Raw genomic sequence first — 57,671 nt, 5'->3', positions numbered from 1 at the left:
CCGCCATGTTCGAGCCACCGATCGTGGTGATGCTCGGCGTGTTCGCGTCGATGCCCGGGTAACGGGCCCAGCCGACGTTCTTCAGCAGGTCCGGCGCGTCGCCCTGCATGGACGCGTAGACGTACGGCCAGTTCACCTGGAACGCGCCGCCGCCGTTCTGGAAGGCCAGCCGGACGTCGTCCTCGATCGCGTTGCTGAACGACGGGCTGACCACGCCCGAGGTGGCCAGCTTCTTCATGACCTCCAGCGCCTTGACCGTGCCCGCGTCCATCACCGCGGTCTTGCCGTCGTCGCTGACCACGTGCCCGCCGGCGCTGGCGACCAGGCTGTTGAAGAGCACGACCAGGCCCTCGTACTGGGCGCCCATGGTCAGGATCTGGTAGGGGTTCTTGCCCTCCTGCTTGAGCTGCTGGGCCTGCTGGATCATCTCGTCCCAGGTCTTCGGGGGCGTCGGGACGAGATCCTTGCGGTACCAGAGGAGCTGGACGTTGGTGTTGTTCGGCGCGGCGTACAGCTTGCCGTCGTACTCGGCGGACGCGAGCGGGCCCGGCAGCGTGCCGTTCTCCACCTCGGTCTTGTCCTGGCCGGTGAACTCCTTGATCCAGTTCGCGCTGGCGAACTCCTGGGTCCAGGTGACGTCCATGCCGAGGATGTCCATGCTGTCGTCGTTCGCGGCCAGCCGGCGCACCATCTGCACCCGCTGGTCGTCCGCCTGCCTCGGCAGCACCTGGTAGACGATGCGGTACTTGCCGCCCGCCTCCTGGTTGCACCGATCGACGACGGTTTGGAAGTTCTCGACGGGGAATTGATAGAGGTTGAGGACGGGAGTTCCGCTCTCGTTGTCGGATCCGCACGCGGCGAGTGGAGCCACCAGGGCGATCGCGGCCCCCGCCGCAATGGTCCGGGCGCGTATCGATCGCCGTCGCGGATGTAGATGTTGGTCAGCCATTGACCCTCCATCCAGCCTGTGGGGCGTGTCGTAGCTGTCCCGTGCCCCTCCGTCACCGTTGACAAACGCGAATGCATCGTTGACCTTGACCGTGCCTAGGATGAGTTCATGCAGGTGACTTACTACTTCGATCCGCTCTGTCCCTTCACGTGGCGCACCTCGCGGTGGCTGGTGAAGGTGGCGCCCGAGCGTGACCTCGACATCCACTGGCGACCGTTCAGCCTGGCCATCCTCAACGGCGGCCTGGCCAACGCGCCCGAGCAGTGGCGGGCGCCGGCCGAGGCGTCGTTCTCGGCGCTGCGGCTGATCGCTTCGCTTTCGGGTTCGCCTGAAGGCGACGCGGCCATCGGCCGGTTCTACACCGAGATCGGCAACCGTACGCACGGCGCCGACGCGCCCATCTCGGCGGAGATCGTCCTGGCCGCGGCCGAGGCGGCGGGCATCGAGGACACCAAGGCGCTGCACGACGAGTCGCTCGACGCGGCCGTGCGGGAGTCGCACGACGAGGCGTTCCAGTCGGCCGGGCCGGACATCGGCTCGCCGGTGCTGTGGCCCGAGGGCGCGCCGCGCGGTGTGCACGGCCCGATCATCGGCCCGGTACCCGACGTCGACGAGGCCGTGAAGATCTGGGACGCGGTCGCGGTACTGGCCGCCGGCGACACCGTTTTCGAGGTCAAGCGCGGCCGACCCTGACGGTTTGGCGACGCGGGGCGGATGGGTATCCGCCCCGGATGGTCGAACCCCAGGTCAACCTGGATCCTCAGTCCCTCAGCCCGGTCGAACGCAAGCTCCAGGGCCCGCTGGAGGATCAGCTCTCCTCCGCGCTGGCCGCCGCGACCGACAAGATTTCGGAAAGGTACGCCGGTGAGAATGTCGACCAGCTGACCGAGCAGTTGCTGATCGAGACGCGGACCCACCTGCACCCGGACATCGCCGCGGGCTTCCAACCGGACCAGGCCGAGCTACGCCGGGTGGCCGAAGCGATCATCACCCGGGCCGGGGTGATCATCGAGGCATAGCCCAGAGAGGTCGGGGGAGACCCACATGGATCATGACTCGACCTGTCGCTACGCCGAACGCACCCTGCACGCGATCGCCGTGCAACGCATGAGCCCGGCCGGCTGGCGCCGCTACGAGGCCGCCGTGCTGGGCATGCAACTGGCCGTCGACACCGCCTCGTGGGAGGAACTCCGCGCGACCGCCGACGCCCTGGCCACGCTGCGCGTCCCCCACCACAAGGCACACGCCGACCCGGGCCGCACCGAGCAGCCGCCCCGCCTGCACGCCGCGACGATGCGCCTGGCCCAGGCCCTGGCCCAGTTGGTCTCCGGCTAGATCCCCGTCGCGTCCGGCGCCAGCGACTCACTCGAATTCGCCACCTGGTTGTGCGTAACGGGTGGACGTGAAACGGTCTTGTCGTGCCGGATCGTGAGTTCATGGTGGTCGAACTGCCGAATACCGGCGACACCCGAGGCAGCAGTTTCAGCGTGCCGGTCGAGCTTGTCGGCAGCTCGTTTCCGGTGGCCGACATCCACCTGGCCACCATCGCTCCAGGTGCCGTGCGAGGCAACCACTATCACGTCCTCCGGCATGAGATCTTGCTCGTCCTGGCCTCGGACCGCTGGTCGCTGCACTGGGATGAGGGGCCGGGAGAAACTCCACAGAGCCGTCGCTTCGAAGGGTCCGGTGCGGTTCTCGTGTACGTGCCGACGGGAATGTCACATGCGATCCGTAACGACGGATCAGCCGCACTGACCATGGTCGGGCTGACTGATGGACCCTACGACCCGGACCAGCCGGACGTTTATCCCCGGGCAGTCGTGTCACTGGTTCCCTGATCGAATCCGTACGCCGCGGCCCGCTCCGTCAACTCGCGCAGCATGCCGCGCCGACGCCCGTACCGCAGCACCTCGATCTGCTCACCAGCCCTGCGCAACCGGTCGCGGACCGTGGACCCTACGGCTACACGTTCACGGCTGGTCATGACGGGCCAGTAGGCAAGGTCCAGTGCGGCCCACTGGAGATCTGTGTCGGCCATGAGCAACCGCATGCCGGCTCCGGCGGCAGCACCTGCCGCCTTGGTCAGATCTCGGACCGCCGTGGCGTAGTCCTCGGTCCGCCGGCCGATTCGAAGGAGATGAGATCGTTCGAGCAGACCACGGACCACGTAGTCGGCATAGCCGACGCTGCGCAGACGCACGATCGCATCATCGACAATCGGCCTGGCCGCCACCAGGCGGTCGGGATCCCACTCGCCCTGCTCGACCATGGACCTGGCCGCGGCACCGACGACCAACGGGCGGAGGGCACGGGAGAGCTGCGACGAGTTCTTGCCGTTCAGTGCCCAACCCGGGTCCTCCGCCTGCTCGACGATCTCTCGTGCTCGGCCGGTGTCGATCAGGTAGTAGCCGTACCGATAGGTGTTCTGTGAGTAGACGAATGGGTAGTCCGAGCCGTCGACGGCCTTCGCCTCGGCGAACCGATCGTCCGCCTCGTCGAGCTTTCCGAGCATGAATGCGACCTCGGCGTGGCAGGACCGCGCGTACATCTGGAAGTACGGCACCGACGCTCGGTCGGCGAAGGTCATTGCGCGCCTGCTCATCAGCTCGGCCGTCACTCCGCCCTCGGGCTTCGGACTCTCCAGCGCTCCGGCGATCACCAGCAACTCGGTGTACAGCGATGCCGCGAATGCTGCCTCGGCGAGGTGGCGCCCGTCGATCTGGGCTCCCGGCCGATCCCTCTTCTCCGCATCGTCGATCACGTCCAGCAGCGCGCCGCAGCTGGCCCGGGCGTCTCCTAACCGGCCGAGCTGACGAAGCCTGAGGCTCGCGTTGGACATCACGGTCACCTCAGCCTCGAGCGTGAGGGACAGGTCGCGGAGCTCGTTCCATCTCGGGAGGCGGACGTAGTGCGACAGAGCGACCACCTCAGAACCGACCATTCCGAGGCGGCGGGTGGAGAAGCTCTCGCGAGTGCCCCGCCAGACCCGAGGAACCAAGATGTTGTCGAACACCTCCTGATGGCGCTCGATCGCGCAACCGTGGTGCACGGCTGTGTAGAGCAGATTCATCTTCGCGGCGTCCTCAGGCTGCGCCGGCGCCTTGCGTTGGTAGTAGTCGAAGAGCGCCGCATGCCCCAGCCGCCAGAGATCCCCGGAATGTTGACGCATCCGGTCGCGGAAGTGTTCCCGGACGAGAGGGTGGGCATCGAGGGTTCCGCGCAGTTCCGGTAACTCGTCACTGACCAGCCCCATCTCACGCAACTTGTCGACGGCATCGTTCCACTCGGGGTCGCCCACTCGTCCATTGCCACCGTGGGAACCACGCCGGATGGCACTCAGCACGACCGACATCTCTTCCGGTGGAGCTGGGCGATCGAACAGGCCGATGATGCTCAGGATCTCGAGCTCGCGCGTACACCGGTGCTCCGTGAGCCAGCCCGCGTACTTCTCCATGATCCGACGCGCGTGGCCACGCCCGTCGGTGGCCGCCAGCCCCCGCAGCTCCAGCCGCCCGGACAGACGGCCCGCGTGCACGTCGCGCACGTACCGGCCGAGGAGATTCACAGCGAGAGCATGTCCGTCGACGTCGCGCACCGCCTCCAGCAGCTCGCTCTCCACCAACGGACCAGGTCCGCCGATGATGTGGCGGAGCAGGTCGGCTCCGGCCGCGGGATCGAGGTTGCCGAGTTCGAGAAGCCTGACCGTCCCGCGGCCACTCTCCGCCGCATCAGCCTCGAGCGCTGTCGGTCTGACCCGGGTGGTCATGAGGCAGAGCCCGCCCCAGCCAGGCTCGGCGAGTTCGTCGATGAGCATCGTCATCGCCGAATCGGTGAACTGGCCCCCGACGTCCGGCGCACTCAGCGGGTACTGGAGCGGCTCCACACCGTCGAGGATGACCAACGTGGGCCGGGATCGAATGTGCTCGGCCAGGCGGCGGGCTCGATCCGGCGCGCTGAGCAGATCGGCCTCGCGCACACCGTACCAATGGAGCGTGTCGATCATGAACGGCTCCGCGGACACCATCCCGTCCTTGGTGCCCTGGCTGTAGAAGGACCAGGCGAGCAACTTCCGGACTCCCGGATAGTTCTTGCCCCGCATCTCCCGGAGCCAGTAGTTCACCAAGGACGATTTACCCACTCCGCCCAGTGCGGCGATGCAAAGAATGCTTGTGCCTCGATCGTTCCAGGCGGCACGCAAGAAGTTCAGATCAGCCTCTCGGCCGTACAGATCACGAGTGGTGCTCGGTAGCCCGCGGTAGTAGATGTCGTCGTCAGGCAGCGAATCACTCGCCATGCCGAACGCCCCGGCATCGCTGGCGGGCGACGGCGCCGAGTTGCCCGCGACGTCATGAGGGCTCAGCTCGACGGCTTGCCCCAGTGCTCTGTAAACCTGTTGTTCCTGCGCTGAGGTACCGCCGATGACCATCAGAGGGAGTGATCCGCTCCCGGTCGGTGACATGGGGTCGTACGCCATTCGGCGCAGCACCGTGCGTACATCGCCCCAGCCGGCATCGCCGGTGTCGACGAGATCCAGTCCCACGATGCCGGTGACCATCGCGCGGGCGCTCGCCAGACGTTTGATGGACGCCGCGGCACGGCCGATGTCGCGGTCAGCGTCGCAGACGATGTCCACCATTCCCCCGGCCCGGGAAAGCAGCGCCAGAAGGGCCCTGCTGCGGTGCGAGCTCCCGGGACCGACGACCCAGAAGACTCGGAGGCCGTTACCCTTCCGCTTGCGATGTCCGGCCTTGAGCCAGACATCGAAGACTTCGCCGAGCCGATCGAAGTGACGTTGCAGGTTGTGCAGACCGCCACTCCGGAGCAGGAAGACGTCGACGGTCTCACCCTCGTCCAAGGGCGGGTCGTCATCGTCCGACTCGGCCCGACCCGCGGCGAAGTCGGCATCCGTCCACACAATTGATCCACACTCGGCGAGGTCGGCACGGATCTGGACGGCCCCGCCGGACATCCCGCGGTTGAGCTTCGGTGCGATCTCGTGCGCCAATCGGCCGAGCAGGTCGAACAGAACCTCGGCGGAGGCCGTTGCGGCGAACTGCTTGTATCTGTCGTCGCGATCCGGGCCGGCATGGTCCATGACACCCTTGACGACCATCCAGTACGGAACACCAGCAGTGCGGGCGGCCTGTGCCACGGTCACTGCTTCCATGTCCAGCGCGACGACGGACCTCTTCTGCCCGGTCAACGTCGTCCAGATATCAGGGTCCTCCCGTACCGCACTCAGTGTCGCGACCTGCCCCTTGAGCACGTTGAACGGAAGCCGGGCCGGTCCCCCACCGGCATCCTGGATCCTCCGCGCCAGAAGCTCTCGTCCCTTGCCGGTCAGCCGCCATCGGCCGGCCGTGAAGCTGATCAGGCCGTCGGCCTCCATCCGGTACGGCATGGCCGGCCAGGTCTCGTCCGAGAAATACCGCGTATACGCGATGTGCTCCAACGGCTGCTCACCGGCATGAAGTCGGTCAAGTATCCAGAGCTCTCGGTCCGCACTTGTCGGGGCGCCGAAGCTCGGCAGGTGTCCGGCATCTTCCGACAGCAGCTCAGCGGCTTTCAGGATCCGCGCGGCGGCCTGGTAATGGCGGAAGTCCGGTGACAGACCCTCGGTCCTCCGCTTGCCCTCCTCCGCCGAGAACACATAATCGGCGACCACGACATCTCCGACCGTCGTGTACTTCGGGTTGCCGGCGCACACCCCACACATCGCGATGCAGCGTGGCTCGAGCTGTCCGGCGAGCATGGAGAGCACGGCCGAGGTCGTGACTACGCCCATTCGTTCCGGCCGGGCAAGCGCGAGCGAGAAACGCGCGCCGTCACGATCCAGGTAGTCCGCGGTGCCATACCGAATGGCGTCGTCGTCCCGATCCACCCAGTTGGCGATTCCCGGCTCGCCGTCGGAGGTAGCCGGGCCGATGCGCCGGACGGCATCGAACTCTTCCCGCAGGGCGGTCACGATCAGGACGTCGACACCGCTCATGATTGGCTCTCAAGCGTCTCGGGTGTCTTATCGGCGACGGGTGCGGCCGGCTCCACACCAAGATCCGCGTACCTGATCATCTGGACGGCGAGGAGCGCCACCACGAGGAGCTCGAGGACCGAGACCGATAAGAATATCCAGCTCCATGGCCCGTTCACCCAGTACACGATCAGGGCGGCCAAGGCGGAGACGCAGAAGGTTCCCAGGTCGACGACCAGTTGAAGAACCTTCCGGGAGCGACGGAAGCGATCACCCCGATGTGCTTTCTCCCAACCGAATACACCGTCGTGGTGTGCGGCGAATCGCGGACGAAGGGTCTCTCGGATGTAGGTCCCGATCGCTGACACCTTCTCGTCATTGACCAGGTAGGTCCAGCCCAGCACGGTGCTGACCGCCGGCAGCAGGAGGAGGAGATTGGCATGGCCCTTCGAGGAAAGCGTTGCCGCGATCACGGCGGCCATCGACCCCAGAGTGGCGTAGATCAGATTGTCCCGGAACCCGATGCGGCTCTTCTGCTCCTCCTTGAGCCGTTCGTATTCGACGATGAGCAGCCGCTCGATGGAGATCTCCGAGTCCGTCATGTTGACCTTCTCTCGTGACCGGGAGCAGACGGCTGATTCGCACGAGCCGACTCGGTGGCCAGGTGCAGCGACGCCGCGGCCGCCGGGAGCAGGTCGCTCAGGTCCACCGATGAGGGACGCGTCGCCGGCCGGAACTCGTCGTCGAGAGCGAGCTCGACGACGTTGCCCACCTCCCAGTTGTGACCGTCGACCAGCCACTGACAGCGGTCGGGCTCGTGCACGAGGAGCAGAACGCAGATCTCTGGCCGAAGGGTGAGCAACGGGACCGACACACCGGTCAGACGTAGTTCGGCCTCGCCCGCTTCGATCGCCTTGACCAGATCGCGCACGGGCACGGTCGCGTTCACCTCGGCGGCGCCGGAGGTCTCCAGGCGATATCCGAACATCTCCTCGGCGTACTCCCGGAGAACCGTTTGCCGAACAGAGAAGCCCTCGCGCCAGTCTGTCCTGGTCGCCCCGGACGGAGCCAGGATCCCGGCCGGGGCGACGTGCAAGAACCCAGGATGCGTACGAACGTGTGCCGAGCGACGCACCAGCAATGCGTTGTGACCTGTCGGAGCCGGATGAAGGATGGTGACGGCAACCGACATGGCGCCCGCGCGGAACCTGCCGTCCAGAACTGGATCGGCCCCGTCGAGGCGGCGGTGCAACCAGGCTCGCCGAGGTAGCGCGTCCATCCGCGCCGGATGGTCCGGATCGGCGACGAGAGTCTGGACGAACTCCTGCTCCAATATCTCCGCGGTGGCCAGCGAGGCGAAATAGGATCCCGGCTTCGCGTCGATGCGGGGACCGTTCGACGTGTTCCGGATCCGGACCGCTGCGTAGGTCGGCCCATCGTGCAGGCCGGGATGTGCGAGGCTGCCGGCGTACTCCCGGTAGTCGGCCTCACCGCGAGGGTCGAAGCCGAGAGACCGGAAGGCTCGGCCCGGGTCGGCGTCATGCTCCGCCGGGATCAGACCCAGATCGAGGTCGCCGAGGGCGCTGTCCGGGTCCTCCCCACCGGGAGCGGGAAAGACGGTGGCAGGAAACATCGTGTTCCCGAACCGGACCAGCTGATGGCCGGGGTAGAGAGCGGAGATCGTCGGGGCCCAGCCCCGGCCGGCCAGTACGCGTCCGGTCGTTGTCATCCTCATGCCGGATCCTCCGCCAGCCGTCGGTCCAGATCAGCGGCCTGCGGCATCTGAATCCGGTGATACAGGTCGCGGGCGGCCGTCAGGTGGCGCCTTCTCGCGGCGGGATCGCCGGCCCTCTCAGCGGCATCACCGAGAGCAACGAGCGCGGCCGCCTCCCACCGCGGAGCGATCGAGTTCCGTGCCGCGGTCAGGCAGGTGTCGGCCAGGGCACGCGCGTCATCCGGCCGTCCCGCACGGACCAGGAGGGCCGACCTGTTGAGGTCGCACATCACCGTGACCAAGTCATGTTCTCCCTTGACGGACAGCTCGTGGCTGATCCTGACCCACTTGTTGGCGTCGTCCAGGGATCCCAGGCGTGTCTGCGCGTCCGCAGCCGCCTGAACCGTCAAGGCCTCACAGAGCCTGTCCTCGATCGTGGCGAAGATCTGCCGGGCGGTGCGGAGGCTCTCCATAGCTCCGCTCAGATCGCCTCGATCAGCGCGGAGCTCCCCGATGTTCCACCGCGCAAGCCCTTCGCGGCGCTTGTCCTTCAGCAGCAGGAACACGGCGAGTGCGTCGTCGAACAGCTTCTCGGCATCGTCAAGTCGCCCGCACAGCAGGCATATCTGGCCGATGTGGCGGTCGGTGTTCGCGACCCAACGAGCATCACCCAGCTCGTCGAACAGGACGCGGCATCGCGCGAACCAATCCATCGCCTCGTCCCACTCGGCACGCAGATGCAGGGTGTCTCCCAGGCTGATCATGGCGATGGCCGCCGACCGCCGATCCCCGGATCGCTCCAAGATCGGCAAGGCTTCGCGGAAGGCATCGACGGCGAGCTGGGTCTGGCCCTGCGCCCGATACACGCCGCCGATGCTGGAAAGTGCCGTGGCGGCTCCGGCCTTGTCGTTGATGCTCACGAAGGCCGCCAGCGCCGCTTGCATCGCGATCAATGCCTTCCCGCGATGGCCCGCGAACCGGTATGCCTCGCCGAGTCGGACACGCGCACCGGCCGCGCCGCCGACGTCGTCGAGTTCCGTCAGAATGTCCATGCTCTTCGCCAGGTCGATCACCGCATCGTCGCCGCTGTGCAGGTACCAGGCGCGGAGGTCGCCCCTCAACCGGAGCAGCTCGGCGTAGGCGTGCGTGGCGCCGTCTGCCTTCGCGGCGCGCAACCCGACGTCGTTGACCTGTTTCCACTCGGTCCACAGGCTCGGAACCTCGAGCGCCGGGATCAGCTTGCACGCGATCCGCCAGACCACGGCATGCAGGTCGAAACGATCAGCGAGCTCCACCACCTCGACGAGGCAGCTCGCCTCCTCGGCGACCCAAGCCGCCCAATCCCTTCCCGACTCGGGTACCTCGAGCGCGAGATGGGCTTGATCGGCCGGCCGCAACTCGTCGTATGCCATGGTCACTCGCCGTAGGACAGTATCCGCGAGACGGGAGACGGCCATGTGCTGTTCGGCCGCCGGCTCCTCGGTCCGGAGGAGGTCTCGGGCGAGTTCGCGTACGAGGTCATGAAACCGGCCGCGCACGAACTTCCCGTCGTGTTCGACTTCGATGACGAGCCCGGCCCCGATGAGTTCGTCCAGCAGAGTGTCGGCTTCGGTCGTGCCGACGTCCAGCAGCGCGGCGAGGGCCCAGACGGGCAGATCACCCTGCCCCAACAGGGAAAGCAGACGGAACGCTCGCTGTTCGTTCCGGCCGATGAGGTGGAGGTAACTCAACTCGATCACGGCGCGGACACTTCGTTCGCCGGCGGTCAGGTGCGGCAGCCGCCGCACCTGGAGCTTCGTCTCCAGCCAGCGGAAGCGACGGCCCGGCCTGCTGTCGAGCTGGTTCGCGCAGATCCGGACGGCGAGGGGAAGTCCGCCACACATGTCCACCACCGCGGTGGCCGCCTCCAGCTCGGCGTCGACTCGGCTTCGACCCACCACACTCCGGAGCAGTTCGAGGCCCTGGTCCCGCTCCAGCAGGGTGACCTGTTCGCGGCTCACCCCATCGAGTTCCATCAACGACCGTCGGCTGGTCAAAATGACTACGCACCGTCCAGCCGTGGGCAGAAGGTCACGTACATGGGCGGCATCCGAGGCGTTGTCCAGCAGCAGAACCGTGGTGCGTTCGGCGAGGTGCCGCCGATACCGTGCCAGACGGTGTTCCGGCTTGATCCGGGACACGTCATCGCCGAGTTCACCGAGAAAGCTCATCACCACGTCATCGGAGCGTTTCCGGCGCTCCGGCGCTCCGGCTCCGTTGAGGTTGACGGAAAGGAGGTAGGCGCCCCCTTCGCGCAGGTGACCAGCGATGCGTGTGGCCACCGTGGTCTTGCCGACTCCGCCGGGTCCCCACAGGACGACGATCGCCGGCTGTGCCTCGATGCCCTTGATCACCGGGGCCAGCCGGCCGACCAGATCGTTGACGAACTGGTCCCGGCCGACCAGATCGGGAAGGTCGCGTTCAAGCTGCGCGGTGGCGGACGGGTTGGTCGAGACAGGCACCGACGAGCCCATCAGTTCGGGAAGCAGCGCGTACAGAACCTCGGCTGCCGCCCGGGAGGCGAAAGGCTGGTGCTGGTCGTCCTTGTGGGCGTCGCCATGATCCGCGACGCCTTTGATCACCAGCCAGTGGGGAACGTCGCGCTCGCGGGCCACCGTGGCGATCGTCGCGCACTCCATGTCCAGCCCGGCCGTACGTCGCATTCCCATGTTGGCCAGGCGTTTCCAATGCACCTGGTTCCTGACCACCGAGTTGCCGGACGCCATCGGCGCGACCACAACCCGGAACGGAAGCGCCAGTGGACCGTCCACGGTGTCGTACCAGCGCTGAAGCGCCTGCTGCCTGCCCTCCTCCGCGAGGAGGAAGGAACCGTCCTGCGACCGAGCGATCAGCCCTTCTTTCTCCCAAACCGCAAGCCGCGGCCCCCAGGTTTCCGCTGCGAAGTACCGCTCACGACCCGGGTGTCCGCGTGGATCCTGGTTTCGCCGCAGACGCTCGAGCAGCCACCACTTCGAGTCATCAGGCGAAACGGTTCCCTGGCTCGGCAGATCGGCCGGATCGAACTCCTGGGTGACACTCAGCCAAGCTCTGTTCATGGGAAGGGGGTCGAGGTCAGGCTCAAAGCCCGTCTCAGTTTCTCTTCCCTCGTCCCAGACGTAGGCGTGCGACGCGACGACCACATCGCCGATGTCGGTGTACTCGGGGCTTCCCGCGCACATACCGCACATCGCCAGACAGCGTGGATTCATCTGTTCGACCAACGCCGTGGCGATCGGGGCCAGATGACGGCCGCCCATCGCCGGTTGGCGGACGAGCGCGACCGACAACTCGCGGTGATCGCCATAGCGATAGGTCCCTCGCCAGTACGGCGAAGAGGCACCGGGCCAGGCCGACTCCACCCAGCCCGCCACCCCCGGCCCGCCATCCGGCTTGGCCAACGCGGCGGACTTCGCCGCGTCCAACTCGACCTTCTTCGCCACGACGATCAACACATCGACCCGGTCTGCCGCCACGGTCCGCCGCCTTCTTCGTCCGACGGGCCACCAGAGCGGCCCGTCGATGAGGTGGACGGACAGTATCGAAGCACGCGGAGATCAACTGAACACTCGTGAAGCAAGTCCACCGCAAAGTGCGACCGTCACCGGACCCCGGAGCCGATCCCTCCCGCAAGCGGCCAGTCGAATCCGCCATGAGGAGGGACGGCACTGCCCGGGAAGCCATGATGGACGGTGTGGTGTTCGGTGAGCTGGTCAGACCAGTTCCGGGACCGGCTGCGGGGTCACGCTGACTCCAGGGCAACAGACCGCCGCTGATCAGGCCGACCACGCGGTCCAGCGACGCACGACGATCTCGATGAACGGGCCGGGCGGCGGCGTCACCCGATATTGCTCATACTTCCCGGCCAGCGCCGCCAGCCCGGCCGCCGAGGTCTCCCGGACCACCGCGAGGCCGTCGGCGCGCACCCACCACAGCGTCGTCCAGTCGTCGGCGTAGTGGTCGACCAGCAGGCTCACCCGCGGCTCGGCCGCGATGTTCGCGAGCCGCTTCAGGCCGCGGTGCCGCTTGGGCTTGGCGTCCACCGCGCTGTGGATCGTCTCCCCGGCCACGGCGAAGACGAGGGGTACGAGGTGAGGGGCCCCGTCCGCGCCGACGGTGGCGAGCCGCGCGACCGGCGCGGCCGCGAACCGTTCGGCCGGGGTCACGACCCGGTCAGCTCGCCGATCGCCCGCTCCCACCTCTCCAGGGCGGGCTCCACCACGCTCCACGGCCCGGACGGCAGCCAGGTCAGCGCCCGGCGCACACCCAGCGCCTCCAGCCGCTCGAGCACCTTGGGGTCGGGCGGCGCCGAGATCACCTGCACCTGCATCGGCCGGTCGGCCCGGGCCCGCAGCTCGTCGATCCGGTCGAACAGGTTCTCCTCGTTCCACCTCGGGAACCAGCCGTCGGCGTACTCGAGCACCCGGTCGAGGACCGTCTTCCCGCCCCCGCCGATCAGCACCGGCGGCCCCGGGTGTTGCGCCGGCTTGGGCCACGACCAGATCCGGTCGAAGTTCACGTGGTCGCCGTGGAAGGTGGCCTCGTCCTCGGTCCAGATCGCCCGCATCGCCATGACCCGCTCGGAGAACAGCGCCACCCGGGTTCGCGGGTCGGTGCCGTGGTTGCGCATCTCCTCGCGGTTCCAGCCGATGCCGACGCCGAACTCGAGCCGGCCGCCGCTGAGGTGGTCGACGCTGGCCACCTCCTTGGCCGTGGTGATCGGGTCACGCTGGATGACCAGGCACACCCCGCTGCCGACGCGCAGCCGGGAGGTGGCCACCGCGGCCGCGGTCAGGGCGACGAAGAGGTCGTAGGTGTGCCAGTACTTGCGGGGCAGTTCGCCACCGGCGCTGTAGGGCGTCTCGCGGGACGCCGGGATGTGCGTGTGTTCGGCGAAGAACAGCGCGTCCTGCCCGCGTTCCTCGACGAGCCGCGCGAGCTGACCCGGACCGACACCGTCATGCGTGGGAAAGTATCCGACCCCGAATTCCATGACTCGAAATTAGTACGGCCCGAGCTCGCGGACGAGGATGTCGTAAGGACCGTCACTCCCGGCCAGCCCGACCAGCATGTTGCGGTAGCCGAGCGCGCGGTAGAGCCGGCCGGCCCGGGTGTTGGCCTGGTCGACCCCGATCAGCACCCGGTCGTGGCCGCGTCCTCGCAGGTAGGCCTCGCCCCGCCGGATCAGCCCGGTGCCGATCCCCTGACACCGGTAGGGCTGGTCGACGCGCAGCAGATACATCAGCGGTACGCCGGGAAGCGCCGCGCGCACCTCGCGCTCGTCGGCCGGCGCCCAGGAGACGATCACCGAGCCGACCGTGTCGAGACCGCGGACCGCGCGGAGCAGCCGCCCGCGGTCGTCATTCATCAGGCGGTGCCGGAGAATGACGAGATCATCACCGGTCAGCCGGTCCTGAAGTGGCCGGAGGTCACGTTCCTCGGCCATCCGAACGTCATAACGCACGGCGGAAGACATTATCAGCCGTGAAAACGCAAGATCACCGAGCCCGCGAGAACAATCAGCGCGGTGAATCCGAGCGCGACCACCCCCAGGGCCGAGAACATCCCCTGCGCCATCACCCGGGTCCGCCTGGCCATACCGCGGAGGGAGTCCAGCGCGAACTTGATCAGCATGACGACCACGGCAATGGCAATGGCGGTCAGCAGGTCCACACCCATCGGAATCACAACCTCTCCTCGAAGGGAACGGACCGAGCATAATTGCGTCGCCGCCTTTCTCCGACCGCTTTCCGCCGCCTTCCGCAGATGCCGTCAGGTCCATTTGTTCAGTTAATTTCAGCCCCGTTCCTGAGGCTCCCGGGAGCAGGTCACCAAGGTGACGGCTAGGCATCTTCAGGTGACTCACGGTAGCCTTCAGCGATCGCTGAACTTCTCTTGATGTTCCGCGCCCGGAGGGAGAATCGCCATTGGACGGTCCGGCGCTCGCCGCGCGCCTGCGGGCGCTCCGGGAGGCGGCGGGGCTGACCCAGTCCACGCTGGCCCGGGCCCTCGGTGTCAGCGTGCCGCTGATCTCGGCCTGGGAGAAGGGAACCGTGCCGCCGGCCCGCCGGCTGGAGGCGTACGCCCGGCACTTCGCCCCCGGCAGCGACGAGGGCCTGCGCGCCGAGCTGCTGGCCCTGCGCTCCCCCGGCCCGGCCGACCGCGCGCCCCACCCGCTGACCTTCGCGCCCGGCGAGGCGGTCACCATCGTCTGCTCCCGGCTGCCCGACGTCCGCCGCGCCCGCCTGGGCCAGCTCGACCAGGTCAACCCCGACTACATCGACGCCTACAAGTACGCCGACCTGGACGCCCTGATCGAGCTGCTGCCCCTGGTCACGTCGCTGAACCCGGCCAGCCGGGTGACCATCGGCACCGCCGACGACCTGGCCTCCGACACCCTGGCCGAACACCTGATCCTGCTCGGCGGCGTCGACTGGAACCCGGTGACCGCCGAGCTGATCAAACACCTCGAGCACATCCCCGTCCGCCAGCGGGAACGCCCCCTGGACGCCGACCCGGGCGGCTTCGTGGTGGACGCCGAGACCGCCCCGGCCGAACTGGTGCCACGCATCGTGGAGAACGGCGGCCGCAGCCAACTCGTCGAGGATGTCGCGCATTTCCTGCGCGCCCCGAATCCGTACGACCGGCGTCGCACCCTGACCATCTTCAACGGCTCGTTCAGCCGCGGCACCCTGGGCGTCGTCCGCGCATTGACCGATTTCAACATTCGCGATCGTAACGCCGCCCATCTGGCCCAACGATTCCCCGGCGCCACGTCCTACAGCGTCGTCTGCCGAGTGCGAATAGTCGCGCGACAAGTGGTGGTTCCGGACTGGACGATGGAGGATGACCGTCTCCACGAGTGGCCGGCCCCCATTCGGGCTTGACAAAAATCCGCGACCCCTTGGCAGGAGATCGTGCGAGTGTTCTCGCCGTAAGCAAATTGCACGAACGGCGAATAGGAAAGGCACTCCAGGTGAGCACGACTCTCGACCGACAGCCCACCCCGACCGTGTCGGGGCCCTCGAACGCGATGGCCTCGACGACCCACCACTCATCACACCGCCGCCTGCTGGCCACCGGCGCCGGCGCCGCCATCGCGACCGCGCCGGTCGACGCGATCATCGTCCCCGCCGCCCGCGAGGCGAGCGGGCTGGCCGTCGCGGTCGCCCTGGCCGACCACCTCGACGCGACCCTCGTCGTGCTGTGCAGCCGCGACGCCCAGGCCGCCCAGGTCCGGGCGCTGTGGCGGGGCAACCCCCGGGTGTGGGCGGCCGACGTCCACGGCCCGAACAACGTCCTCCCCCGGTTCCGCACCACCCTGGTCGTGCGGGACACGCCGTTCCAGCGCCGGCCCGACACTCCCGTCAAGCGCAACCTGGGCCTGGCCCTGACCCGGATGATCGGCTGGGAGCGGGCGTTCTTCCTGGACGACGACATCGACGGCATCGACCCCGCCTCCCTGCGCGAGGGCGCCGGGATGCTCGACCGGCACGACGTGGTCGGCCAGCGCAACATCGGTTTCCCGGACAACTCGGTGGTCTGCCACGCCCACCGGGAGACCGGCCACCGGCAGGAGGCTTTCCTCGGCGCCGGCGCGATGCTGTTCCGCGGCGCCCGGGCGGCCACCGCGTTCTTCCCGGCGATCTACAACGAGGACTGGTTCTTCGTGCTCGACCGCAACCGCCTGGCCCGGTGCGCCGCCCACGGCGAGTTCGCCCAGCGCGCCTACGACCCGTACGCCGACCCGCGCCGCGCCGCGCGCGAGGAGTTCGGCGACTGCCTGGCCGAGGGCATCTTCGCGCTGCTCGACGCGGGCCGTCCGATCGACGACGCCGACGAGGACTACTGGCGCGACTTCCTGGCCGGCCGGGCCGCCCTGATCGAGCAGATCCGGACCGACTTGACAGCTTCTGACGTGCCCCGCACCCGCCGCGCCCGGATCGCCGACGCGCTCGGCGCCGCCACCTACAGCCTGGGCCTGATCAAGCCGGCCCAGTGCGTCCGCTACCTCTCCGCCTGGCGCTACGACCTGGAGCTGTGGCGGCGCTTCACCGCCGGCCTGCCCCGTGGCCTGAACCCCCGGGCCGCCCTCGGCTACCTGGGCCTGCGCGCCGCCTGACCCGCCTGTTCGGCCGCGGTCAGGCCCGCCCCCTGACCCACCTGTTCGGCCGCGGTCAGGCCCGCCGCCTTGGCCAGCAGCCCCGCCTGGGTGCGGTTCGCGCAGCCCAGCTTCTCGAACATCCGCGAGATGTAGCCCTTCACGGTGGCCTCGGAGAGATGCAGCCGCGACGCGATCCGCGCGTTGGACAGCCCGTCGCCTATGCCCGCCAGCACCTCCCGTTCGCGATCGGTCAGGCCGGCCAGCCGGTCGAGCGCCCCCTTCCGCTCGTCCCGGGCCGTCGCCGACGCCGCCACCAGCCCTTCCTTCGCCACCGGCGACAGCACCGTGTGCCCCTGGGCCGCCACCCGGATCAGGTCGAGCAGCTCACCGGGCGGCGTCGACTTGACGAGATAGCCGGCCGCACCCGCGCGCAGCGCCTCGATCACGTACCCGTCCGCGTCGAACGTCGTCAGGACGAGCACAATCGGCGGATCCGCCCGGGCGCGAATCCGGGCGGTCGCGGCCAGGCCATCCACCCCCGGCATGCGCAGATCCATGAGTACGAGATCAGGCCGCTCCCGCACCACCGCCTCGGCCGCCTCCGCCCCGTCCGCGGCCGTGCCCACCACGACGATGTCCCCCGCCGCCCCCAGAATCGTCGTCAGATGCCGGCACACCATCGGCTCGTCATCCACAATCAGCACCCGGATCACCCGCCCACCATGCCCTTCCCCGCCCCTTTGCTCTGAGCGCGTATAGGCACCACCCGCGCCCAGCGTGGTATGGCTCTGAGCGCATATAGGCACCACCCGAACCCGACGCGGTACAGCTCTGAGCGCATATAGGCACCACCCGACCCCGGCATCACGACAGCCCCCGCGCCGGCAGCACCGTCTCCACACGAAACCCGCCGTCCGCGTCCGGCCCGGCCGCCAACGACCCGCCGATCGACTCGACCCGCTCGCGCAGCCCGGCCAGCCCCGTGCCGGCGCCACTCCCGGCCAGCCCCGACCGCCGGCGAGGCGCGCTGTTGCACACCACGATCCGTACCTCATCGGCGCCGTACGAGGCCGCAACCCGCACCCTGGCACCGGCCGCGTGCTTGCGCGCGTTGGTCAAGGCTTCCTGCACCACGCGGTACGCCGTCCGCCCGGTCACCTTCGACAGCTCCGGCGACGGCGATCCGTCCACCGTCAACCGCACCGGCTGCCCGGCCCGGACCGCGTCGTCAACCAATTCGGCCAGGGCCGGCGCCGGCGACTCGCCCAGGGCCGGCGCCGGCGACTCGCCCCGGGCCGGCGCCGGCCGCTCGTCCAGGGCCGGCGCCACCGAAGACCCGTCGCGGCGCAGCACCCCCACCAGCTCGCGCAACTCGTCCAGCGCTCGCGCCCCCTGGTCCCGCAGCTCCTCCCCGGCCTGCCGGGTCGCGGCGTCCGGCGCGCTCATCGACAACGCCCCGGCCTGCAAGGTCATCAGGGTCACCCGGTGCGCGACCAGGTCGTGGAGTTCCGCCGCGAGCCGCGTACGCTCCTCGGCCCGCGCCCGATCCGCCGCCCGCTCGGCCCGCTCCCGCAGCAGTTGCATCTTCCGGCGCCGCGCCGCCAGGTAGAGCCCGAACAGCGGTGCCACCGCGCTGTGCAGCAACCCGTTCGCCACCAGGCCCGAGGTCGGGTCCCAGGGCCGCACGCCGACCACCGTGAGCACCGCGATCAAGACCCAGATCCAGGTGGTACGCGCGACCGGCACGCCCCGCTCGACGATGTTGTCGGCCACCACCGACAGGGCGAGCGGCACCCACGCGCTGACCCCGAGCATGGTCTCGGCGAACGCGCCGTCGCCGGTGACGGCGATCAGCGTCTGGGCCAGGGCCGACAGCACGTCACCAGCCCGGCGCCGACCGGCCGACGGCGCCGGCCCAGGATCACACCCGAGGTCAGGAGCTGGAGACCGACCACGGCGACGAGCCGCGGGCCGGTGCCGGTGACGTGGGCGGTGATCAGGCCGCCGAGCACGGCCGCCGCCACGAGCATCGTGACCAGCGCGCCGTCGAGCAGGGCCGGACGCCTCACGGCCCCGACGCTACCGGCGCCCGCCCCGGCCCGCCGACCCTACGAAAGTAGGTTCCGTTCCCTACTTCTCCCGCTGCCGCCGCCCGCGGTCCCGGTCGCCCAATGAAGTGGGACTACCACTGAAGAGGGAGACACAGCCATGGGACTCACCAGACGCGGTGTGCTCGGCAGCGCGGCCGCCATCGGTTCGGCCGCGGCGCTCGCCACCAGCGCCCACCCGACGAAGCCGGGAAAGCGAGGAAAGCAGATCACCACGATCGTGATCGTGACCGGCGCCAACGGCGGGGCGGGCGGCGACGCCGAGCTGACCCTGCGCGGCCACCGTACGGTCGGCGTCGACCTGCCCGGCCACAACATCGGCGACGGCCAGTTCCGGCTCTCGTACCAGTGCCCGCAGAACCTGGCCGCGCTCGCCACCGAGCCGTCCCCGATGGCCGGCGTCACCCTCGACGACTACGCCGAGGCGGCCGTGGCCACCGTGCGCCGGGCCGGGCGGAACGGCCCGATCGTGCTGTGGGGCGGCAGCATGGGCGGCGCCACGGTCAACCGGGTCGCCAACGAGGTGCCGCGGCTGATCCAGCGGCTGGTCTACAGCTCGGCCTTCTGCTGCGTCGACCTGCCGTCGATGGCGGCGTACCTGATGGAGCCGGAGGCCAAGGACAGCATGATCCTCGAGCTGGGCGGCGCGGGCGTCGGCGACCCCGAGGTGATCGGCGCGACCCGCAGCAACTTCCGCACCGCCGACCCCCGGGTGCTGGCCAAGCTCAAGGAGGCGCTCTGCGCGGGCGCCACCGACCACGAGTTCTTCGCCCTGCTCAACACCATGCAGCCGGACGAGTCGATGCACATCCCGCTGGCCGACGCGCGCGGCCACAAGGAAACCTGGGGCCGCATCCCCCGCACGTACATCCGGCACACCCGGGACCGGATGATCCCGCTGCCCCTGCAGGACCGCTTCATCCACGAGGCCGACCGCCTCACCCCGCACAACCGCTTCGACGTGCGGAGCGTGGCCACGTCGCACATGCCCGATCCGCGCGGCTGGGCGTCCATCGTGGACATTCTCGACGAGCTAGCGGTGCAGGTTCAGGATTAGGTCGACGACCAGCGCGGTCCAGCCGGTCTGGTGCCAGCCGCCCAGGCCGGCGCCGTTGTCGCCGTGGAAGTACTCGGGGAAGACGATGAGGTCCTTCCAGTCCGGGTGGTTCTGGAAGAGGTCGGAGGCGCCGTAGATCGGGCGGCGGCCCCACGAGTCGGGCACGAACATCGACACCAGGCGGCGGGAGATGTCGTCGGCCACCTCGGTCAGCGACACCTTGGTGGCCGAGCCGGTCGGGTACTCCACCTTGAGGTCGTCGCCGTAGAACGAGGCGAATTCGCGCAGCGCCTCGACGAGCAGGAAGTTGATCGGCATCCAGACCGGGCCGCGCCAGTTGGAGTTGCCGCCGAAGAGGCCGCTGGTCGACTCGGCCGGCTCGTACCCGACGGCGAACTCGGAGCCGCCCAGCGACACGTGGAACGGCTTCTCCTGGTGTGACTTGGAGAGCGAGCGGAGCCCGTACGGGGAAAGGAATTCCTCCGGGTCGAGCATCCGCCCCAGGATCCGCAGCAACTGGTCCTGACCGACCATCGACAGCAGCCGCTGCTGCCCGCCGGTGCGGGACAGCCGTCGCGCGCTGATCACGTCGGCGACGTCCGGCTGGTTGGCCTGCAGCCACCGCACCCGGGCCTGGAGCTCGGGCAGCCGGTTGAGGGTCGCCGCGCTCAGCGTGGTCGTCGCGGCCAGCGGCAGCAGCCCCACGATCGAGCGTGCCTTCAGCGGCAGCCGGTGCCCGTCGGGCAGCCGCAGCACGTCGTAGAAGAAACAGTCCTCGTCGTCCCACAGCCCCTGGCGGTACGCGGCCTCGGCGATGTGCGCGAAGTGCTCGAAGAACTTCGTCGCCATGTCCTCGTAGGTGCGGTCGTGCAGCGCCAGCCGGATCGACATCTGCAGCAGGTTCAGCGCGTACATCGCCATCCAGCCGGTGCCGTCCGACTGCTCCAGCACGCCGGCCACGGGCAGCGCCGCCGACCGGTCGAACGGGCCCACGTTGTCCAGCCCGAGGAAGCCGCCCTCGAAGACGTTGTTGCCGCCGACGTCCTTGCGGTTCACCCACCAGGTGAAATTCAGGAGCAGCTTGTGTACGACGCGAGCCAGGAAGTCGTAGTCAAGGCCGCCGTCGATCTCGAACACCTGCAGGGCGGCCCACGCGTGCACCGGCGGGTTGACGTCACCGAACGCCCACTCGTACGCCGGGATCTGGCCGTTGGGGTGCATGTACCACTCGCGGAGCAGCAGCAACAGCTGGGACTTGGCGAAGCCCGGGTCGACGCGCGCGATGGTGACGCAGTGGAAGGCCAGGTCCCAGGCGGCGTACCAGGGGTACTCCCACGGGTCGGGCATCGAGATGACGTCGAAGCTGTTCATGTGCCACCAGGCGTTGTTGCGCCCGAAGCGGCGGCCGGGTGGCGGTGGCGCCGAGCCCGGGTCGCCGGTCAGCCACTGCCTGACGTCGAAGTGGTAGAACTGCTTGCCCCACATCAGCCCGGCGACGGCCTGCCGGGCCACGGCCGCTTCCTCACTGCTCGCCGCGGCCGGCACGAGTTCCTCGAAGAACTGGTCGGCCTCCCGCTTCCGCTCGTCGAGAACCGCGGCAAAATCAAGATCAACTTCGGGCTCGGGTACGTCCGACTGGACGAGCCGCAGCCGGATGGTGCGCGTCTCGCCCCCGCCCAGCGTCACCCGATGGTGCAGCGCGCCCTTGGTGCCCAGGCCGGCCGGGTTGACCGTCGGCAAGGCGTGCACGACGTGGTCGTTGATGCCGTCCTTCGGATATCGGGTGGCGCCCGGCGTGCCCCACAGGCGCTGCGAGTTGGTCTCGTTGTCGCAGACCAGCGCCCGCGCCTCGGCGTCACCCCGCAGGGTGAGATGGCCCAGGCTCCGGTGCTGGGCGTCCAGCCGCCCGTCCGAGCCCTGGATCTGCGGCTTCGGCCGGTTGGGCTGCCCCCAGGACCAGGTGTTCCGGAACCAGAGCGTGGGCAGCAGGTGCAGCGTCGCCTCATCCGGCCCACGGTTGCTCACCGTGATGGCGATGCACATGTCGGTGGGTGACGCCTTGGCGTAGTCGACGGTCACCGCCCAGAACCGGTCGTCGTCGAACACCCCGGTGTCGAGCAGTTCGTACTCGGGCTCCTCGCGCGAGCGCCGGCCGTTGACGCTGACCAGCTCGTCGTACGGAAAAGGGGCCTGCGGGTAGTGATAACGCCAGGTCATCCAGCTGTGCGTGGGCGTGGAGTCGAGGTACCACCAGTACTCCTTGGCGTCCTCACCGTGGTTGCCGCCGTCCCCGCCGAGCCCGAACATGCGCTCCTTGAGGATGGGGTCGACCCCGTTCCACAGCGACAGCGCGAAGCAGAACGTCTGCCGCTCGTCACAGAACCCGCCCATGCCGTCGTCGTTCCACCGGTAGGCGCGTGACCGGGCGTGATCGTGGGAGAAGTAGTCCCAGGCGGTCCCGTGTTCGCTGTAGTCCTCACGGACCGTGCCCCAGGCGCGTTCGGCCAGGTACGGCCCCCAGGCCCGCCAGGCCTGCTCCCCCGAGTCGGCCTGCGCCAGGCGCACCCGCTCCACGCCGCCGCTCACCCCCCACCTGTCACCAGTCGACCACACCGAGGATTGTCCAGGCGGCGTGTTACGAACTCCGACTCATCTTCACCCCACCGCCGGGTCCGGCGAATTCAAGATCATATGTCGAATTCCCCTCGTGCCTGCTCGGCGGCGTGGCCAAGGTCGTGTCTCGTGGATCACCAGGGCCTGCGGCGCTTGGCTGATCCACGAGACACGACCTAGCCTGCCTCCGTGCCGAACTCAGTGATTGTGGTCGGCGCCGGCATCGTCGGCGCGTGCGTCGCCTACCAGCTTTCCCGCGACGGCGCCGAGGTGACGCTGATCGAGCGGGCGCCCGCCCCCGGAATGGGCGTCACCGCCAATTCCTTCGCCTGGATCGGCGAGGGCGGCCACTGGCCGGGCGGCGCCGCCGACCTGCGCCCCCACATCCTCGCCGACCACCGCCGCCTGTCCGCCGAGGTCCCCACCATCCCCCTGCGCTGGTGCGGCTCCCTCACCTGGCCCGCCTCACGCGAGCCCGAGCCCACCTCACGCGAACCCGAGCCCGCCTCGCCCGAGCCCGCCGCACGCGAACCCGAGCCCCTGCCGTTTGTCGGCCCCGACGAGATCTCCCGCCTCGAGCCGAACCTGCGCGCCGTGCCCGCCGGGCCGGCGACCCACTCCCCCACCGACGGCGCGGTCGACGCCGCCGGCATGGCCACCGCCCTGGTCGAGGCCACCCGGAGCCTGGGCGCCCGCGTACTCCTCGGAACCACCGCGACCGCGACGACCGCCCGCAGCGTCACCACCGACCGCGACCACCTGACCGCCGACGCGGTGGTCCTGGCGACCGGCGCCGCCCTGACCGAACCCTCCCCGGCCCTGCTGATCCGCGCCGCCGCCCCACCCGGCCTGGTCCGCATGATCGTCTCCGCCCCCGGCTTCGAGGTCCGCGAGTCCCGCCCCGGCGAACTGCTGTTCGCCGCCGAGCCCGACGCCGACCCCGCCGCCGTCGTGGTCCGCTTCCGCGCGGCGTGGTCGGGCGCGGAGAAGGTCCGCGTCCTGAACTCGACGATCGGCGTCCGCCCCATGCCCCCGGGGGGCCCGATGATCGGTTACGCCCCGGACGGCACCTATCTGGCCGTCATGCACTCGGCCGTCTGCCTTGCCCCGACCGCGGCCCGCCTCATCGCCCAAGAGATCGTGAGCGGCCACCCGGCCCTGGAACTCGCCCGCTGCCGTCCGGCCAACGCTTCCGCCGACTCACAGTGACACATCGATTACCAACGGTAAATGCACACGGTGGGCGCCGCCGACGACACCGCCCGCGTGCACCACATCTCGACCCTGGTCTTCTGGGCCCGGGCCGAGGAGGACGCCGACCCGGCCGCCCCCGAGGCGGCCGAACTCCGTCGCGAGGCGGCGCGGCTCACTCCCGGCGTCGAGGCGTCCGACGCCCGGCGGCGGATGCGGAACCTGCCCGAGGGAGGCGACCGTCGATCTTTTCACCCGAACGGGCGGGTGCCCGAGTTGTCAGATGATGACAACCCGAGGTAACGGAAAACCATGGAATCGAGTGCTGTAAGTAGCGGTATATGCACCGGCCGACCCGACGAAGATCTCGTCGCCCTCGCGGAGGTCGGCCGACAGCGGCACCCCGGTGGCGAACGTGTCCTGGCTGTCGCAGGTCGGCCCGGTCACGTTGAACAGCTCCGTCGCCAACGACCCGCGGCTGTCGCTCAGCGGGTAGCGCAGCTCGCCCCCGGACTCCAGCGCCTCCATCATCCCGTTGAAGACGCCCAGGTCGGTGTGTGCCCACCGCACGCCGTGCCGGGACGCCACCCCGATCACCCGGCAGCGGAACGTGCCGGCGCTCGCGACCAGGCAGCGCCCGGGCTCGGCGACGGCTTCCACCTCGTACGGAAACTCCTTGATCTTGAGCGCGAACACCCGGCCGAACTCGGCCATCGGCGGGATCCGCTCGGCGTAGCGGGCCGGGAAGCCGCCGCCGATGTCGAGCAGCTCGATCCGCAGGCCGTCGGCGGCGATCCGGGTGATCACCTGCCGGACGTCGTCCATGGGGCGGCCGAGCGCCTCCGGCGTGAGCGTCTGCGACCCCATGTGGAAGGTCAGCCCGTGCACGTTGAGGCCCAGTTCGGCGGCCTCCCGGCAGAGTCGCACGGCGTCGTCGGCACCGACGCCGAACTTGCCCTCGCTGGGCACCAGGCTGTCGCCGGGCGCGGTGGCCACGCGGACCAGCACGTCGCACCCGGGGGCGACGGCCGCGGTGCGCCGCAGTTCCTCACTGGAGTCGACGGCGAACCGGCGCACGCCGGCCGACCAGGCCTCGGCGGTCTGCGCCCGCGCGCGCACCGGGTTGCTGAAGATGAGGTCTTCGGGGGGTACGCCGAGCAGGCCGGTCAGCATGCGCAACTCGGCGGTGGAGGCTATCTCGAACGAGCAGCCGGCCTCGCCCAGGATCCTTAGCACACCGGGATCGGGATTGCATTTCGTGGCGTAGAAAGGTTTAACACCGGGGAAGGCGGCGGTGAATTCGGCGACCGCCTCGCGGAGGACCGCGGAACGCATTTCGAGCAGTGGCCCGGCGTCGGCCGGATCACCCATGGTCGAGCCGGAGGGAAGGAATCCGATGGCTTGTTCCAGCACCGTAAACTCTTTCACTTTAGGTGACCGAACCGGTGCCCAGCGTACACCTATCGCGGGCCGTATAAAATGCAGCATGCTGCAACGCCCCGTCAAGGGGCGTTGCAGCATTCGCGCATTGGTTACCACACCCGAGAAGTTGACTTTGAGTAAGCACTTCCCATCGGTGCGTGCCTATCGCTAGGCTCAGGACTGGATGTCGAACTCGCCATCCTTAGTTGAGTCCACGAAGGCGATCCACTCCGCCTGAGTGAACATCAGAGCCGGTCCAGACCGGTTCTTGCTGTCACGCACGGCAACACCTGTGTCGAGGATCGCGACCTCGACACAGTTGCTGCCGCCGTTTCCGTTGCTGCGGCTGCCCTTGCGCCACACAGCACCGTTGAGATGCGTAGACAAAATCCAAGCACCTCCCTTCGATATGTTGTTGTCTCGGAAGAGCTCTACAACTGCAGGAGACTCTCGATCATCTTAAGGGACATCCGGTGGTCGAGTGCCCCCGCGCCCAATCGATCGAACTCTTCTCGGTAACGGGCAACCTCGCTCGGTTGCTCTTCGTAGTAGTCTCCCGCAAGACCTTCCAGATATACAACATCCAAATGGGTGGTCTCCCGAAACTCCAAAAGCGCTGCTGGGCCGCCGAGGAAGAGATGTTCGCCGAAGTCCAGCGGAAGAATGCGAATCGTCACATTGGGTGATTGCGCGATATCCACAAGGTGTTGAAGTTGGTCGCGCATGACGGCCTCGCCGCCGATGTTCCGGCGCAGCACCGACTCATCCACGATGGCCGCCAGTTCCAGCGGATTGGTTCCGGACAGGCGGGCCTGCCGCTGCAGCCGCAGCCGGATCCGGCGGTCGGTCACGGCCTGGGGCGCGTCCGATCCCGAGCGCATGAGGGCGCGGATGTACGCCTCGGTCTGCAGCAGCCCGGGCACCACCACCGGCTCGAACACCCGCATCGCGGCCGCGCCGGCCTCGAGCCCGACGAAGTTGCCGGGGCGCAGAACGTCCTTGTAGTCGGTCCACCAGCTGCGTTCCTTGGACAACCGGGCGAGCTCGACCATCGCGTCGCGGTAGTCCTCGTCGAGCCGGCCGTACAGCGTCAGCAGGTCACGCACGTCGCGAGCGGTGACCGCCACGCGCGCGGTCTCGATCCGCGTGAGCTTCGCGGTGTTCCACTCGAAATGGCGTGAGACGGCTTCCTGAGTCAGCCCGGCCGCCTCGCGGCACCGCTTGAGTTCGGCACCCAGCCGGCGCCGTCGCAGCGTAGGGCTCTCATCAACGGTCACCAGGACTCCTCGACTCCATGCAGGACCCGATCCTACGTCCGGCGGGAATCAAGATCCGACGAGGACTCGACCGGCGCCGGTGCATTGTCGGGACCGCCCCGACAACCACATTAGACATCGAGTTTCGTACTTGGAGTCTAGGACTTCTTGTCTTGATCTCCGAGTTGGGTACATGATGCACCGGACAACGAGTTAAGGCGTTCTTGCGCAGGGCCCGCCAGCCCGGCCCGGGCGTGATTTAGGTCGAGTGTCTTATAAGGGGCGTGGCAGCGTGTTGGCTGACCAGTACTTTCTGATCTCGCACGAGGACCGGACGGGCCGATCCCGGCTACATCCGCGGGCAACAGGCCTTGGCTTGGCCGCTGCCCTCCTCGCTGAGTTGATATTGGAGGGCCGTCTTCGCGTCATCGAGGGTGACCTGCACATCGTCAGCCGGCAGCCACCGAGCGACGCGTTGTCGCACGACATCCTCGACCTGCTGATCGCGCAGCCACAGCACCGCGAGGTCCGCACCTGGCTCGCGTTCCTCTCGCAGGACGCGGCGGTCCGGGTCGGCGAGCGGCTGATGCGCCTCGGCGCAGTCGAGCCGGTGACCCGCCGCCGCATGCTCAGCACCCAGACGCTCTACATGCCGAACAGCGCCGAGCAGCGCAACGCCGCCGCCTGGGCTCCCGCCCGCCTGGCCAACCTGCTGGTCCGCGGCCTCGACATGAACATCACCGACCGGGTGCTGGCCGGCCTGATCGCCGCCACCGGCCTGACCCGCCACGTGCTCTACGACTTCGAAGTGCACCGGCACGCGTTCCAGACCCTGCCGGACGCCATCGCCTCACTCCCGATGGATCTTCGTGAGCTGATCGAGTACACCGAGGCATCGGTGGGCTCGGCGCTCACGGCCGGGCGCCGGTGACCACCGTCGGCCGTCATCACCGCACCAAGTACAACGTCGATCAATGGGCCGGGAGGCTGTTAATGGCGTCCAAGGACGCGGCCGAGCCAGACATCATCTCGCGGGCCCTGGCCCGCAACAGGCTCGGGGTTCCTTCCGTCGTGTTCTTCGGGGTGGCCGGCGCCGCACCGCTGACCGTGATCATCGGATCCATCTCCACCATCTACGCCGTGGTCGGCAACACCGCCGTGCCACTGGTCTACCTGGTGGTGGCCGGAATCCTGTCGATCTTCACGGTCGGGTTCGTGGCGATGAGCCGGCACATCGTGAACTCCGGCGCGTTCTACTCGTACATCGCCCATGGTCTCGGCCGGGTGCTCGGCGTGGCGGCGGCGTTCGTGGCCCTGCCGGCCTATTCGCTGATGCAGATCGGCCTCTTCGGACTGTTCGGCGTCGTCGCGTCCGGCGTGCTCGGCGCGATGGGCCTGACCGCCTCCTGGTTCGCCTGCGCCTTGGTCGCCTGGGCCGTCGTCACCGTCCTCGGCCTGCTCTGGGTCGACCTGAGCGGCAAGGTGCTCGGCGTCCTGCTGGTCCTCGAGATCGCCGTGGTCCTGATCTACGACACGGTGATGGTCGCCAACCCGGCGACCGGCTCGGTCGACTTCTCCTCGCTGGCCCCGGCCCAGCTCGCCACCCCCGAGGTGGTCGCGATGATGGTGCTGGCCATCGCCGGGTTCGTCGGGTTCGAGGCCACCGTGGTCCTCTCCGAGGAGGCCAGGGATCCGAAGAAGACGATCGCGCGGGCAACACACTGGTCGGTCATCCTGGCCGGCCTTCTTTGTGGCGTCTCGGCCTGGGCGATGTCGGTCGGCGCCGGCCCCGACCAGGTCGTCGGCCAGGCCCGCACGGAACAGACCGACATGGTGTTCACGCTGGTCTCGCCGCATGTGCCGGAAGCCCTGATCAGCATCGGCTACGTGCTGTTCATGACCAGCATCTTCGCCGCCCTGCTGGCCTTCCACGCGGCGGTCTCCCGCTATCAGTTCGCGCTCGGCCGTGAGGGCGTGCTCCCCCGCCTCTGGGGTTACACCCACCCCCGCACCGGCGCCCCGGTGGTCGGCTCGATCACCCAGAGCCTGCTGGCGCTGGTCGTCATCGTGCTCTACAAGATCAGTGGCGCCGACCCGCTGGTCTACCTGTTCGCCTGGCTGACCGTGGTCGGCGGCCTCGGCGTGCTGATCCTGATGTGGAGCGCGTCGGCCGCGGTGATCGCGTTCTTCGCCCGCAACCGCCGGCGCGAGTCCGTCTGGCGTACCCGGATCGCGCCGATCCTCGCCTTCCTTCTGCTGAGCATCATTCTCGCGGCGACCGTGATCGGCCTCGGCGACCTGCTCCAGGTCGAGGAGGGCTCGATCTTCCACTGGGTGTTCTCGGTGGCCTACCTGGTCTTCGCGATCATCGGGGTGATCTGGGCGCTGATCATGCGGATGGGCCGGCCCGAGGTCTACGCCATGATCGGCCGCGGCACCGAACGCTCCACCCTCGACTCGCCGCTCCCGAAGCGCCCGCACACCCACGCGGACCCGTTCAGCGCGCACGTTCCGTCGATCAAGTAAGCGATCAACCGATCTCATAGGGGAGATTCATGACGTACGCGATCAGGGAGCTGGTCATCCGGCACGTGTCGCCGTTCGACACTGCCGAGATCACCGACCTCGTGGCCGAGGCGATGTGGGACGGCCCGGTCGCCCGCTGGCTCAACCCGGACCAGTCCGAGCGGAAGAGTCGCAGCCCCGAATACTTCGACATCTTCGTCGACTACGCCGTCCAGTACGGCGAGGTGTACGGCATGTCCGACTCCGACACCGGGCAGATGACCGGCGTCGCGTTGTGGTTCCCCTTCACCTCGGTGATCCCGGGCCCGATCGACTACGAGCGCCGGCTCAAGGAGGTCACCGGGGACGCGTTCGACCGGGCGTGCCAGCTCGACGCGCTGATGGAAGAGAACCACCCGCTCGACCCGCACCACTATCTCGCGTTCCTGGCGGTCCGCCCCGACCGGCAGGGTCACGGCATCGGCAGCTCGCTGCTCGACCGGCACCACAGCCGGCTCGACCAGGCGGGCCTGCCGGCGTACCTCGAGGCCAACGACCCACGGAACCGAGACCTCTACCTCAGGCACGGATATCAGGTCCGGTCCGTGTTGCATCTACCCGACGGGCCGCCGCTCTGGTCGATGTGGAGGTCGCCTATGCCCTGACTCCTGACAACGGCTCAGGCCGCCGACGGAAATTCGTAGATCCAGAACTGCTGAGCGTCCATGCACTCGGCGCGCACCCCGCCGGACAACCGGTGGAGCATCAGCCGGATCACACGAGACATCTTCCGCATGTCGTCGTTGTACCGGCAGAAGTCGAGGGCGATGATGCCGTTCTGGTTCGCGGCCGTCAGGTACATGGCCTCTACCAGATCGGCAAAGGCTCTGGTGTCCCGGGCCCCGCAGCCGACGGCGACGAAACCGCAGTACCAGACCTTGTGTTGCCGGTACAGCTCCGGCCAGCGCCGCTCGAAGTATTCAGGTGCGACGAGCGGCATCGCGTGCAGCTTGTTGGTGTACGTGGACAGACCACACAGGGTGCCGTCGTCCCGCAGAGCCAGGTACTTCTGCACTCGCTGGTCCCGCATGACCGCGTCGAACTCGTCGCGATACATGAGGTGACGCTGCACTGCGAGGGCACGGATGTCGTCGAATGCCTCCAGGTAGAGGTTCCACGCGGCGTCGAGGTTCTCGTCATCGGTGATCTGCTCGATGATTTTGACAAGCATGCTCACTGCACCCCCGAGGGTCGTCGGCAAACGACCCCGCTCGTCGTACTTACTGCGGTCGATGATTCTTGACCATCACCATACGAAGAGTGATGTGAGTACGACAATGAGTGCTAGTCAATCATTTGTGCCAATCATGTCCGAAGATGATCTCGATCCACATGTCCGGGCCTGCTCCAGCGCGTTTTCGTGACGGTTGCCGCCTCGGCCGGCCGGCCGGGGCGGCCGAGTCGCGTCAAAAACCGGTGTCGATGCGTATATCTCCTGCATGCACGCACCGTTACGAAGATCGATGGTGACCATCGTTTCCCGGAGACCGAAAAGCGATCTGGACTAGCACCAAACTGCACTAAGTCCTTGCTCAGACGCAAGAAGGCTGGAACCAAGGCGGGGGCGGGCGCAGCCGGCACAGGGGCGCACGTGACCCGTCAGTAATAGTGAAAACGGCTCTTGATTGCACACACGGTGGCCGCGCTTTCCCCAGGTGAAAGCGCGGATCTGCATCTGCATGTGCGAATGTCCTGGTACAGAAGTCCAGGACTTCGGGGCCAAGACAATGAGGCTACGACAAGTCGGCCACATCTGCGATGTCAGGACCATGTCAACTTGCACGCCGTCAGCGAAGATAATCTCGTTCGGCAGCAGATAACCGATCCAGATCGCCTCGCCGACCAGTCCGGTACGGATCAGCTCCGGCCCGGTGGTGGCCCCGATCTCCGGGAGGTCAGGTCAGCCAACCGGGGCGGATCAGCCCCGCCTCGTACGCGTAGACCACCAGCTGGGCGCGATCGCGGGCGCCGAGCTTGAGCATCGTGCGGCTCACGTGGGTCTTCGCCGTGGCCGGGCTGATCACCAGGCGACCGGCGATCTCGTCGTTGGAGAGACCCTCGCCCACCAGGACCATGACCTCGCGTTCCCGGTCGGTGAGCTGCGCCAGCTCGGCCGGCGGCGAGGCGGCCCGGCCGCGACCGGGGGTGGCGAACTCGCCGATCACCCGCCGCGTGACGCTCGGCGAGAGCAGCGCGTCCCCGGCCGCCACCGCTCGCACCCCGCGCAGCAGCTCGACCGGCTCGGTGTCCTTGACCAGGAATCCGGAGGCGCCGGTGCGCAGCGCCTCGAACACGTACTCGTCCAGCTCGAAGGTGGTCAGGATGACCACCCGGGTGGCGGCCAGGCGCGGGTCGGCGGCGATCCGGCGGGTCGCCTCGAGGCCGTCGACGCCGGGCATCCGGATGTCCATCAGCACCACGTCGGGCCGGAACTCCTCGACCAGGCGGACCGCCTCCACCCCGTCGGCCGCCTCGGCCACCACCTCGATGCCGGGCTCCGCGTTCAGCAGCGCGCGGAACCCGGCCCGGACCAGGGCCTGGTCGTCCGCCAGCAACACCGAGATCAAGTCGCCTCCTGAGGAGCGGGCCCACCCGAATCGGGAGCGGGATCCGGAGGGACGGGCAACAACACGGTCACCAGGAATCCTCCCGCGGGCAGCGGCCCGGCCTGCAGGCTGCCGCCCAGCGCCGACGCGCGCTCACGCATGCCGGTGATCCCGCTGCCGTCCTCGTTCGACGAAGCCGGCGAACCATCGTTGCGGATGGAGAGGCGCAGACCCTCGGGCGCGTAGTCCACCGACACCTCGGCCGAAGCCGCCGGGCCGGCATGCTTGCGCACGTTGGTCAGGGCCTCCTGCACGATCCGGTACGCCGCCCGGTCGACCTCGGCCGGCAGCGGGCGCGGCAAGCCGGTCCGGGTGGTCGTCACCGGCAGCCCCGCGCTGCCGGTCAGTTCGTCCAGCCGGTCCAGGCCCAGCGCCGGTTGCCGGGGCGCGGCCTCCTCCTCCGGCCGCAGCACGCCGAGCACCGCGCGTACCTCTCGCAACGCCTCCCCGCTGGCGGTCTTGATCGCGGTCAGCGCCTCGCGCGCCTGCTCGGGCTGGTTGTCCATCAGGTGCAGGCCCACGCCGGCCTGCACGCTGATCAGCGACAGGTGGTGGCCGAGCACGTCGTGCAGCTCACGGGCCATGCGCAGCCGTTCCTCGGAGGCCTGCCGCCGCTCCTGCTCCTCCTTGGCCCGGGCCCGCTCGGCGCGCGCCTTCATCACCTCGGCCCGGTGCTCGGACTGCGCCTTGGCCGCCCCGCCGAAGAACATCGACAGCAGCAGCGCGGCCGCGAGCACGACCAGGGTGCGCAGGCCGGGGCGGGTGCCGGGGGCCAGGCCGAGTTCGTCGGCGAGGACGACGGCGACCAGGACGTACGCGACGTAGCCGGCCGCCGAGGCCAGGAACGCCGGCCGGCCCTTGCCCTGCTTCACCGCGTTCCAGCAGGCGATCAGCGGGGCGACCAGGAACACCCAGCGCGGCGCGGCCATCGTGGCGAAGCCGATCGACGCCGCCATCGCGATCAGCAGCACCGCGACCGGGGCGCGCCGCCGCCAGATCAGCGCGATCGGGCCGATCAGGAGCAGGGCGTACACGAGCACGTCGAACGGGTGGTAGACGAGGCCGTCCGAGGCGATGTCCTTGGCCCCGAGCACGTGGAACAGCCCGGCGCCGATCGCCACCCCGGCGGGCGGGCCCTTGTGCGGACGGTTCGAGCGCCACGGCGGGTCGGGCCATGGCTGGTCCTGCTGCCATGGCGCATGCCGCCTGCTCCTCGGTCGTCCCACGTGCCGAACGTACGGCACCGGGCCACCGCCGGGCATCAAACCCAGGGCCGGTCCCGGCGTACTCCCGCTGTCGTACGCCGCACGTCCGGTATGGGACCGGTGGCGTAGGCGAAGTCGCGACCACGGGCAGACGCGGGACGGGCCGCCACCGGGGAGCCTTGAGGAAGTTCGCACGAACCGAAGGGGGCTACCGTGACCACCGACGACGCCACGCGGGCCGGGCAACATCGGCTCCGCACGTCCGACACCGAGCGGGAACAGGTCGCGACGATCCTGCGTGCCGCGATGACCGAGGGCCGGCTGACGCTCGAGGAGGGCGAGGAGCGCCTGGGCAGCTGCTACGCCGCCAAATTCCGCGACGAGCTGATCCCGCTCACCGCCGACCTGCCGGGCAACGGCCGCCAGGCGCTCGCCCAGACGCCGGAGTTCCAAGCCGCGACACGCCGGGACCGCCGGGCGTTCGGGGGCTTCGTCTTCGTCGTCACAGCCGTGCTGACGACCGTCTGGCTGTTCTCCGGCGCACACTTCTTCTGGCCCATCTTCCCGATATTCTTCCTGTTCATGGCATTCGCGAGACACCGCGGCCCACGACACCACCACCGCCACCCGGGCTACCAGCGACACCAGCCGGTCGCGCCCTGGAACGCGCCCTAGGCGGTCGCGGCCCGGACGGTCGTTGATCGACTGGCATCGCCCTGAAACGCTTGAATGCGTGATGGGTCCGTCTCATGCGTTGTCCGGTGCCGCCGTCTGGCTTGCGGGGAGTTGGGCTCTCGATCACTTCTCGGGGTACGAACAGAGCCCGCTCGCCGTGACCATCGGGGCGACGGTGTGCGCCGGCGCCGCCCTGCTGCCCGACCTCGACCTGTCCGGCAAGGTGACCCGCAACCAGGGCGGCGCGACCGTGGCCCGGACCTTCGGGGTGTTCTCCCTGTTCGTCGCCGAGGTGATCGAGAAGGTGTCGCTGGGCATCTACTCGATCACCCGGATGCCACGGGACCCCCGGCGCACCAACGGGCACCGCACGTTCACACACACGCTGGTGTTCGCCGGGCTCGTCGGCTGGGGCACGACCAGCCTCTGTGCGGCGTACGGGAAATGGGCGGTCCTCGGGGTTCTGTTCTTCATGGCCGGCCTGGCCCTGCGGGGCCTGTTCGACAAGTGGGCCGAACGCGCCGGTTGGCTGATCATCACGCTGACCTCGGCCGCCGCGGCGTTCATGGCCGCGTCACAGCTGGACACCGACCGCGGCTATCCGCTGCTCGGCACGGCGGTGGGCGTCGGCTGCGTGGTCCACCTCTTCGGCGACATGATCACCCGCAGCGGCGTGCCCCTGCTCTGGCCGATCCCGCTGGGCAACCGCCTGTGGCGGATGATCGGCATCCCCGACGGCATCGCGATCAAGGCCGGCGGCCCGGGCGAGATCTTCGTCCTCCGTGGCCTGTTCACCATCGTGTCGCTGCTCGCCCTCGTGGCCATGTTCTTCCCGGGCGTCCTCGACTCCATCCACCTCGACGCCGCCGCGCCGTGACCCCGCTGCCGCCGGACAACCACGTCCACAGCGAGTTCTCCTGGGACACCGACGTCGGCTCGATGGAACGCACCTGCGCCCGGGCGGCCGAGATCGGGCTCCCGTCGATCGCCTTCACCGAACACGTCGACCCGACGCCCTTCTCCCTGGCCGGCAGCGGACCGTACGTCAACGAGCACCACCGGGCGATGGCCGACGAGAACCTGGTGCTGACCCCGCCGCCCCTGGACGTCACCGGTTACCTGGCGTCGATCGAACGCTGCCGGTCCCTCTTCCCCGGCCTGCGCATCCTCACCGGCGTCGAGCTCGGGCAGCCACACTGGAACGCCTCTTCGTGCGCGGCGGTGCTGCGGTCCGGCCCGTTCGACCGGGTCCTCGGTTCGCAGCACTGCCTGCCGCACGATTCCGGCTTCGCCGAGCCCTGGTACCTCTATCCCCTGCGCGACGCCGACGAGGTGATGCGCGACTACCTCGCCGAGGTGGTGCGGCTGGTCGGCTCGGACGCGCCGTTCCAGGTGCTGGCGCACATCGACTACGCGGCCCGGTCGTGGCCGCACGGCGAGTTCGAGCCGGGGCGGTTCGAGGACGAATTCCGGTACGCGCTGCGGGCCACCGCGGCCTCCGGCCGCACGCTCGAGGTCAACACCCGCATCCCGCTGCACGCCACGATCCTGCGCTGGTGGCGCGAGGAGGGCGGCGAAACAATCAGCTTCGGCAGCGACGCCCACCGCCCGGACGCCGTCGGGCACGGCTTCCGGGAGGCCGCCGCGCTGGCCGAGGCGCACGGCTTCCGCCCCGGCGACCATCCCGACGAGTTCTGGCGATAGCGGCCGGCGCTTGATCCAGCGGTAGGCACTCCCCTAGAACGCGGTCGCTCGCGAGGTGGACTCCCAGGTGTTGATCTCGGCGCGGACGCCGTCGAGGTGGCCGACGATGCCGTCCACGGCGTCGCCGCCCAGGGGCAGGCGGAGCGGTGTCACGTCGGCGTCGAGCGCGGCGAGGATGGCCGACGCCGCCTTGGCCGGGTCGCCGGGCTGGGCGCCGTCGCCGGCCTCGATCATGGCGCGGGTCGGGCCGACCGTGTCGGCGTACGCGTCGAGGGTCTTGCTCTGCACCAGGCCGCCGCCGAACAGGCGGGTGCGGAACGCGCCCGGCTCGACCACCAGGACCTTGACGCCGTGCGGGCGGACCTCCGCGGCCAGCGCCTCCGAATAGCCCTCGAGCGCGAACTTCGTGGCGCAGTAGGCCGAGAAACCGGGCAGCGCGACCTGGCCGCCGAACGACGACATCTGCACGATCGCCCCGCGCCGGCGCGCCCGCATCCCCGGCAGCACCGCCCGGACCAGCGCCGCCGGGCCGAACACGTGCACCTCGAAGATCTCCCGCAGCTCGGCGTCGGTGGTCTCCTCGGCCGCCCCCACCTGCCCGTGACCGGCGTTGTTGACCAGCACGTCGACCCGCCCGTACCGCTGCTCCACCTCGGCCACCGCCCGCTCGGCCGCACCGGCCTCGGTCAGATCGAGCCGCACCTCGTCGCCGGACGGGCGCCGGCTGGTGCCCACCACCAGATCACCCGCCGCCGTGGCCGCCTCGGCGATCGCCCGCCCGAAGCCGCTGCTCGCCCCCGTCACCAACCACACCCGCTTGTCGTCGCTCACCCGGCCCAGCCTGCTTCCCGTCCCGCTCGCCGTCCAAGACCTGCCGTGATAGCCAATGGTTATGGACGTGCATCTGCGGGACCTGCGGTACTTCGTGGCGGTGGCCGAACACCTGCACTTCACCCGGGCCGCGGAGGCGCTGCACGTCAGCCAGCCGGCGCTGTCCAAGCAGGTCAGGGTGCTGGAGACCCAGTTGCGGACGCCGCTGTTCGAGCGGGACCGGCAACAGGTGCGGCTCACACCCGGCGGCGCCGCGCTGCTCCCCCACGCCCGGACGGTGCTCGCGGCCTGGGCCGACGCGGTCGCCGAGGCGACGGCCACGTTCGTGGTCGGGATGAGCACCGGAGTCGGGCGCGGGTTGATGCCGGCGATCCGCGCCGCCTTCCCCGACGCCCGCCTCCAGCTGCGGCAGGTGCCCTGGGACGATCCCACCGGCGGGGTGGGTGGCCGGCAGACCGACGTGGCTTTCGTCTGGTGGCCGGTCCCGCACCTTTCCCGGTACGGGTGGCAGCACGTCGCCACGGAACGACGGCTGCTGGCCGTCCCCGCCTCGCACCGGTTCGCCGGGCGCACATCGATCGACATCGCCGACGTGCTCGACGAGCCGTTCCTGGCCCTGCCGGCGGCGGCCGGCGAACTGCGCGACCACTGGCTGGCCGCCGAGTCGAGGGGCGGCCACCCGGTGACGATCGGCGGCGAGATCTCCTCGGCCGAAGCCGCGGCCGAGGCGGTCGCGGCCGGCCTGGGCGTCTGCCTGGTCGCCGAGGGCAACGTGCCCCTGGTATCCCGCGACGGCGTGGTCTGCCTGCCGATCACCGGCGTCCCGCCCAGCCGCCTGATCCTGCTGTGGCGCCGCGACGACCGCCGCCCCCTGCTCGAGGCGTTCCGCGCGGCCGTCGCGGCGAGTGCCCGCTAGCGAGGCCCGAGGCGTTCCACGTGGCTCGGCCGCTCCGCGTGGCTAGCGCCACTCGGCTTGCTGGTGGCTTTCCGCGCGGCGGTTCCGGCGACCACCGCTTAGCGTGGGCGGATGACGGATCTTGATCTCGCGGGCCGCTACCGGGCCTATCTGGCCGTGCTCAACGAGCGTCGCCTCGACGACCTGGTGGAGTTCGTGCAGGACGAGCTCACCTACAACGGCGAGCCGCTGACCCGCGAGCAGTACCGCGACCTGATCGCCGGCGACATCGAGGCCATCCCCGACCTCTTCTACGACGCCCGCATCATCATGGCCACCGACGACCGCATCGCCTGCCGCATCCTCTTCGACTGCAAGCCGGAGAAGCCGTTCCTGGGCTTCACCCCGGACGGAGGCCGCTTCCTCTTCGCCGAACACGTCTTCTACCGGTTCGTCGCCGGCCGCATCGCCGCCGTCGACTCCCTCATCGACCGCCACGCCGTCGCCGAGCAACTCCGCTCCCGCGCGCAGTGGTGCCTATACGCGCTCAGAGCTGCTCTGAGCGCGTATAGGCACCACGCCCGCGTCGGCGTCGGCGTCGGCGTCGGCGTCGGCGTCGGCGTCGGCGTCGCACGCGACGACGAGAGACCCGAGCACTCGGCGTCAACACAGCACTCGACGACCATGAAGCCGAGCGAGGCCGGTTACTCGGCATCGACGTTCCACTCGGCGACCAAGACGCCAAATGGAAGCCGAGCGCAACCCGAGCGGAAGCCGAACGCAAGCCCAGCGGAAGCCGAGCGGAAGCCGGTTACTTGGCGTCGGCGTAGCACTCGACGACGGAGACGTCCAAGGGGAAGCGGACCTCGGTGGCGCCGAAGAGGAGGCGGCCGGCTTCGGCGGCGGCCTGCTGGACGGCGGCCACGACCGTGGGGGCCTCGGGCTCGGGGCAGTGGACGACCACCTCGTCGTGGACGAAGAAGACCAGTTCGGCCTTGGTGCCCTCCAAGGCCGTGCGCAGGGACGCCAGCAGGACCAGGGCCCACTCGGCGGCCGTCGCCTGGATGACGAAGTTGCGGGTGAAGCGGCCTCGGGCCCGGCCGGTCGCGCCGCCCTGGGGCAGTTCGGCCGAGCCGGCCTCCTCGGGCGGGTCGAGGCCGTTGTCGCGCCAGGATGACGAGGCCGGCGGGCAGGTTCGGCCGAGCCAGGAGCGGACCAGGCCGCCGGCCTCGCCGGTGCGGGCGGCCGACTCGACGTACTCGAAGGCGGTCGGGTAGCGCTGCCGCAGCACCGCCAGGGCGGGAATGGCGGCGCCGCCGGTCTGGCCGTACATGGCGCCGAGCAGGGCGATCTTGGCCTTGGCGCGGTCGCCGTCGAAGGAGTCGGTGGCCAGGGCGGCGTAGAGGTCGCCGGCCTTGGCCGCGGCGGCCAGGCGAGCGTCGCCGGAGACCGCCGCGAGCACGCGGGGCTCGAGCTGGCCGGCGTCGGCGACCACGAAGCGCCAGCCCTCGTCGGCGACGACCGCGCGGCGGACCACCTTGGGGACCTGGAGCGCTCCCCCGCCGCGGGTGGCCCAGCGGCCGGAGACCACGCCGCCGGGGACGAACTCGGCGCGGAACCGGCCGCCGACCACCCACGCGTCGAGCCACGACCAGCCGTGCGCCGTCCAGATGCGGTAGAGCTCCTTGTATTCCAGGAGCGGTTTGACCGCCGGATGGTCGACGTTCTTCAGCACCCAGGCCCGGGTGTTGGGGATCTCGACGCCCGCGCGGGCGAACGCCTTCACCACCTCGGCCGGAGAGTCAGGATGCAGTCCGCGTACGCCGAAAGCGTCGTTGATCTCGGCCGTCAACGAAGCCAGTCGGCGGGGCGGACCGACCGGCTGCGGCGCGCCGAGCATGTCGCGCAGCAGCTCGTTGTGGATGTCGGCTCGCCAGGGCAGGCCCGCGTGGCCCATCTCGACGCCGAGCAGCGCGCCGGCGTTCTCGGCCGCCACGAGCAGACGGAAGCGGCCGGGCGCGTCGACGGCGGAGAGGCGGGCCTGCTGGTCGGCGTAGGCGCGGACCACGTCGGCCAGGGCGGCCGACGAACCGGACTGCCGGGGGCCGGTGTCGAACAGGAAGCCCTGGCTGAGGCCGGGCGGGTCGGGCTGGTGGGGCGGCGGGTCGGCCGGCACGGGACCGCCGTCGAGGCGGGCGAGCACCGCCGGCAACGCGCGCGGGGCGCCCCAGCGCCCGGCGTACCCCTGCAGGAGAGCCTCGGTGAGCTCGAGGTCGTGGCCGCGCCGGACCCGGACGCCGGCCCGGACCAGCGGCGGGTAGATCTCGGCGGTGGCCGCCCAGACCCAGCGCACCGGCTCGGCCGCCTCGCGTTCTTTCACAAAAACGGCGAGATCGGGCACGTCGAAGGCGGGGCCGGCCGCCGAGCCGTCAGCAAGCAGGGGCTGGAGCCGGCCACCCCCGTGCGCGGCCGGACCCAGCCCCTCTTGAACGGCTATCAGCGGTGGACCCACACCGCCATTCTGGCGGTGAGGTACGACATTTACTTCACGGCGCCCGCGGTCAGACCGGCCTGGATCTGGCGCTGGAAGATCGCGTACACCACGATCATCGGCAGGATCGAGAGCGTGAGCGCGGCGAACAGCGTGGACCACTGCGCCTGGTAACCGGCCGACGTGCTGATGTTCGCGATGCCCTGTGTCAGCACCCACTTGGAGTCGGCGCCCGCGCCCTGCATGATCGCGACCGGTAGCAGGTATTGGTTCCACTGGCCGACGATGTTGAAGATCGTGATGCTGACCAGGCCACTCTTGGCCATCGGCACCATGATCTGGAAGAACTTGCGGGTGTGCGAGGCGCCGTCCACGGTCGCCGCCTCCTCGATCTCCATCGGCAGCGTCTTGAAGAACGCGGCCAGGAAGAACACCGTGAACGGCAGCGAGTAGGCGATGTACACCAGGATCAGCCCGGTGAACGTGTTGATCAGGCCGAAGCCCTTCAGGATGAAGAACAGCGGGACCAGGGCCATGAAGGTGGGGAACGCGAGGCCGCTGACGAACAGGTAGTAGATGAACCGGTTGCCGAAGAACTTGTAGCGGGCCAGCACGTACGCGGCCATCGAGCCGAGCAGCATGGTTCCGGCGGTGCTGACGACCACCACGAAGACGCTGTTCAGGAAGTACTGGCCGACGTGCGCGGTGTTCCAGGCGTCGACGTACGACTGGAACGAGAACGAGCCGGGCAGCCCGAACGGCTGGCCGAGGAAGATCTCGGTGTTGTTCTTGAAGGAGGACAGCACCACCCAGATGAGCGGGCCGGCGGTGGCCAGCGCCCAGATGAACAGGCCGATGTGGGCGAGGCCGCTGAACGCGTTGACCTCGCGCTTGGTGTCCGGCTTGCGCCCGGCCGACGAGGCGGCGGCGGGCGTGGTGGCGGGTGCCTGGGTCGTCGTCATCGCGTACCCCTCACATCTCGACGGCGTCGCGGCGGGTGACCCGGAGGGTCAGCGCGGCGAACGCCAGGGTCAGGATGAACAGCGAGACACCCAGCGCCGAGGCGTAACCGGCCTGGGAGAACTCGAACGCGTTGCGGTAGATCATCATGCTCAGCACCGAGGTGGCGCCGTCCGGTCCGCCGCGCTCCACGCTCATGATGTTGACCAGCGCGAAGCAGTCGAAGGCGGCGATGCCCAGGTAGACCCAGGCGACCTGGATCGTCTGCCAGAGCAGCGGCACGGTGATCCGGAAGAACAGCGTGATCCGGTTGGCGCCGTCGATCGCGGCGGCCTCGTAGATCTCCGGCGAGATCGAGCCCATGCCCGCCGAGAAGAGCACCACGTAGAACCCGACCGACTGCCAGATCAGCACCGCGACGATCGAGATCAGCGCCAGGTTGCCGTCGGCCAGGAACAGGATCGGCTCGGTGCCGGCCGGCAGCAGCCCGTTGATCAGGCCGCTGTCGTCCGGCGAGTAGACCCGGCCGAAGATGACCGCGACGATCGCCAGGGCCAGCAGCTGCGGGAAGAAGAAGATGACCCGGTAGAGCTTCGAGCCCCAGACCCCGCGCGTGGTGCCGCCCTTGTGGCCCCCGCCGACGTTCAGCAGGAAGGCGAACACCAGCGCGAGGGCGATCGTCAGGATGGGGAGAACCAGCAGGACGAACAGGTTGTGCTGGATGGACCGCCAGAACAACGAGTCGTTCCACATCGTGACGAAGTTGTCGAAACCGACATACGTGATCGGTCCCAGCCCGGACCAGTCGGTGAACGCGAGCTGGAACGTCTGCACGTACGCCGCGACCACGAAGGTCACGTAGAGCGCCACCGGCACGACAAGGAAACCGATGATGAATGGATACTTGCCGCGCCGCATGACGTCCTTCCTACTGGCCGGCGATGTAACTGACTAGGCCTAGAACTTTTCCAAATTCGCCGCCTGTAGAAGCGCCTCGAAAGCGAATTTGAAAAAGTTCTTAGACGGCCTTCGCGGCCTTGGCGATCCGGGTGACGAACTGGTCGGCGGTGCCGCCGTCGTACATCAGCTGGTTGGTCGCGGCCTGGACCTCGACGTCGAGCTTCTTGTACAGGTCGGGCCAGCGGTAGCCGAAGAAGTCCTTGCCGGCGCCCTTGAGCAGCTCGTTGCCGCTGGTCAGGCCGGGCGAGATGGTCAGGCCGTCGGCCGCGCCCTGCACCACGGTCAGCACCTTGGTCAGCTTGGTGAAGCCGGCCGCGCCCTCCTTGGAGAGCATGTGGCGCAGGTACTCCATACCGCCGCGCGGGTTCTTGCCCTTGCTGGAGGCGTAGTACATCTCGCCGGCCGCCGCGTAGATCGCGGTCTGCGGCAGCTTGTCCGAGCCGGTGACCGACGGGATCGGGATGACCGCGTACTCGAAGCCCTTCGGGGTGTCCTTGGCCTGCTCGTTCTCGAGCCAGGAGCCGCACGGGTAGAAGGCGACCTTGTCCTGGTTCTGCTGCAGCTGGATCTCGGTGTGCTTGAGACCCTTGAACTTCTTGTCGGAGTACTTGGCGCCGATCTCGGCCCACGCGGCGGCGGCCTGCTTGATCGGCTCGGCCTCCCACGCGCCGTCCGCGTTCTCGTCCAGCGCCTTGAGCAGCTCGGTGCCACCGATCTTGGCCGCGCTGGTCAGGATGGCCAGGTACATGTAGTACGGCGCGTTGGCGCCCGGGTACGCGAACGGCGTGATGCCCGCGGCCTTGATGGTGCCGAGCAGCGTGGTGAACTCGGACCAGGTCTTCGGCAGCGTCCAGTTGTTCTTGGTGAACAGCGCCTTGTTGTACCAGAGGCCGTACACCGTGAACGCGTAGTTGAGCACGAACGGCTTGCCGTCGAACAGGCCCTGCTCGTACGCGCCGGGCACCAGGGTGTCCTTGACCGTCTTGCCCGGGATGTCGAGCGACGGGGCGGCGAACAGGTCGGTCAGGTCCTGGGCCTGGCCCGCCTTGACGATGGCGGCCATGTCCATCAGGCCGGCGCCGGCGTTGTTGACCATGTCCGGCGGGTCGCCGGCGTTGATCCGGGGCTGGACGACCTTGCCGATCTCCTGGGTCTCGGAGAACTTGACCTCGGCGGTCGGGAAGGACTTCTTGTACGAGGGGATGTGCACGTCGGTGGCGTACTTGCTGCCCAGGCCGCCGTTGAAGATGATGACCTCGAGCGGGGCCTTCGCGTCGACGCCGAGCGGGTTGGTGGCGCTCTTCGTACCCTCGGCCTGGTCCTGGGTCTTCTCCTCGCCCCCGCCGACGCAGGCGCTCAGCAGGCTCGCCGCCGGGGTGGCCAGCAGGCCCACGGCCGCGGCACGACGCAGCAGGGTGCGCCGGTCGACCTCAGGCCGGGCAAAAATTTCGCTCATCGTTACTCCTCGCTGATGGTGCGCGTTCTTTCGTACGGAAAAAGGGGTTTGGTGCTGGTCAGCCCTTCACCGCGCCGGCGGTGAGGCCGGTCGCGATGTTGCGCTGGATGATGAGGAAGAAGATCACCACCGGGATCGCGGTCAGGATCGACCCGGCCATCAACGGTCCCCAGAACGTCCCTCGTTGCGTCTGGTTCTGCAGCAGCCAGGCCATCAGGTTCTGCTGGGCCTGATCGTTGAACGTGTTGATGATGATGAACTCGTTCCACGCTTGAATGAAGCCGTACACGGACGTTGCGACCAAACCGGGACCCGTGAGCGGCAGGATGATCCGCCAGAACACCTGTGCGCGCGTGCACCCGTCGATCAACGCGGCCTCGTCGAGCTCGCGCGGGATCCCGGAGATGAAACCACGAAGCGTCCAGACGGTGTACGGCAGGATCAGCACGATATAGACGATGATCACCCCAGGCAGCTCCTTGGTCCGCCCCAGTCCCTGCATCATCAGGTAGAGCGGAATGAGGAGCGCGACCAGCGGCACCATCTGCACGCCGAGGACGATCAGGATGATCGCCTTGCGGCCGTAGAACTGGAACCGGGCGATCGCCAGCGCGGCCAGGAAGCCGACCACGATCGCGCCGGCCACCGCACCGAGCGTGATGATCACGCTGTTCAGCAGGTCCTGCTGGAAGAACGGCGCGTTGAAGGCCGACTTGAAGTTGTCGAACGTCGGGCTCATCGGCACGAACGTCGGCTCGAACCGGAGGATCTCGTTCGACGGCTTGAACGCGGTGTTCAGCACCCAGTAGACCGGGAACGCCATCACCACGATGAATCCGATGGCGGCCAGGTTCGCGAACAGTGTTCCGGCCCCGCTGCGGCCGACCGTGACGGTGTCGCTGTCGATCGGGCGACGGCGGCGGCGTTTGCGTACCGGGACGACGGGGGCGACGGCGGCCATCAGTCCACGTCTCCGATCTTGAACATCTGACGGATGTAGAACACCATCACCGCGGCCAGCAGGATCACGGTGATCACCGAGATGGCCGAGCCGAGGCTGTAGTTGTTGGTCTTGAAGGCGGTGCTGTACGCGTACGTGGCCAGCGTCTGGTAGTCGGAGCTGGGCCGGCCGTCCCGCATCACCCAGGGCTGGGTGAACAGGCCGAAGTTCCAGATCACCGACAACGTGGTCACGATGACGATCAGCTGTTTCAAGATCGGCAGCGTGATGTTACGGAACGCCTGCCAGGGCGAGGCGCCGTCGACCGTGGCCGCCTCGAGCAGTTCCTTGGGCACCTGGGTGAGGCCGGCGTTCAGCGTGATCGCGATGAACGGGATGCCCGCCCAGACGACCAGCGCGGTGATCACCGACCAGCCCTCGAGCGGCTCGGCGAACCAGCTGTGGCTCTCGTAGTCCAGGCCGAGCAGCGTGAGCAGGTAGTTGATCACGCCGAAGTCGGCGTCGACCAGCCAGCGGAAGATCTGCGTGGCGACCAGCTGGGGCATCGCCCAGACGAACATCATCACGACGATCATCGCGATCCGGAGGCTCGGCGCGACCCGGCGCATCAACATCGCCACGCCCAGGCCGATGACCACGGTGAGCGCGACCGAGACCACGGTGAAGATGGTGGTCCGCAGGGCCACGGTCCAGAACACGCTGTCGGTGAGGGTCCTGGTGTAGTTGTCGAGGCCGACCCACGGCGGGGTGAGCCCGTTGAACAGCTCCCGCAGCCGCATGTTCTGGAACGACAGCACGATCATCCGGACCATCGGATAACCGAGCAGGGCGAACAGCAGGAACAGCGCCGGGAGCGCGAGCCCGTACGGCACGAAGCCACCGGACCTGCTCGAACGCCGCTTCCGCCGGACGTGCGCGCCCGGCGCCGGCGGGCCGGGCGGGGTGGGCCGCGTCGGTGCGGACGGTGAGGCGACGGACATCGGATCCCTTCCTCTCCTCAAGGAGTCACCGGTGCGCCGCCCGCCCGCGTCAGGGACGAGCGGGCGGCGCCGGTGGTCAGCTGTTGAGGATGGTGTTGATCTGGTCGTCGGCCTTCTTGGTCGCGTCCGCGACGGTGGCCTTGTCGGTGGCGATGCTGACCAGCATCTGCTGGATCACGTTGGCCGACTCGACCTCGGCCCACTTCGGCGCCATCGGGACGAAGAAGCTGCTCTTCGCGGCCTGAGCGCTGGCCTCGTTGCCCTCCTTGGCGGCGGCCTTGTCGAGCAGGCTGGTCGCGTTGGGCAGGGCACCCTTGTCGATCAGGAGCTCCTGCGACTTGCTGTCGGTGAAGATCTTGATCCACTGCGCGGCCAGCTCGGGGTTCTGCGCCTTGGCGGTGATGCCCACGTTCGAGCCACCGAGGAAGGACGGAACCTCGGGCATGGCGACCGTGGCGACCTTGCCGGCCACCTTGGTCTTGACCTTCTCCGACGCCGGGTCGTTGGGGTCCTTCGGCTGCTCCTGCGCCGCGCCGGCCTCCCAGCCCGCGCCGTACATCATGCCGCTCTGACCCTGCGCGAAGATCGCGGCCTGGTCCTGCTCGTTCTTGGTCTTGTCACCGGAGGAGAAGGTGGTGATCTCCTTCCAGTTGGTCAGACCCTCCTGCACCTTGGGGTCGGACAGGGTGCCGACCCACTTGTCGCCCTCCTGCTTGGCGATCGTGCCGCCCTTGCTGACCGCCCAGGCCAGGCCCATGTACTGGTGCTGGCCGGGGGCGTAGAAGGCGGAGAACTTGGGCCCGGGGTTCTTCTGCTTCAGCGCCTTGGCCGCGGCGACCACATCGGCGTACGTCTTCGGGGGCTGGACGCCGGCCTTGGTGAACAGGTCGGTGTTGTAGACCAGGACGCGGGCGCCGGCGTAGTAGGGCACGCACCAGGTCTTGCCCTCGAACTCGCACGGCGCGGAGAGGCCGGTCAGCCAGTCCTTCGAGTTCTCGTACTGGGCCTTGTCGAGCTCGTGGAAGGCGCCGTTGAAGACGTACTTGGGCATCTCGGTGTTGCCGAGCTCCATCACGTCCGGCACGTCGGAGCCGGCCAGCGTGGCGTCGACCTTGGCCAGGTGGTCGCCCCACTGCTGGTAGTCGATCTGCACCTGGGCGCCGGTGGCCGCGGTGAAGCGCTCGTTGGCCTGGTCGACGACGTTCTTCCAGCCGGACTGGGCGTCGACCATGAGCCAGACCTTGAGGGTCTTGCCCTTGCCGTCGACCGACGCGTTGGCGTCCGGCGTACCGCTGGTGCTGCCGTCGTTACCGCACGCGGCGGCGAGCAGCGTGGCGGTGAGTGCCGCGGCGAGCGCGATCTTGCGCTTCACGGTTCCTCCAGAGGGGTCTTGTGGGGTGCGCGATTTATGTGGGGTGGACATCAGGTGTTTGTTCATGGCGTTGCGGTCCCGTCCTTGGCGGCTTTGTGTCCGCTGACGGCCTGGGCGGTGCGCTGGAACGCGGCGTGCGAACGTTCGTGGGTCCGCTGCGCGACGGCGACGTAGAGAAGATCGAGGACGACCAGCTGCGGGTGCCGCGCGGAGAGCGCGTCCGGCCGGAAGGTGGTCGCCTGGGTGGCGGTGACCAGCACGATGTCGGCGAGTTCGGCCAGCGGCGAGCGCGGGAAGCTGGTCAGCGCGATCGTGCTGGCGCCGCGGCTGCTGGCCTCGGCCAGCAGCTCGATGGTCTCGCCGGTCTCGCCGGAGTGCGAGATGCCCAGCGCGACGTCGCCCGGGCGGGCGAGCGCGGCGCTGGCCAGGCCGTTGTGCACGTCCGTCCAGGCCCAGGCGGGCACCCCGATGCGGTGCAGGCTGAACTGCATCTCCTCGCCGACCAGGGCGCTGCCGCTGGCGCCGAAGATGTTCACCCGGGTGGCCGCGGCGATCGCGCCGGCCGCCCGCTCGACCTCGGCCAGGTCGAGCAGCTCGGCGGTGTCGTGCATGGCGCGGGTGTCGGCGGCCATGATCTGGCCGAGGACGCGCTCCAGCGGATCGCCGGGCTGGATCTCCCGGCCGATGTCGACGGTCCAGCCGGCCGACCGGGCCCGGCCGGTCTCGGCGGCGATGCCCAGCCGCAGGTCCGCGTACCCGTCGAAGCCGAGCGCCCGGCAGAACCGGGTGACCGTCGCGGGCGAGGTGCCGCTGCGCTCGGCCAGCTCGACGATCGTGGCGCGGGAGGCGGCGGCCGGGTCGGTGAGCACCTGATCGGCGACTCGCTGCAGGGCGCCGGTGAACTCCGGGAGCAGGGTCCGGACGCGTACCAGGACGCCGTCCGAGCCGTTCAGCCCCGGGGCCGTGACGACTACGGCTGGTGCCGCGCCGTCCACCGCCGGCTCGACCATGTGGCCCCGCCCTTCAGGAAGGAGTGTTAACTGTCGCGGTAAAAGTTCTTACTAAAGACCCCCCTGTGTCAAGAATCTGGTTCAAGTTTTCAAACCGTTACCTGAACGAAGGCCCGGCAACCGCGCCGATTCACCCACATGAATCCGGAAACCTTCCTTACCGCAGGAAGGCGAGGTTCGACCGGGTACGCCAGGGTTTGGGATCGGCCGAACGCCCGATGGGCTCGAAGCCGATCAGGTGAAAGATGCGACTGGGGTCACACCGCGCTGTCGCGGATGGCCTGCACGAACACCTCGGAGCGGTGCTCGAAGTTGCGGTACCGCCCGTAGCTGGGCGCGGCCGGCGAGAGCAGCACGACGCCACCCTCGGGCGTGAGCTCGCGGGCCAGGCGCACCGCGGCCGGCAGGTCCTCGGCCTCCTCGGTGCGCACGGCGGGCAGGCCGGCCAGCTCGGCCAGGATGCGCGGGCCGCTGTCCGGGAGGCCGATCACGGTCAGCTCCAGATCGCGCAGGTGCGCGCGCAGCGGCGCGTAGTCGAGGCCACGGTCGGTGCCGCCGACCAGCACGGTCAGCGGCCGGCCCAGGTAGGCGTCGATCGCGTGCATGGCGGAATAGGGGCTGGTCGACAGGGTGTCGTCGACGAAGGTCAGCCCGGACGGGTCCTCGATCTCGGCCAGCCGGTGGGGCAGGCCCTGGTAGGACCGCACCGCGGCGGCGACCTCGGGCGCGTACACATCGAGACCCAGGCCGTCGAGCACCGCGAGCGCGACACAGAGATTGCGCCCGTTGTGCACGCCGCGCGGCTTGAAGTCGGCGCGCGCGAACAGCGCGTCGTCGCCGCACCACACCTGGCCGTCCGCCTCGACGCGGAAACGGGAGTCATCGGCGCCGGCCGGCACCGGGGCGAACTTGCTCGCGTCGGTGACCCCGGCGACCTCACGCATGAGGCGGTCGTCGGCCGCGTTCACGACGATCAATTCCGGACTGTGGGCGAGGATGTTGAGCTTGTCACGGTAGTACTCGCGCTCGCCGCCGTGTGCGTCCAGGTGTTCCGGGAACAGCGAGGTGACCACGGCCACCCGGGGCGAGTCGGCCAGGTCGGCGCACTGGTAGCTGGAGAGCTCGAGCACGTAGAGCTCGGCGGGCGGCAGATCGAGCAGCGGGACCCCGATGTTGCCGCCGAACACGTTCGGCCGGGACACCGCGGCCAGCAGGTGGCTGATCAGGCTGGACGTGGTGCTCTTGCCCTTCGACCCGGTCACGCCCACGGTGCGGCCGGCGTGCTCGGCCATCCACAGCGCGCTGCCGCCGGTGATGGTGATGCCACGGGTACGCAGCTCAGCCATCCACGGGTGGGTCTGTGGCACACCGGGCGACCGCACCACCACGTCGGCCGCCATCAGCGCGGCCTGCGCGTGGTCGCCGCCGGCCAGCGGGGCCAGGGTGGCCAGCTCGCCCTCCCACGGGATGGAGAGGAAGTTGGCGCTGTCGTCCACGGCGAGCAGCCGCGCCGGCCCGTGCGGGGCGATCGCGGTGACCGCCGCCCGGCCCTCCCGGCCCGTACCCCAGACGGCGACGGACTTGCCCTTCAGGTCTGCGAGACGCACTGGGGAATCCTTCCGTGGGGGTGCGCATTAGTATTGCCGCCGGTCCGACGACGGGAGTATGCGGGTGGCTCAGGAATACACGGCGCTGCGGATGACCTCGCGTGAGGTCGACACCGCGACCGGCGTGGTCAAGCTTGGCTACCTGCTCGAGGGCGACCAGCCGGAGGCCTTCACCGAGACCGTCACCTTCCCGCCCGGCGAGACCCGGCGAGCGACCTTCGACCGGACGCTCGACCTGCTGCACGTGGTGGCCGGGGTCAGCTACTACAAGGTCGGCGCCCCGCCCCAGGTGATCACCTCCACCCCCGTCGGGCCCGCGGCCCAGGCGTTCTTCGACGCCGTCTACACCGACGGGCTGGCCGAGTACGCCTACCGCAACCAGCTGCCCCACGTGCTCGGCCTCGAGGTCGCCACCCCGGCCGGCTCCGTGCCGCCGATCGGCGCGACCGACAACTCGGGCGGGCGCCCGCTCTCGGCCGTCGGCGGCGGCAAGGACTCGATCGTCACGCTGGAGATCCTGCGCGACGCCGGCTTCGACCCGGTGCCGTTCTCGGTGAACCCCAACCCGGTCATCGCCAGCGTCAACGAGGCGTCCGGCCTCCCCGCCCTGGCCGCCCGCCGCAAGCTCGACCCGCGGCTGTTCGAGCTGAACTCGGCCGGCGCCCGCAACGGCCACATCCCGGTCACCGCGATCAACTCGCTGATCGCGATCGCCACCGCGGCCTGGCACGGGCTCGGCCCGGTGGTGATGTCCAACGAGCGCTCGGCCAGCGACCCGAACCTGATCTGGAACGGTCACGAGGTCAACCACCAGTGGTCCAAGGGTGAGACCGCCGAGGGGCTGCTGCGCGAGGCCGTCCGGGAACACGTCGGCCTGACCGAGCCCTACTTCTCGTTCCTGCGGCCGCTGTCCGAGCTGCGGATCGCCGAGCTGTTCGCCGCCCACACCCGCTACGACGACGTGGTGACCAGCTGCAACCAGGCGTTCAAGCTGCACGACCCGACGGCCCGCTGGTGCGGCGACTGCCCCAAGTGCCGGTTCGTCTTCCTGGCCATGGCGCCGTTCATGCCGTACGAACGGCTCGTGCACATCTTCGGGCACGACCTGTTCGCCGACCCGGCCCAGCTGCCCGGCTACCGGGAGCTGCTCGGGCTCGACGCGCACAAGCCGTTCGAGTGTGTCGGCGAGGTCGAGGAGTCGGTCGTGGCGCTGTCCATGCTCGATCACCCCTCGCCGGTGGTCGACGCCCTCCGCGCCGAGATCCCCGCGGCCGGCTTCGCGACCGCGCTGGCCGACCGCGCCGAGGTGCTCGCGCCGGCCAAGATCGGCTTTCTGCCGCCGCGCTACGCCGACGCCCTGTCAGCCGCTCTGAGGTAGTTCGACAAAAACGACAATTCGTCGGCGGCCAGCTCGACGTCACGGGACACCGCCCGGGTCGAGTGGCCGACGCCCACCTCGCGGCGGATCAGGATCGGCGCCGGGCCGGCCGTGTCCCGCTGGAGCAGCGCGCACATCTTCCGGGCGTGCATCGTGTCGACCCGGGTGTCGCCCTCGAAGACGGTGAACAGCACCGCCGGATAGGCCGTCCCCGGGCGCACGTGGTGGTACGGCGAATAGGCCCGCAGCCACCGGAACTCATCAGGGTCGGCGACCGTGCCGTACTCCCCGTTCCAGTACTCGCCCAGCCCGAACCGCTCGTACCGCAGCATGTCCAGCAGCGGCGCCGAGCAGACGGCGGCGCTCCACTTCGACGGATGCTGGGTGACCGCCGCGCCGACCAGCAGGCCGCCGTTCGAGCCGCCCCGGATGCCCAGCTGCTCCCGGGTCGTCACGCCCTGGTCGACCAGCCAGTCCGAGGCGGCCGCGAAGTCGTCGAACACGTTCTGCTTGTGCTCACGCATCCCGGCCCGGTGCCACTCCTCGCCCTCCTCGCTGCCGCCCCGCAGGTTCGCCACCGCGTACACACCGCCGCGCGCGACCCACGCCTGGATGGACGCCGAATAGCCCGGGGTGATGGAGATGTTGAAGCCGCCGTAGCCGTACAGGATGGTCGGCCGGGGCGCCGGGTCCTCGGCGTCGGCCGGGGAGATGACGAACATGTGCACCGGCGTGCCGTCGTACGACCGGTAGACGACCTGGCGCGTGGTCACCGCCGTGTCCGGGGCGCCGGGCGGACGGGCGTACACCTCGGATCGGCCGGTGACAACGTCGGCGTGGAGCACGTAGGCCGGGGTGGTGAAGTCGGTCCAGCCCACCCACACCTCGGTGCCGGTACGGCGGCGGGTGAGCGTGGTGACCGTACCCGGGCCGGGCAGGTCGAGCCGGCGCACCTCGCGGCCTTCGTCGAGGTCGTGCACGCTGACCTCGCTGACCGCGTGGCGGGAGCGGACCGCCACGATCAGCCCCTCGTCGGCCAGCACCTCGGCGTCGACCAGCACCGCCTCCGGATCCTCGGGCAGCACTTCGCGCCGCTCGCCGTCCACCCAGCGGCACAGCCGCCACCGCGGCGCGTCCAGGTTGGTGAGCAGCCACAGGTCGCCACGGGAATCGAAGTACGGCTGGGAGATCGCGTCTTCCCCCAGGCTGACCGGGGTCATCATGCCGTCGCCGGGCACGCCCAGCCAGACGTCGTTGCGGGCGTCGGTGCCGCGGAACGCCGACACGGTCAGCCATCGGCCGTCGTCCGAGGTGGACACGCCCAGGTTCGTGGCGCGGGGCAGCCCGTCGCCGAAGACCAGCTCGTCCGACTCCGGGTCGTGGCCCAGCTCGTGCCGATAGAGCCGCTGCCGCAGCCAGCGCTCCTCGTCCGACTCGTCGGTGGTCAGGTAGCGCGGGTAGTAGAACGAGCGGCCGCCGGGCAGCCAGGCGATCGACGGGTGCCGGGTACGCCCGATCGGACCGTCCACGATGTCACCGGTGGTCACGTCCAGCACCCGGATGGTCGCCCACTCGGTGCCACTCTCGCTCAGCGCGTACGCCAGCAGGTCGCCCTCCTTGGACGGCGACCAGGCGTCCAGCACGGTCTTGCCGGTCGGGTCGACGGCACCCGGGTCGACCAGCACCCGCTCCTCCCCCGACGGCTCGGTGACCAGCAGCACCGCGTGGTCCTGGCCCGGGTCGCGCCGGGTCGAGAACGCCCGATCGCCCCGCCACCAGGGCGTGCTGACCGAGCCCACCCGGAACAGCTTCTCCAGGCCGGCGGACCACTCGCCGCGATCGGCCCAGCCGTCGCGGGCGGCCGCGAACCGCGCGTCCTGCTCGACGGACCAGGCCTCCGTCTCGGGATCCTCGGCGTTCTCGAGCCGGCGGAACGGGTCGTCGATCGGCTCACCGTGGATCTCGTCGACCGTCATCAGCCCTCCGGGGCGTCGTGGTGGATGCGCTCGGGGGCCACCCCGAGCACTTGCAGCGCGGCGCTTGTGGCGGTCAACATCACCGGCGGTCCGGCCAGGAAGGCATCGGCCTCCGACCATTCCCCGTACGCCGCGATCGCATCCGTCACCAGGCCCGAAGCGTACTGACCGGAATCACCCTCGGAAACGACGGGAACGACGGTCGCCCTCCGGCAAGCGCGGGCGATTCGCGCGATGTCGTCGATGTCGTAGAGCTCGTCCAGATCGCGTACGCCCCAGAACAGCACCGCCGGCCGCGGATCGCCGGTCGCGGCCAGCTCACCCAGCATCGCCTTGAGCGGCGCGACCCCCGTGTCACCGGCCACCAGCAGCAGAGCCCGCGAGCCGCGCGGCACGCCCATCGCGCCCTCCGGCCGGCTGAACCGCACCTGATCACCCGGGTTCGTCCGATACACGAGGGTCCCCGACACACCCGTCTCGGTCTTCGCGCGGACGTGCAGCTCGATGATGTTGTCCCGGCCGGCCAGCGAGTACGGCCGCCACACCCCCGGCACCTCGCCCACCTCGATCCGGGCGTACTGCCCCGCCCGCCACGGCATCGGCAGGTACGGCCGGATCCGCACCACGGCCAGATCGGGCCGCCGCACCTCGTGCGACACCACCTCGGCCAGCCACGTCACCGGCTGGTAGCGCGCCACCTCGGCGCCGTGCCCGACCCACTCGTGCACGTGCTGCCAGGTGCTCCGCCAGGCCTGGTCGAAATCCTGCCGCCACCCGTTCGCGGCCATCCCCTGCCGCATCGCCTCGGCCAGCGCCGCCCCCACCAGCTGCAGCTGCGCCGGCTGGATCCCGCATTCGGCCAGCACCCCGCCGAGCTGCACACACCCCGCCACCAGCACGGGCGGATTGTCGAGGTTGTGCACCAGCCAGGTGAGCGCCTGCGCGAGCTGCTCCCGCTGGGTCAGCGGCGTGCCCGGCAGCAGCGGCAGGAGCTGCGGCTGCGCCAGCAGGATCGTGGCCCGCAGCCGGGTCGCCACCTCGTCGGTGCCGCCGGCCAGGCTCAGACTGTTGCTGAGCAGCCGCTGCACTTCCTTCAGCGCGGCGTCGTCGGCCGGGTCCATGCCGTCGGCGCCCGCCGGCGGCGGTGCGAGATCAGGCTTACTTCCCACCTGGGGTACGCCGGGAAGCAGCACGCCCGGCGTCACCGGCTCCGGGTACTGCCCCGGCACCGGCCGCCCGACCGCCGACAGCGCCGAAACCGGATCCACCGACACCGGCCCCGTGGAGACCACCGAGCCGTGGCCCGGATGCGGAATCGGGGTGCCGCCCTGAACCGGGCGCACGGACGACGCCCACGGGATCGGGACGCTCTCGCCTTCGGGCACGCTCGGCAGCCCGTGGGGCGCGCCACCGGGCGGAATCCCCGGTTGGCCTGTCCCCGGTTGCGCCGCTCCTGGTTGCACCGCTCCTGGTTGCACCGCACCTGGCAGGCCCGACCCTGGTTGCCCGAGGCCGGGCTGGCCGGGACCCGGCTGCCCTGGGCCCGGCTGGCCGGGGGTTGGTTGCGCGGGGTTCGGTTGCGGTGTGCCCGGTTGTGCTGCGCCGGGTTGGGTTCCCGGCTGAGGCATGCCTGGCTGCGAGATGGTCGGCCACGGCCGGCCCTGGACCGGGGTGGGCAGGGTCGGCGCCGGCCGCGGCACCAGCGCGCCCGGGTTGATGGCGCCGGGACCCGGCATGATCGTCGGTCCGCCCGCGGGATGGGGGACTCCCGCGCCGCCGGCCGGCGACTGAGTTCCGGCTGGTCCGGGGTAAGGCTGGGTTCCAGCTGGTCCGGGGTAAGGCTGGGTTCCGGCCGGCCCTCGGAGGCCCGGGAACGGCTGGAACGGGGCGCCGGACCGCGGCCCATAGGTGGTCGGCAGCCTCGGATCGCCGGACGCCGGTGTGAACGTGTCACCCTCCGGCGCCTGCGGCGGCGGGTTCGGCGCGACCGGCGAGACCCCTTGACCACCCGGCGGCGAAGGGATCGGAAGAAGCCGGCCCGGAGGCCCCGGCAGATTCGCACCACCCGGTGTCGACCCCGCCACCGGCATCCCCGGAATCGGCGGCGCCCCTGGCGGCCGCTGCTGCGAACGTCCTTCCGGGCTGATCGAGACCTCGCGACCGCCGGCCGGCACCGACTCGTGCTGGGGATCGACCGAGCGGACGGCACCGGCCGGATGGTCCTCGACCGGGTCGTGAGCGGACTGGGCGAACGGATCCGCGTTCGCCGGCCGGCCCGGCCCGGCATCCTGCGCCATGGAGGGCTCCGGGCCGGACGGCAGCCCCAGGCGCTCGGCCGACGGAAGCTCCGGGGGCGGCGGACCGGCGGGCATCGGCCGGGCGGACCCCGGCTCGCTCGGCCGGCGGAAGGCGGCTTCGACATCGGCGGCGCCGGCCGCGGCGGCCTCAGGATGGGCCGCACGGAGGCGGATGGCCCTGAGCAGGGCCAACAGATGCGGGTCGGAGCCGGACGACACCTGCACACCCCCGGATCGGCCGGTGAACATGAACAGTACAACCGTACTGCCGTCGCGGGCGGCGCGCCGCCGACCCGGACACAGCGGCCTTCGGACACGCCGTCGCCCACCACCCCCACCTGCCCCACCCAGCACCGGCAGCCCCGGCCCCTGCTCTGAGCAAAGGCGCTGTCGGGACGGGGCGGTCGTCTGGAGCAAGAGCGATCGGCGCGCGGGTGCGGCCGCCCGGGGGCAGAGGTGCTGAGGTGACGCGTTACGAGGTGGCGGTCAGGGCGGTGGCCAGGCGGGCGGTGGCTTCGTCGAGGACGTGGGGGCCGGTGCCGAAGTTGAGTCGCACATGGCCGGCGCCGGCGGCGCCGAAGTGCAGGCCGGGTTCTACGCCCACGCGGGCTCGGTCGAGGAAGAGGCGCTCGGGGTTGTCGTCGCCCAGCTTGCGGCAGTCGAGCCAGGCCAGGTAGGTCGCCTGGGGCGGGTGCCAGGAGAGGGCGGGGAGGCGGTCGCGCAGCAGGGTGGCCAGTTGGGTGCGGCGGGCGTCGAGGGTGTGCAGCAGTTGGTCCAGCCATGGGCCGCCGTCGCGGAAGGCGGCGATGGAGGCGATGGCGCCCAGGTGGCCGGTGCGCCAGCGGGCGTCGGGTGGGAAGGAGGCCACGGCGGCGGCCATCCGGGCCGAGGCGGTCACCACGGCGGCGCATTTCAGGCCGGCCAGGTTGAAGGCCTTGCTGGCCGAGACCACGGCCACGGCCACGTCGGCGGCGCCGGGCAGGGACAGGATGGGGGTGAACGTCGCTCCGGGCAGGGTCAAGGGGGCGTGGATCTCGTCGCTGACGATGACCACCCGGTAGCGGCCGGCCAGGCGGATCAGGGCGGTCAACTCGTCGGCGGTGTGGGCCCGGCCGACGGGGTTGTGGGGGTTGCTGAGGACGTACACGGCGGGGTGTTGTTGGAAAGATCTTTCGATGGCGGGCAGGTCGAGGCGGTAGCCGGCGTCGTCCAGATGCAGCGGGACCTCGAAGGTGCGGACGCCGGCCTCGGGGGTCCAGTCGAAGAACGGCGGGTAGACCGGCGGGCTGATCGCCACCATGTCGCCGGGACGGGTGAAGACCCGCAGCAGCTCGACCACGCCGACGCCGACGTCGGTGATGGCGGTGACCGAGGCGGGGTCGAGCTGCCAGCCCCAGCGGGCGGCGGCGAACCCGGCGAACGCCTCACCCAGCTCGGGCTCGGCCGACGAGTAGCCGACGTCGGACGCGTCGACGGCCTCGCGCAGTGCGGCCTGCACGGGCGGGGCCAGCGCGAAGTCCATCTCGGCGACGTGCAACGGGACGACGCCGGCGGGGAACTTCCGCCACTTGGCACTTCGCCGTCGGGCCAACTCGGACAATGGCGCCACGGGCAGTTCGTCGGTCATGCCCTTCATCTTGCCGGTCCGACAGCCGCTAAACGACCGCCGCGAGGCGATGAACGACGGTGGGTACGCCGTCCTCCAGATAGTCCAGGGCGGGGTCGTGGGTCATGCCCAGGCGGGTCATCACGGCGCGGGAACGGTGGTTGGCCGCCGCCACCTCGACCGCCATCACGCGATCTCGTCGTCGTCGCGGCCGAGTTCCCAGAACGCCACGGCTGCGGCCGCGGCGACGTTGAGGGAGTCGACGTTGCGGCGCATCGGGATCTTGACCGGCACGTCGCTGGCCGCGAGCGCCTGGCGGGACAGGCCGGGTCCCTCCGCGCCCAGCAGCAGGGCGGAGCGTTTGCGCTGGTCGGCCGTCAGGAGGTGGAGCGGGACGGCGGCCGGGTCGGGGGTCATCGCGAGCACGGTGAAGCCGGCCTCGCGGACCTGGGCCAGGCCGGCCGGCCAGGGCTCGATGCGGGCGTACGGCACGGCGAAGACCTCGCCCATCGACACCCGGACGGCGCGCCGGTAGAGCGGATCGGCGCAGGTCGGCGAGAGCAGCACCGCGTCAACGCCGAGCGCGGCGGCGTCCCGGAAGACCGCCCCGATGTTGGTGTGGTTGTTGATGTCCTCCAGCACGGCCAGGCGCCGGGCCGAGGCGATCAGATCGTCCGCCGTACGCAGCGGACGCCGGTGGAACGAGGCGAGCACCCCGCGGTGGACGTGGAAGCCGGTGACCTGTTCGAGGACGGCGGGCGTGGCGGCGTAGACGGGCGCGTCGCCGGGCAGGTCGGCCAGCTGGTCCACGCGCTTGGCGTCGATCAGGTAGGACCGGGGGTGGTAGCCGGCCCGCAGCGCCCGGCGCAGCACCAGCTCACCCTCGGCGATGAAGAGCCCGTGCGGCGGCTCCCACTTGGTGCGCAGGTCGAGGTCGGTGAGGGCGCGGTAGTCGCCGAGGCGCTCGTCGGCGGCGTCGGTGATCTCGTGTACGTGGGGCATGTCAGTCGACGCGGTAGGTGAGGTGGGTGGCGTGGGCGGACGGGCGTACCTGGATCTGCCGGAGCGACCGGGGTGTGCCGCCCGCGAAGAGCGGGGTCCCGCGGCCGAGGATGACCGGCGACAGGTGCAGCTTGAGCTCGTCGAGCAGGCCCAGGTCGAGGGCGCCGCGAATGACCTCGCCGCCGCCCATGATGACCACGTCGCGGTCGTCGGCCATCGCGGCGGCCTTGGAGACGGCGCTGCCGATGCCGTCGATGACGAAGGTGAACCGGTCGGCGGACAGGCGCATGTCGTCCGGCGGCGTCCGGGTCACCACGAGCACCGGCTGGGTCCCGGCCTCGGAGGCGCCGTAGCCGACCTCGTCGGACCAGCCGCCGGGGCCGTCGATGATGTCGAACAGCTTGCGGCCCATGATGATCACGCCGGTGGCAGCGGTCGACTCGCTCAGCACCGCCCGGTCGACCGTGTCGTTCGAGAACGCCCAGGTGTGCAGGCCTTCGCCGCCGTCGCCCAGCCCGTTCTCGAGGCCGGGGTTCGGCCCGGTCACGAAGCCGTCGAGCGAGACCGAGATGTCACCGATGACCTTTGGCATGCCTGGCAGCATGCCACGGGGCTAGTCCCTGTCGCCTCTGGCGAGGTGGCCCGTTCCGGGCTGAAAATGGGTGTTGGTCGCTCGCTGACGTCGTGTCTCCTTGATCCGTACGAGGTCGTGGGCT

52 protein-coding genes and 1 pseudogene (1 of these 53 running past the window's edge) are annotated in these 57,671 nt (G+C 69.6%); 18 read left to right on the top strand and 35 right to left on the bottom strand.

What is annotated here, in order from left to right; translation table 11 throughout:
- Positions 1-871: the 5' portion of an ABC transporter substrate-binding protein gene (locus AB0M54_RS05325; RefSeq protein ID WP_364469258.1), read on the bottom strand. Its footprint begins 341 nt before the window's first position; the window shows 871 of its 1,212 coding nt (coding positions 1-871); the start codon lies at positions 869-871; its stop codon lies off the left edge, out of view.
- 186 nt (positions 872-1,057) lie between these two features.
- On the opposite strand from AB0M54_RS05325, the gene AB0M54_RS05320 reads away from it, so the two are divergent.
- The 4 genes from AB0M54_RS05320 to AB0M54_RS05305 all read left to right on the top strand — a co-directional run bounded on the left by AB0M54_RS05320 (position 1,058) and on the right by AB0M54_RS05305 (position 2,787).
- Entirely contained in the window at positions 1,058-1,642 is a 585-nt protein-coding gene (locus AB0M54_RS05320) for a hypothetical protein (protein ID WP_364469256.1), read from the top strand.
- 38 nt (positions 1,643-1,680) lie between these two features.
- Positions 1,681-1,968: a hypothetical protein gene (locus AB0M54_RS05315; protein ID WP_364319817.1), complete on the top strand. Its 288-nt coding sequence runs from the start codon at positions 1,681-1,683 to the stop codon at positions 1,966-1,968.
- 25 nt (positions 1,969-1,993) lie between these two features.
- Positions 1,994-2,284, top strand: a complete 291-nt coding sequence (locus AB0M54_RS05310) for a hypothetical protein (RefSeq protein ID WP_364319815.1) — start codon at positions 1,994-1,996, stop codon at positions 2,282-2,284.
- A 101-nt stretch (positions 2,285-2,385) separates the two neighbouring features.
- Positions 2,386-2,787, top strand: coding sequence for a hypothetical protein (locus AB0M54_RS05305; protein WP_364469253.1), 402 nt, complete (start codon positions 2,386-2,388; stop codon positions 2,785-2,787).
- On the opposite strand, the gene AB0M54_RS05300 is transcribed toward AB0M54_RS05305, so the two are convergent.
- The 8 genes from AB0M54_RS05300 to AB0M54_RS05265 all read right to left on the bottom strand — a co-directional run bounded on the left by AB0M54_RS05300 (position 2,754) and on the right by AB0M54_RS05265 (position 14,346).
- Positions 2,754-6,938, bottom strand: coding sequence for a hypothetical protein (locus AB0M54_RS05300; protein WP_364469251.1), 4,185 nt, complete (start codon positions 6,936-6,938; stop codon positions 2,754-2,756). The two genes, AB0M54_RS05305 and AB0M54_RS05300, sit on opposite strands and share 34 nt — an antisense overlap.
- The gene (locus AB0M54_RS05295) at positions 6,935-7,519 is read right to left on the bottom strand and encodes a hypothetical protein (protein WP_364469249.1); all 585 of its coding nucleotides are present in this window, start codon (positions 7,517-7,519) and stop codon (positions 6,935-6,937) included. The genes AB0M54_RS05300 and AB0M54_RS05295 overlap by 4 nt, the downstream gene beginning before the upstream one ends.
- Positions 7,516-8,652, bottom strand: a complete 1,137-nt coding sequence (locus AB0M54_RS05290) for a hypothetical protein (RefSeq protein WP_364469247.1) — start codon at positions 8,650-8,652, stop codon at positions 7,516-7,518. The genes AB0M54_RS05295 and AB0M54_RS05290 overlap by 4 nt, the downstream gene beginning before the upstream one ends.
- A complete protein-coding gene (locus AB0M54_RS05285; protein ID WP_364469245.1) occupies positions 8,649-12,143 on the bottom strand; it encodes a tetratricopeptide repeat protein in 3,495 nt (1,164 codons plus the stop codon). The genes AB0M54_RS05290 and AB0M54_RS05285 overlap by 4 nt, the downstream gene beginning before the upstream one ends.
- A 300-nt stretch (positions 12,144-12,443) precedes the next feature.
- On the bottom strand, positions 12,444-12,833 hold the full coding sequence (locus AB0M54_RS05280; RefSeq protein ID WP_364469243.1) for a TIGR03668 family PPOX class F420-dependent oxidoreductase: 390 nt from the start codon (positions 12,831-12,833) through the stop codon (positions 12,444-12,446).
- Complete coding sequence (locus AB0M54_RS05275) at positions 12,830-13,660, bottom strand: LLM class F420-dependent oxidoreductase (RefSeq protein ID WP_364319802.1); 831 nt, start codon at positions 13,658-13,660, stop codon at positions 12,830-12,832. The genes AB0M54_RS05280 and AB0M54_RS05275 overlap by 4 nt, the downstream gene beginning before the upstream one ends.
- 9 nt (positions 13,661-13,669) lie before the next feature.
- Positions 13,670-14,131 carry a GNAT family N-acetyltransferase gene (locus AB0M54_RS05270; RefSeq protein WP_364319800.1) on the bottom strand — a complete coding sequence of 154 codons (462 nt, stop codon included), beginning with the start codon at positions 14,129-14,131 and terminating at the stop codon, positions 13,670-13,672.
- A 14-nt stretch (positions 14,132-14,145) separates the two neighbouring features.
- A complete protein-coding gene (locus tag AB0M54_RS05265) occupies positions 14,146-14,346 on the bottom strand; it encodes a hypothetical protein (RefSeq protein WP_364319798.1) in 201 nt (66 codons plus the stop codon).
- 248 nt (positions 14,347-14,594) lie between these two features.
- Here AB0M54_RS05265 and AB0M54_RS05260 point away from each other — a divergent pair, with 248 nt between their 5' ends.
- Entirely contained in the window at positions 14,595-15,554 is a 960-nt protein-coding gene (locus AB0M54_RS05260) for a helix-turn-helix transcriptional regulator (RefSeq protein ID WP_364319796.1), read from the top strand.
- A gap of 89 nt (positions 15,555-15,643) precedes the next feature.
- On the top strand, positions 15,644-16,789 hold the full coding sequence (locus AB0M54_RS05255) for a hypothetical protein (RefSeq protein ID WP_364319794.1): 1,146 nt from the start codon (positions 15,644-15,646) through the stop codon (positions 16,787-16,789).
- On the opposite strand, the gene AB0M54_RS05250 is transcribed toward AB0M54_RS05255, so the two are convergent.
- The 3 genes from AB0M54_RS05250 to AB0M54_RS05240 all read right to left on the bottom strand — a co-directional run bounded on the left by AB0M54_RS05250 (position 16,765) and on the right by AB0M54_RS05240 (position 18,840).
- Positions 16,765-17,484 (bottom strand): response regulator transcription factor, encoded by a 720-nt coding sequence (locus AB0M54_RS05250; protein ID WP_364469241.1) that lies wholly within the window; start codon positions 17,482-17,484, stop codon positions 16,765-16,767. The two genes, AB0M54_RS05255 and AB0M54_RS05250, sit on opposite strands and share 25 nt — an antisense overlap.
- 151 nt (positions 17,485-17,635) lie before the next feature.
- Positions 17,636-18,649 carry a histidine kinase gene (locus AB0M54_RS05245; protein ID WP_364469239.1) on the bottom strand — a complete coding sequence of 338 codons (1,014 nt, stop codon included), beginning with the start codon at positions 18,647-18,649 and terminating at the stop codon, positions 17,636-17,638.
- Complete coding sequence (locus tag AB0M54_RS05240; protein ID WP_364469237.1) at positions 18,622-18,840, bottom strand: hypothetical protein; 219 nt, start codon at positions 18,838-18,840, stop codon at positions 18,622-18,624. The genes AB0M54_RS05245 and AB0M54_RS05240 overlap by 28 nt, the downstream gene beginning before the upstream one ends.
- A 139-nt stretch (positions 18,841-18,979) precedes the next feature.
- Between AB0M54_RS05240 and AB0M54_RS05235 the strand changes: the two genes are divergently transcribed.
- Positions 18,980-19,936: an alpha/beta hydrolase gene (locus AB0M54_RS05235; RefSeq protein ID WP_364469235.1), complete on the top strand. Its 957-nt coding sequence runs from the start codon at positions 18,980-18,982 to the stop codon at positions 19,934-19,936.
- On the opposite strand, the gene AB0M54_RS05230 is transcribed toward AB0M54_RS05235, so the two are convergent.
- On the bottom strand, positions 19,913-22,522 hold the full coding sequence (locus AB0M54_RS05230; protein WP_364469233.1) for a glucosidase: 2,610 nt from the start codon (positions 22,520-22,522) through the stop codon (positions 19,913-19,915). The two genes, AB0M54_RS05235 and AB0M54_RS05230, sit on opposite strands and share 24 nt — an antisense overlap.
- Positions 22,523-22,738: 216 nt before the next feature.
- Between AB0M54_RS05230 and AB0M54_RS05225 the strand changes: the two genes are divergently transcribed.
- Positions 22,739-23,758 (top strand): FAD-dependent oxidoreductase, encoded by a 1,020-nt coding sequence (locus AB0M54_RS05225; protein ID WP_364469231.1) that lies wholly within the window; start codon positions 22,739-22,741, stop codon positions 23,756-23,758.
- Positions 23,759-23,779: 21 nt separating this feature from the next.
- Positions 23,780-24,043, top strand: coding sequence for a hypothetical protein (locus AB0M54_RS05220; RefSeq protein ID WP_364469229.1), 264 nt, complete (start codon positions 23,780-23,782; stop codon positions 24,041-24,043).
- Here AB0M54_RS05220 and AB0M54_RS05215 read toward each other — a convergent pair.
- From AB0M54_RS05215 to AB0M54_RS05205, 3 genes are all read right to left on the bottom strand, one after another.
- On the bottom strand, positions 24,020-25,153 hold the full coding sequence (locus AB0M54_RS05215) for a type III PLP-dependent enzyme (protein WP_364469227.1): 1,134 nt from the start codon (positions 25,151-25,153) through the stop codon (positions 24,020-24,022). The genes AB0M54_RS05220 and AB0M54_RS05215 overlap by 24 nt on opposite strands.
- Before the next feature lie 183 nt (positions 25,154-25,336).
- Complete coding sequence (locus AB0M54_RS05210) at positions 25,337-25,552, bottom strand: DUF397 domain-containing protein (protein WP_364320474.1); 216 nt, start codon at positions 25,550-25,552, stop codon at positions 25,337-25,339.
- A 41-nt stretch (positions 25,553-25,593) separates the two neighbouring features.
- Positions 25,594-26,439 (bottom strand): helix-turn-helix transcriptional regulator, encoded by an 846-nt coding sequence (locus tag AB0M54_RS05205; RefSeq protein WP_364319780.1) that lies wholly within the window; start codon positions 26,437-26,439, stop codon positions 25,594-25,596.
- A gap of 247 nt (positions 26,440-26,686) precedes the next feature.
- On the opposite strand from AB0M54_RS05205, the gene AB0M54_RS05200 reads away from it, so the two are divergent.
- From AB0M54_RS05200 to AB0M54_RS05190, 3 genes are all read left to right on the top strand, one after another.
- The gene (locus AB0M54_RS05200) at positions 26,687-27,349 is read left to right on the top strand and encodes a GPP34 family phosphoprotein (RefSeq protein ID WP_364319778.1); all 663 of its coding nucleotides are present in this window, start codon (positions 26,687-26,689) and stop codon (positions 27,347-27,349) included.
- Positions 27,350-27,411: 62 nt separating this feature from the next.
- Positions 27,412-28,944, top strand: a complete 1,533-nt coding sequence (locus AB0M54_RS05195) for an APC family permease (protein WP_364319776.1) — start codon at positions 27,412-27,414, stop codon at positions 28,942-28,944.
- A gap of 29 nt (positions 28,945-28,973) precedes the next feature.
- Complete coding sequence (locus tag AB0M54_RS05190) at positions 28,974-29,588, top strand: GNAT family N-acetyltransferase (protein WP_364319774.1); 615 nt, start codon at positions 28,974-28,976, stop codon at positions 29,586-29,588.
- 14 nt (positions 29,589-29,602) lie between these two features.
- On the opposite strand, the gene AB0M54_RS05185 is transcribed toward AB0M54_RS05190, so the two are convergent.
- From AB0M54_RS05185 to AB0M54_RS05175, 3 genes are all read right to left on the bottom strand, one after another.
- Entirely contained in the window at positions 29,603-30,154 is a 552-nt protein-coding gene (locus tag AB0M54_RS05185; RefSeq protein WP_364469225.1) for a hypothetical protein, read from the bottom strand.
- Between the two features lie 724 nt (positions 30,155-30,878).
- Entirely contained in the window at positions 30,879-31,550 is a 672-nt protein-coding gene (locus tag AB0M54_RS05180; RefSeq protein ID WP_364319770.1) for a response regulator transcription factor, read from the bottom strand.
- A complete protein-coding gene (locus AB0M54_RS05175) occupies positions 31,547-32,815 on the bottom strand; it encodes a sensor histidine kinase (RefSeq protein WP_364319768.1) in 1,269 nt (422 codons plus the stop codon). Before AB0M54_RS05175 ends, AB0M54_RS05180 begins: the two co-directional genes overlap by 4 nt.
- A gap of 192 nt (positions 32,816-33,007) precedes the next feature.
- On the opposite strand from AB0M54_RS05175, the gene AB0M54_RS05170 reads away from it, so the two are divergent.
- The 3 genes from AB0M54_RS05170 to AB0M54_RS05160 are packed head-to-tail and all read left to right on the top strand — an operon-like array spanning position 33,008 to position 35,173.
- Positions 33,008-33,469, top strand: coding sequence for a DUF1707 domain-containing protein (locus tag AB0M54_RS05170; protein ID WP_364319767.1), 462 nt, complete (start codon positions 33,008-33,010; stop codon positions 33,467-33,469).
- A 58-nt stretch (positions 33,470-33,527) separates the two neighbouring features.
- Positions 33,528-34,346, top strand: a complete 819-nt coding sequence (locus AB0M54_RS05165) for a metal-dependent hydrolase (RefSeq protein ID WP_364319765.1) — start codon at positions 33,528-33,530, stop codon at positions 34,344-34,346.
- Positions 34,343-35,173: a PHP domain-containing protein gene (locus AB0M54_RS05160; protein WP_364469223.1), complete on the top strand. Its 831-nt coding sequence runs from the start codon at positions 34,343-34,345 to the stop codon at positions 35,171-35,173. The genes AB0M54_RS05165 and AB0M54_RS05160 overlap by 4 nt, the downstream gene beginning before the upstream one ends.
- 33 nt (positions 35,174-35,206) lie before the next feature.
- Here the strand turns inward: AB0M54_RS05160 and AB0M54_RS05155 are convergent, their stop codons facing one another.
- Positions 35,207-36,004, bottom strand: a complete 798-nt coding sequence (locus AB0M54_RS05155) for an SDR family NAD(P)-dependent oxidoreductase (RefSeq protein ID WP_364469221.1) — start codon at positions 36,002-36,004, stop codon at positions 35,207-35,209.
- 61 nt (positions 36,005-36,065) lie between these two features.
- Here AB0M54_RS05155 and AB0M54_RS05150 point away from each other — a divergent pair, with 61 nt between their 5' ends.
- Together AB0M54_RS05150 and AB0M54_RS05145 are read left to right on the top strand one after the other, a co-directional pair.
- A complete protein-coding gene (locus tag AB0M54_RS05150) occupies positions 36,066-36,920 on the top strand; it encodes a LysR family transcriptional regulator (RefSeq protein ID WP_364469219.1) in 855 nt (284 codons plus the stop codon).
- A gap of 111 nt (positions 36,921-37,031) precedes the next feature.
- Positions 37,032-37,355 (top strand): annotated as a pseudogene (locus tag AB0M54_RS05145) (ester cyclase); the annotation flags it as partial.
- A 355-nt stretch (positions 37,356-37,710) separates the two neighbouring features.
- On the opposite strand, the gene AB0M54_RS05140 reads toward AB0M54_RS05145, so the two are convergent.
- The 9 genes from AB0M54_RS05140 to murD form a co-directional block, all read right to left on the bottom strand.
- Entirely contained in the window at positions 37,711-39,411 is a 1,701-nt protein-coding gene (locus AB0M54_RS05140; protein WP_364469217.1) for a bifunctional 3'-5' exonuclease/DNA polymerase, read from the bottom strand.
- A 29-nt stretch (positions 39,412-39,440) separates the two neighbouring features.
- Positions 39,441-40,352: a carbohydrate ABC transporter permease gene (locus AB0M54_RS05135; RefSeq protein WP_364469215.1), complete on the bottom strand. Its 912-nt coding sequence runs from the start codon at positions 40,350-40,352 to the stop codon at positions 39,441-39,443.
- A 10-nt stretch (positions 40,353-40,362) separates the two neighbouring features.
- Complete coding sequence (locus AB0M54_RS05130; protein WP_364334422.1) at positions 40,363-41,268, bottom strand: sugar ABC transporter permease; 906 nt, start codon at positions 41,266-41,268, stop codon at positions 40,363-40,365.
- A gap of 100 nt (positions 41,269-41,368) precedes the next feature.
- Positions 41,369-42,766 (bottom strand): N-acetylglucosamine/diacetylchitobiose ABC transporter substrate-binding protein, encoded by a 1,398-nt coding sequence (gene ngcE, locus AB0M54_RS05125; protein ID WP_364334425.1) that lies wholly within the window; start codon positions 42,764-42,766, stop codon positions 41,369-41,371.
- Between the two features lie 58 nt (positions 42,767-42,824).
- The gene (locus AB0M54_RS05120) at positions 42,825-43,727 is read right to left on the bottom strand and encodes a carbohydrate ABC transporter permease (RefSeq protein ID WP_364334428.1); all 903 of its coding nucleotides are present in this window, start codon (positions 43,725-43,727) and stop codon (positions 42,825-42,827) included.
- Positions 43,727-44,707, bottom strand: a complete 981-nt coding sequence (locus tag AB0M54_RS05115; RefSeq protein ID WP_364334431.1) for a sugar ABC transporter permease — start codon at positions 44,705-44,707, stop codon at positions 43,727-43,729. Before AB0M54_RS05115 ends, AB0M54_RS05120 begins: the two co-directional genes overlap by 1 nt.
- Positions 44,708-44,783: 76 nt before the next feature.
- Positions 44,784-46,079, bottom strand: a complete 1,296-nt coding sequence (locus tag AB0M54_RS05110; protein WP_364334434.1) for an extracellular solute-binding protein — start codon at positions 46,077-46,079, stop codon at positions 44,784-44,786.
- Between the two features lie 62 nt (positions 46,080-46,141).
- Entirely contained in the window at positions 46,142-47,089 is a 948-nt protein-coding gene (locus AB0M54_RS05105) for a MurR/RpiR family transcriptional regulator (RefSeq protein WP_364334437.1), read from the bottom strand.
- Positions 47,090-47,346: 257 nt separating this feature from the next.
- Entirely contained in the window at positions 47,347-48,696 is a 1,350-nt protein-coding gene (gene murD / locus AB0M54_RS05100) for a UDP-N-acetylmuramoyl-L-alanine--D-glutamate ligase (protein WP_364334440.1), read from the bottom strand.
- A 91-nt stretch (positions 48,697-48,787) separates the two neighbouring features.
- Between murD and AB0M54_RS05095 the strand changes: the two genes are divergently transcribed.
- Positions 48,788-50,074, top strand: a complete 1,287-nt coding sequence (locus AB0M54_RS05095; protein WP_364469674.1) for a hypothetical protein — start codon at positions 48,788-48,790, stop codon at positions 50,072-50,074.
- Here the strand turns inward: AB0M54_RS05095 and AB0M54_RS05090 are convergent.
- The 6 genes from AB0M54_RS05090 to AB0M54_RS05065 form a co-directional block, all read right to left on the bottom strand.
- Positions 50,041-52,050, bottom strand: a complete 2,010-nt coding sequence (locus AB0M54_RS05090) for a prolyl oligopeptidase family serine peptidase (RefSeq protein ID WP_364469212.1) — start codon at positions 52,048-52,050, stop codon at positions 50,041-50,043. The two genes, AB0M54_RS05095 and AB0M54_RS05090, sit on opposite strands and share 34 nt — an antisense overlap.
- A complete protein-coding gene (locus tag AB0M54_RS05085) occupies positions 52,050-53,435 on the bottom strand; it encodes a globin (protein WP_364469210.1) in 1,386 nt (461 codons plus the stop codon). Before AB0M54_RS05085 ends, AB0M54_RS05090 begins: the two co-directional genes overlap by 1 nt.
- Positions 53,436-54,819: 1,384 nt before the next feature.
- Positions 54,820-55,974, bottom strand: a complete 1,155-nt coding sequence (locus AB0M54_RS05080) for an aminotransferase class I/II-fold pyridoxal phosphate-dependent enzyme (protein ID WP_364469208.1) — start codon at positions 55,972-55,974, stop codon at positions 54,820-54,822.
- 28 nt (positions 55,975-56,002) lie between these two features.
- Positions 56,003-56,143, bottom strand: a complete 141-nt coding sequence (locus AB0M54_RS05075; protein WP_364334452.1) for a hypothetical protein — start codon at positions 56,141-56,143, stop codon at positions 56,003-56,005.
- Positions 56,140-56,955: an RNA methyltransferase gene (locus tag AB0M54_RS05070; protein WP_364469206.1), complete on the bottom strand. Its 816-nt coding sequence runs from the start codon at positions 56,953-56,955 to the stop codon at positions 56,140-56,142. The genes AB0M54_RS05075 and AB0M54_RS05070 overlap by 4 nt, the downstream gene beginning before the upstream one ends.
- A 1-nt stretch (position 56,956) precedes the next feature.
- The gene (locus AB0M54_RS05065) at positions 56,957-57,547 is read right to left on the bottom strand and encodes a dihydrofolate reductase family protein (protein WP_364334458.1); all 591 of its coding nucleotides are present in this window, start codon (positions 57,545-57,547) and stop codon (positions 56,957-56,959) included.
- Positions 57,548-57,671 lie beyond the last annotated feature (124 nt).

Origin of the sequence: Actinoplanes sp. NPDC051470 (assembly GCF_040682035.1) — a bacterium.
Classification (GTDB): domain Bacteria; phylum Actinomycetota; class Actinomycetes; order Mycobacteriales; family Micromonosporaceae; genus Actinoplanes.
This window is presented reverse-complemented; position numbering and strand designations above follow the sequence as displayed.

What these genes read in the sequence shown, in the direction of transcription:
- AB0M54_RS05135 (WP_364469215.1), bottom strand. Translation starts at nt 40,352, where the DNA reads ATGACGACGACCCAGGCACCCGCCACCACGCCCGCCGCCGCCTCGTCG.
- AB0M54_RS05115 (WP_364334431.1), bottom strand. Translation starts at nt 44,707, where the DNA reads ATGTCCGTCGCCTCACCGTCCGCACCGACGCGGCCCACCCCGCCCGGC.
- AB0M54_RS05065 (WP_364334458.1), bottom strand. Translation starts at nt 57,547, where the DNA reads ATGCCAAAGGTCATCGGTGACATCTCGGTCTCGCTCGACGGCTTCGTG.
- AB0M54_RS05295 (WP_364469249.1), bottom strand. Translation starts at nt 7,519, where the DNA reads ATGACGGACTCGGAGATCTCCATCGAGCGGCTGCTCATCGTCGAATAC.
- AB0M54_RS05220 (WP_364469229.1), top strand. Translation starts at nt 23,780, where the DNA reads ATGCACACGGTGGGCGCCGCCGACGACACCGCCCGCGTGCACCACATC.
- AB0M54_RS05130 (WP_364334422.1), bottom strand. Translation starts at nt 41,268, where the DNA reads ATGCGGCGCGGCAAGTATCCATTCATCATCGGTTTCCTTGTCGTGCCG.
- AB0M54_RS05275 (WP_364319802.1), bottom strand. Translation starts at nt 13,660, where the DNA reads ATGGAATTCGGGGTCGGATACTTTCCCACGCATGACGGTGTCGGTCCG.
- AB0M54_RS05080 (WP_364469208.1), bottom strand. Translation starts at nt 55,974, where the DNA reads ATGACCGACGAACTGCCCGTGGCGCCATTGTCCGAGTTGGCCCGACGG.
- AB0M54_RS05120 (WP_364334428.1), bottom strand. Translation starts at nt 43,727, where the DNA reads ATGGCCGCCGTCGCCCCCGTCGTCCCGGTACGCAAACGCCGCCGCCGT.
- AB0M54_RS05190 (WP_364319774.1), top strand. Translation starts at nt 28,974, where the DNA reads ATGACGTACGCGATCAGGGAGCTGGTCATCCGGCACGTGTCGCCGTTC.
- ngcE (WP_364334425.1), bottom strand. Translation starts at nt 42,766, where the DNA reads ATGAGCGAAATTTTTGCCCGGCCTGAGGTCGACCGGCGCACCCTGCTG.
- AB0M54_RS05090 (WP_364469212.1), bottom strand. Translation starts at nt 52,050, where the DNA reads ATGACGGTCGACGAGATCCACGGTGAGCCGATCGACGACCCGTTCCGC.
- AB0M54_RS05195 (WP_364319776.1), top strand. Translation starts at nt 27,412, where the DNA reads ATGGCGTCCAAGGACGCGGCCGAGCCAGACATCATCTCGCGGGCCCTG.
- AB0M54_RS05070 (WP_364469206.1), bottom strand. Translation starts at nt 56,955, where the DNA reads ATGCCCCACGTACACGAGATCACCGACGCCGCCGACGAGCGCCTCGGC.
- AB0M54_RS05320 (WP_364469256.1), top strand. Translation starts at nt 1,058, where the DNA reads ATGCAGGTGACTTACTACTTCGATCCGCTCTGTCCCTTCACGTGGCGC.
- AB0M54_RS05095 (WP_364469674.1), top strand. Translation starts at nt 48,788, where the DNA reads ATGACCTCGCGTGAGGTCGACACCGCGACCGGCGTGGTCAAGCTTGGC.
- AB0M54_RS05265 (WP_364319798.1), bottom strand. Translation starts at nt 14,346, where the DNA reads ATGGGTGTGGACCTGCTGACCGCCATTGCCATTGCCGTGGTCGTCATG.
- AB0M54_RS05105 (WP_364334437.1), bottom strand. Translation starts at nt 47,089, where the DNA reads ATGGTCGAGCCGGCGGTGGACGGCGCGGCACCAGCCGTAGTCGTCACG.
- AB0M54_RS05235 (WP_364469235.1), top strand. Translation starts at nt 18,980, where the DNA reads ATGGGACTCACCAGACGCGGTGTGCTCGGCAGCGCGGCCGCCATCGGT.
- AB0M54_RS05150 (WP_364469219.1), top strand. Translation starts at nt 36,066, where the DNA reads ATGGACGTGCATCTGCGGGACCTGCGGTACTTCGTGGCGGTGGCCGAA.
- AB0M54_RS05310 (WP_364319815.1), top strand. Translation starts at nt 1,994, where the DNA reads ATGGATCATGACTCGACCTGTCGCTACGCCGAACGCACCCTGCACGCG.
- AB0M54_RS05290 (WP_364469247.1), bottom strand. Translation starts at nt 8,652, where the DNA reads ATGAGGATGACAACGACCGGACGCGTACTGGCCGGCCGGGGCTGGGCC.
- AB0M54_RS05185 (WP_364469225.1), bottom strand. Translation starts at nt 30,154, where the DNA reads ATGCTTGTCAAAATCATCGAGCAGATCACCGATGACGAGAACCTCGAC.
- AB0M54_RS05300 (WP_364469251.1), bottom strand. Translation starts at nt 6,938, where the DNA reads ATGAGCGGTGTCGACGTCCTGATCGTGACCGCCCTGCGGGAAGAGTTC.
- AB0M54_RS05315 (WP_364319817.1), top strand. Translation starts at nt 1,681, where the DNA reads ATGGTCGAACCCCAGGTCAACCTGGATCCTCAGTCCCTCAGCCCGGTC.
- AB0M54_RS05305 (WP_364469253.1), top strand. Translation starts at nt 2,386, where the DNA reads ATGGTGGTCGAACTGCCGAATACCGGCGACACCCGAGGCAGCAGTTTC.